The 57,671-nt window shown below is 61.3% G+C and carries 41 protein-coding genes; 23 read left to right on the top strand and 18 right to left on the bottom strand.

Annotation, left to right across the window (positions count from 1 at the left end; genetic code table 11):
• The first annotated feature begins 167 nt into the window (after nt 1–167).
• Nucleotides 168–2,147 (top strand): cellulase family glycosylhydrolase, encoded by a 1,980-nt coding sequence (locus HYG82_RS36625; protein ID WP_218834179.1) that lies wholly within the window; start codon nt 168–170, stop codon nt 2,145–2,147.
• A gap of 231 nt (nt 2,148–2,378) precedes the next feature.
• The gene (locus HYG82_RS36620) at nt 2,379–4,214 is read left to right on the top strand and encodes a cellulase family glycosylhydrolase (RefSeq protein WP_179262454.1); all 1,836 of its coding nucleotides are present in this window, start codon (nt 2,379–2,381) and stop codon (nt 4,212–4,214) included.
• 1,372 nt (nt 4,215–5,586) lie between these two features.
• On the opposite strand, the gene HYG82_RS36615 is transcribed toward HYG82_RS36620, so the two are convergent.
• Together HYG82_RS36615 and HYG82_RS36610 are read right to left on the bottom strand one after the other, a co-directional pair.
• A complete protein-coding gene (locus HYG82_RS36615) occupies nt 5,587–6,357 on the bottom strand; it encodes an IclR family transcriptional regulator (protein WP_179262453.1) in 771 nt (256 codons plus the stop codon).
• Between the two features lie 170 nt (nt 6,358–6,527).
• Entirely contained in the window at nt 6,528–7,691 is a 1,164-nt protein-coding gene (locus HYG82_RS36610; RefSeq protein ID WP_179262451.1) for an acyl-CoA dehydrogenase family protein, read from the bottom strand.
• A 422-nt stretch (nt 7,692–8,113) separates the two neighbouring features.
• On the opposite strand from HYG82_RS36610, the gene HYG82_RS36605 reads away from it, so the two are divergent.
• The 4 genes from HYG82_RS36605 to HYG82_RS36590 all read left to right on the top strand — a co-directional run bounded on the left by HYG82_RS36605 (nt 8,114) and on the right by HYG82_RS36590 (nt 14,737).
• Nucleotides 8,114–9,172 (top strand): TAXI family TRAP transporter solute-binding subunit, encoded by a 1,059-nt coding sequence (locus HYG82_RS36605; RefSeq protein ID WP_179262449.1) that lies wholly within the window; start codon nt 8,114–8,116, stop codon nt 9,170–9,172.
• Nucleotides 9,173–9,236: 64 nt separating this feature from the next.
• Nucleotides 9,237–11,567: a TRAP transporter permease gene (locus HYG82_RS36600; RefSeq protein ID WP_179262447.1), complete on the top strand. Its 2,331-nt coding sequence runs from the start codon at nt 9,237–9,239 to the stop codon at nt 11,565–11,567.
• Nucleotides 11,568–11,793: 226 nt separating this feature from the next.
• Nucleotides 11,794–13,449: a long-chain-fatty-acid--CoA ligase gene (locus tag HYG82_RS36595; protein WP_179262445.1), complete on the top strand. Its 1,656-nt coding sequence runs from the start codon at nt 11,794–11,796 to the stop codon at nt 13,447–13,449.
• 148 nt (nt 13,450–13,597) lie between these two features.
• Complete coding sequence (locus tag HYG82_RS36590; RefSeq protein ID WP_179262443.1) at nt 13,598–14,737, top strand: acyl-CoA dehydrogenase family protein; 1,140 nt, start codon at nt 13,598–13,600, stop codon at nt 14,735–14,737.
• A 551-nt stretch (nt 14,738–15,288) separates the two neighbouring features.
• Here the strand turns inward: HYG82_RS36590 and HYG82_RS36585 are convergent.
• The gene (locus tag HYG82_RS36585) at nt 15,289–16,431 is read right to left on the bottom strand and encodes a thiolase family protein (protein ID WP_179262441.1); all 1,143 of its coding nucleotides are present in this window, start codon (nt 16,429–16,431) and stop codon (nt 15,289–15,291) included.
• A 173-nt stretch (nt 16,432–16,604) separates the two neighbouring features.
• On the opposite strand from HYG82_RS36585, the gene HYG82_RS36580 reads away from it, so the two are divergent.
• Nucleotides 16,605–17,492, top strand: a complete 888-nt coding sequence (locus tag HYG82_RS36580; RefSeq protein ID WP_179262439.1) for a 3-hydroxyacyl-CoA dehydrogenase family protein — start codon at nt 16,605–16,607, stop codon at nt 17,490–17,492.
• Between the two features lie 448 nt (nt 17,493–17,940).
• On the top strand, nt 17,941–21,066 hold the full coding sequence (locus HYG82_RS36575) for an FAD-binding and (Fe-S)-binding domain-containing protein (RefSeq protein ID WP_179262437.1): 3,126 nt from the start codon (nt 17,941–17,943) through the stop codon (nt 21,064–21,066).
• Between the two features lie 156 nt (nt 21,067–21,222).
• Here the strand turns inward: HYG82_RS36575 and ahbB are convergent, their stop codons facing one another.
• Nucleotides 21,223–22,302, bottom strand: a complete 1,080-nt coding sequence (gene ahbB / locus HYG82_RS36570) for a siroheme decarboxylase subunit beta (protein WP_179262436.1) — start codon at nt 22,300–22,302, stop codon at nt 21,223–21,225.
• Nucleotides 22,303–22,474: 172 nt separating this feature from the next.
• Here ahbB and HYG82_RS36565 point away from each other — a divergent pair, with 172 nt between their 5' ends.
• Nucleotides 22,475–23,545: an anthranilate phosphoribosyltransferase gene (locus HYG82_RS36565; RefSeq protein WP_179262434.1), complete on the top strand. Its 1,071-nt coding sequence runs from the start codon at nt 22,475–22,477 to the stop codon at nt 23,543–23,545.
• A gap of 632 nt (nt 23,546–24,177) precedes the next feature.
• Here HYG82_RS36565 and HYG82_RS44345 read toward each other — a convergent pair.
• Both HYG82_RS44345 and HYG82_RS36555 read right to left on the bottom strand, forming a co-directional pair.
• Nucleotides 24,178–24,507, bottom strand: a complete 330-nt coding sequence (locus HYG82_RS44345; RefSeq protein WP_284145001.1) for a 3-hydroxyacyl-CoA dehydrogenase family protein — start codon at nt 24,505–24,507, stop codon at nt 24,178–24,180.
• The gene (locus tag HYG82_RS36555; RefSeq protein WP_284145000.1) at nt 24,425–24,916 is read right to left on the bottom strand and encodes a 3-hydroxyacyl-CoA dehydrogenase NAD-binding domain-containing protein; all 492 of its coding nucleotides are present in this window, start codon (nt 24,914–24,916) and stop codon (nt 24,425–24,427) included. Before HYG82_RS36555 ends, HYG82_RS44345 begins: the two co-directional genes overlap by 83 nt.
• Before the next feature lie 208 nt (nt 24,917–25,124).
• Between HYG82_RS36555 and HYG82_RS36550 the strand changes: the two genes are divergently transcribed.
• The 3 genes from HYG82_RS36550 (at nt 25,125) to HYG82_RS36540 (ending at nt 27,790) form a co-directional block, all read left to right on the top strand.
• Nucleotides 25,125–25,376, top strand: coding sequence for a hypothetical protein (locus tag HYG82_RS36550; protein ID WP_179262431.1), 252 nt, complete (start codon nt 25,125–25,127; stop codon nt 25,374–25,376).
• Nucleotides 25,373–26,761, top strand: a complete 1,389-nt coding sequence (locus tag HYG82_RS36545) for an APC family permease (protein WP_179262429.1) — start codon at nt 25,373–25,375, stop codon at nt 26,759–26,761. The genes HYG82_RS36550 and HYG82_RS36545 overlap by 4 nt, the downstream gene beginning before the upstream one ends.
• 96 nt (nt 26,762–26,857) lie before the next feature.
• Nucleotides 26,858–27,790 carry a ferritin family protein gene (locus HYG82_RS36540; protein ID WP_179262427.1) on the top strand — a complete coding sequence of 311 codons (933 nt, stop codon included), beginning with the start codon at nt 26,858–26,860 and terminating at the stop codon, nt 27,788–27,790.
• A gap of 311 nt (nt 27,791–28,101) precedes the next feature.
• Here HYG82_RS36540 and HYG82_RS36535 read toward each other — a convergent pair whose 3' ends face one another.
• Nucleotides 28,102–29,724 (bottom strand): acetate--CoA ligase, encoded by a 1,623-nt coding sequence (locus tag HYG82_RS36535; protein WP_179262425.1) that lies wholly within the window; start codon nt 29,722–29,724, stop codon nt 28,102–28,104.
• A gap of 215 nt (nt 29,725–29,939) precedes the next feature.
• Between HYG82_RS36535 and HYG82_RS36530 the strand changes: the two genes are divergently transcribed.
• From HYG82_RS36530 to HYG82_RS36515, 4 genes are all read left to right on the top strand, one after another.
• Complete coding sequence (locus tag HYG82_RS36530; protein WP_179264575.1) at nt 29,940–31,574, top strand: long-chain fatty acid--CoA ligase; 1,635 nt, start codon at nt 29,940–29,942, stop codon at nt 31,572–31,574.
• A gap of 458 nt (nt 31,575–32,032) precedes the next feature.
• On the top strand, nt 32,033–34,396 hold the full coding sequence (locus HYG82_RS36525) for an alkaline phosphatase D family protein (RefSeq protein WP_179262423.1): 2,364 nt from the start codon (nt 32,033–32,035) through the stop codon (nt 34,394–34,396).
• A gap of 132 nt (nt 34,397–34,528) precedes the next feature.
• Nucleotides 34,529–34,792: a hypothetical protein gene (locus tag HYG82_RS36520; protein WP_179262421.1), complete on the top strand. Its 264-nt coding sequence runs from the start codon at nt 34,529–34,531 to the stop codon at nt 34,790–34,792.
• 197 nt (nt 34,793–34,989) lie between these two features.
• Nucleotides 34,990–36,210 carry an acyl-CoA dehydrogenase family protein gene (locus HYG82_RS36515; RefSeq protein WP_179262419.1) on the top strand — a complete coding sequence of 407 codons (1,221 nt, stop codon included), beginning with the start codon at nt 34,990–34,992 and terminating at the stop codon, nt 36,208–36,210.
• Nucleotides 36,211–36,303: 93 nt separating this feature from the next.
• Here HYG82_RS36515 and HYG82_RS36510 read toward each other — a convergent pair whose 3' ends face one another.
• Nucleotides 36,304–37,089, bottom strand: coding sequence for an SDR family NAD(P)-dependent oxidoreductase (locus HYG82_RS36510; RefSeq protein WP_179262417.1), 786 nt, complete (start codon nt 37,087–37,089; stop codon nt 36,304–36,306).
• Between the two features lie 160 nt (nt 37,090–37,249).
• Between HYG82_RS36510 and HYG82_RS36505 the strand changes: the two genes are divergently transcribed.
• The 3 genes from HYG82_RS36505 (at nt 37,250) to HYG82_RS36495 (ending at nt 40,513) form a co-directional block, all read left to right on the top strand.
• Entirely contained in the window at nt 37,250–38,398 is a 1,149-nt protein-coding gene (locus tag HYG82_RS36505) for a thiolase family protein (RefSeq protein ID WP_179262415.1), read from the top strand.
• Nucleotides 38,399–38,525: 127 nt separating this feature from the next.
• On the top strand, nt 38,526–39,776 hold the full coding sequence (locus HYG82_RS36500) for an acyl-CoA dehydrogenase family protein (RefSeq protein WP_179264573.1): 1,251 nt from the start codon (nt 38,526–38,528) through the stop codon (nt 39,774–39,776).
• Nucleotides 39,777–39,946: 170 nt separating this feature from the next.
• Nucleotides 39,947–40,513, top strand: coding sequence for an RDD family protein (locus HYG82_RS36495; RefSeq protein ID WP_179262413.1), 567 nt, complete (start codon nt 39,947–39,949; stop codon nt 40,511–40,513).
• Here the strand turns inward: HYG82_RS36495 and HYG82_RS36490 are convergent.
• The 7 genes from HYG82_RS36490 to HYG82_RS36460 form a co-directional block, all read right to left on the bottom strand.
• Complete coding sequence (locus tag HYG82_RS36490) at nt 40,510–41,895, bottom strand: ABC transporter substrate-binding protein (protein WP_179262411.1); 1,386 nt, start codon at nt 41,893–41,895, stop codon at nt 40,510–40,512. The two genes, HYG82_RS36495 and HYG82_RS36490, sit on opposite strands and share 4 nt — an antisense overlap.
• A gap of 125 nt (nt 41,896–42,020) precedes the next feature.
• The gene (locus HYG82_RS36485) at nt 42,021–43,097 is read right to left on the bottom strand and encodes an ABC transporter ATP-binding protein (RefSeq protein WP_179262409.1); all 1,077 of its coding nucleotides are present in this window, start codon (nt 43,095–43,097) and stop codon (nt 42,021–42,023) included.
• Between the two features lie 56 nt (nt 43,098–43,153).
• Nucleotides 43,154–44,044 carry a carbohydrate ABC transporter permease gene (locus tag HYG82_RS36480; protein WP_179262407.1) on the bottom strand — a complete coding sequence of 297 codons (891 nt, stop codon included), beginning with the start codon at nt 44,042–44,044 and terminating at the stop codon, nt 43,154–43,156.
• Nucleotides 44,041–45,015, bottom strand: coding sequence for a carbohydrate ABC transporter permease (locus HYG82_RS36475; RefSeq protein ID WP_179262405.1), 975 nt, complete (start codon nt 45,013–45,015; stop codon nt 44,041–44,043). The genes HYG82_RS36480 and HYG82_RS36475 overlap by 4 nt, the downstream gene beginning before the upstream one ends.
• Nucleotides 45,016–45,056: 41 nt before the next feature.
• Nucleotides 45,057–46,349, bottom strand: coding sequence for an MFS transporter (locus HYG82_RS36470; protein ID WP_179262403.1), 1,293 nt, complete (start codon nt 46,347–46,349; stop codon nt 45,057–45,059).
• A gap of 141 nt (nt 46,350–46,490) precedes the next feature.
• Nucleotides 46,491–48,071, bottom strand: a complete 1,581-nt coding sequence (locus tag HYG82_RS36465) for a class I adenylate-forming enzyme family protein (RefSeq protein ID WP_179262401.1) — start codon at nt 48,069–48,071, stop codon at nt 46,491–46,493.
• A gap of 101 nt (nt 48,072–48,172) precedes the next feature.
• Entirely contained in the window at nt 48,173–48,943 is a 771-nt protein-coding gene (locus HYG82_RS36460) for an SDR family NAD(P)-dependent oxidoreductase (protein WP_179262399.1), read from the bottom strand.
• A 578-nt stretch (nt 48,944–49,521) separates the two neighbouring features.
• On the opposite strand from HYG82_RS36460, the gene HYG82_RS36455 reads away from it, so the two are divergent.
• A complete protein-coding gene (locus HYG82_RS36455) occupies nt 49,522–50,571 on the top strand; it encodes an FAS1-like dehydratase domain-containing protein (protein ID WP_179262397.1) in 1,050 nt (349 codons plus the stop codon).
• A gap of 67 nt (nt 50,572–50,638) precedes the next feature.
• Here the strand turns inward: HYG82_RS36455 and HYG82_RS36450 are convergent, their stop codons facing one another.
• Nucleotides 50,639–51,193, bottom strand: coding sequence for an OB-fold domain-containing protein (locus tag HYG82_RS36450; protein ID WP_235217722.1), 555 nt, complete (start codon nt 51,191–51,193; stop codon nt 50,639–50,641).
• A 607-nt stretch (nt 51,194–51,800) separates the two neighbouring features.
• Between HYG82_RS36450 and HYG82_RS36445 the strand changes: the two genes are divergently transcribed.
• The 3 genes from HYG82_RS36445 to HYG82_RS36435 are packed head-to-tail and all read left to right on the top strand — an operon-like array spanning nt 51,801 to nt 55,360.
• On the top strand, nt 51,801–53,375 hold the full coding sequence (locus HYG82_RS36445; protein WP_179262395.1) for a class I adenylate-forming enzyme family protein: 1,575 nt from the start codon (nt 51,801–51,803) through the stop codon (nt 53,373–53,375).
• A gap of 3 nt (nt 53,376–53,378) precedes the next feature.
• Nucleotides 53,379–54,317 carry a D-2-hydroxyacid dehydrogenase gene (locus HYG82_RS36440; RefSeq protein ID WP_179262393.1) on the top strand — a complete coding sequence of 313 codons (939 nt, stop codon included), beginning with the start codon at nt 53,379–53,381 and terminating at the stop codon, nt 54,315–54,317.
• A 53-nt stretch (nt 54,318–54,370) separates the two neighbouring features.
• Nucleotides 54,371–55,360 carry a TIGR03617 family F420-dependent LLM class oxidoreductase gene (locus HYG82_RS36435; protein ID WP_179262392.1) on the top strand — a complete coding sequence of 330 codons (990 nt, stop codon included), beginning with the start codon at nt 54,371–54,373 and terminating at the stop codon, nt 55,358–55,360.
• Here HYG82_RS36435 and HYG82_RS36430 read toward each other — a convergent pair.
• Together HYG82_RS36430 and HYG82_RS36425 are read right to left on the bottom strand one after the other, a co-directional pair.
• Entirely contained in the window at nt 55,333–56,331 is a 999-nt protein-coding gene (locus HYG82_RS36430) for an MBL fold metallo-hydrolase (protein WP_179262390.1), read from the bottom strand. The two genes, HYG82_RS36435 and HYG82_RS36430, sit on opposite strands and share 28 nt — an antisense overlap.
• Nucleotides 56,332–56,339: 8 nt before the next feature.
• Nucleotides 56,340–57,536 (bottom strand): acyl-CoA dehydrogenase family protein, encoded by a 1,197-nt coding sequence (locus HYG82_RS36425; RefSeq protein ID WP_179262388.1) that lies wholly within the window; start codon nt 57,534–57,536, stop codon nt 56,340–56,342.
• Between the last annotated feature and the right edge of the window lie 135 nt (nt 57,537–57,671).

Raw genomic sequence — 57,671 nt, 5'->3', positions numbered from 1 at the left:
TGAGTCCTTCATCGGGTTCGGATCGCGTCCGATACTCAACCGACCACGACGAGCGACCGGGTCAGCGACCCGAGAGCGTCGACGGTCCGAACAGCTCTGGCGTCTCTGCTCCGCAGTCATACTCACGAACGCACCGTGACGACACGATACTGAAAAAATAACCAACGATGACAGATTCACGCGACGAAGATCAGACCGATACGCATCGTCTTACTGAACACGCTACCGATCTCGACACGTCGAGACGTTCGTTCATGCGAACGTCCGTCGCCGCAGGTGCCCTCGGTGCACTCGGGACGGGCGCGACCGGTTCGACGGTCGCCGCATCGTCGGGCATTTCGACACCGCCGTTACACGTCGACGGCAACCTCGTGAAAGATCCGGACGGCAACACGGTCACGCTCCGAGGCGTCAATATCGCCGATCCGAAACGGATCAACGTCACCGCGCCGGCTCGCGGAAAAACCGCCACACAGGTCGTCGACATGGTTACCGACGCGAACCAGGGCTGGCACGCACGCGTCGTCCGACTCCCAGTCCAGCCGGTCGACATCGGCGAGCACGAACCCGGCCAGGGCCCGCCCCCGGTCGCGTTTACGGAATCGCAACTCGAGACCTATCTGACCGACCACCTCGATCCGGTCGTCGAGCACTGTCGCCAGCGCGGCGTCTACTGCATCATCGACTATCACCGTCACCGGGACATCAAGTGGACAGACCCGGATCTCGACGACGAAATTCGGCTGTTCTGGGACGTGGTTGCCCCACGCTATGCCGATCAGTCCCACGTCCTCTACGAGCTGTACAACGAGCCACAGGAACCGGGTATCTGGGGCGATCCGAGCGCCAAAGACCACTGGGCGGACACCTGGCGGGACTGGAAGGAAACCGCCCAGCCCTGGGTAGACGTCATCCGATCGCACGCGCCGGAGAATCTCGTTCTGGTCGGCTCGCCCAGCTGGTCCCAGAGTCCGGAGGGAGCGCTCGTCGAGCCTTTCGAGGGCTCGAATCTCATGTATACCTATCACATCTATCCGGGCCACAACGTCAGCCGCGATCAGGCCTGGGACGACGCGTCGATGAACGGCGGCGGAGTCGCCAACGTCTACGAAGAGTACCCGATGTTCGTCACAGAGTTCGGCTGGCAAAGCGACATTCGGAGCCGCTACCTCCGGGGAACGACGTCGGACTACGGCCAGCCGTTTATGGACTGGATGGAGCAAAGCGACGCCATCCACTGGACGGCCTGGTGTGCCGACCCGATCTGGCTGCCGGCGATGTTCGATCGGGCGTTTACGGACAACGACACGCAGGACTCGATCGGCAATCCCTACGCGGAACCGGTACCGGAACTGTGTTCCGACAGGCCCTGCGAGTGGACGACCCTCACCGGCGAGAACATGGGCGGGTTCATCAAGGCGACGCTCTCGGACCTGCGCGACGACAACGTTCCGGGCGAGGGAGGTGGCGGTGGCGACGGCGATGCGACCGCGCCGACCGCACCGACGTCGCTCTCGGTCGACGGGACGACCGAATCGTCGATCGACGTCTCCTGGAACGCCGCCACCGACGCCGGTGGCAGCGGTCTCGATCATTACAACGTCTCCGTCGACGGCTCGGTCGAGCAGCAGGTCGCAGCGGACGTAACGAGCGCGACCATCACCGACCTCTCGGCGGACACGAGCTACACGATCGGGGTCTCGGCAGTCGATGGTGCCGGCAACGAATCGAGCGCCGCGACGACGACGGCGACGACCGGCGGCAGTGACGGCGGTGACGGCAGTGATGGCGGTGAGGGCAGTGACGGCGGTGATGGCAGTGACGACGGTGATGGCAGTGACGACGGTGACGGCAGTGATGGCGGTGACGGCAGTGAGGACGCGCCGTCCGGCGACCCAATCGCGAAGTTTCAGCCGAGTACGACGTCCGCCAGCGTAGACGAGCGGATCACCTTCCACGTGCAAGACACGTCCGGTGTCGGCCGGTGGATTACCGATCTCGAGTGGGAGTTGGGTGACGGCACGACGGCGACGGGTTGGTGGAACGCCCACCAGTACAAGTCGCCGGGCACCTACACCGTGGCGCTGACGACGACCGCAAACAACGGCGACCAGACGACCTACGAGATGACGATTACCGTGTCCTAGAGCCACGCTTCTGACTCGCCGCTGCCCTGCCCCGCTGGTGCGCACACCGCGTTTACGATGGCACCGTCCCCGCGACATCACCACCAGGTGTAGTAATCTACAGGCTAAAGCGCACCCCTGGTTTCAGCGATCGCTGACCTGCCCGGGGCCCGGCGCGAGTGTCAGGACGGACGCGTGGAAACGAGGCACAGTGCGACTCGAACGATCACGACCAATAGAGAGTACCTACCAATGGCACGACGAACGTACAACGCAGACGGAACAGACGAACCAACGACCCATGCGGACGGACCGACTTCGGACGGCAGCGGCGGTCCTGGAACCATCTCACGCCGGAACGTGATGCGGGCGGTCGGGACGACCGCGCTCACCGCCGGACTGGCCGAAAGCATCGTCGGTTCGGTCGCGGCGGTTGGCATCGACACACCGTGGCTCCACCGCGACGGCAATCTCATCCGCGACGAGTCCGACAACAAGGTCATTCTTCGCGGGGTGAACATCGCCGATCCGGCTCGACTGGCGCGGCGCTGGCGGAAGAAAGACTGGTCGGACGTTTTCGAGAAGGCGACGGACACGAGCGAATCGAACGACGGCGGCTGGTACAACCGGATCATCCGAGTGCCGACACAACCACAGGACATCAGCGGCGTGAACAATAACCTCTCCCCCGCCCACGGCGACGACTGGGGGCCGCTGCTCCCCGGGCAAATCGACGAATCGGACATGGAGGCGTACTTCTCGAACTACATGGACCCGCTGGTGGACGCGGCCGAGGAAGCCGGCGTCTACGTGATGATCGATTACCACCGGCACTTCCCGGTCTTCCACCAGCCACAAAACGAGTCCGACCTCGGCGAGTACCAGTGTGGAACGGAGAGCTTCCCGAACGACCTCGGTTTCTGTGGCGAACGCGGCGTCCTCTGGAACTCCGAGGAGCAAGCGTCCGAGATCGACGGCTACACCGAGGAGTACGCCGCCGAACTCGACCAGGAGCTCGAGATGTACTGGAACTTCGTCGCGCCGCGATACAGCGACCGCTCGCACGTCATCTACGACGTGTATAACGAGCCGACCGGCCCGTACGCGGGAGACTGGGGATCGCCGACGGCGATGCCTCAGAGCGGAAACGGCGAGGGCGGCGATGACGTCGACGTCGTCGAACAGGAAAGCAAACAGTACTGGGACATGTGGGTCGATCGGGCCCAGCCGTGGATCGACACCGTCCGGGAGCACGCGGATAACCTCCTCACCATCGGCTCGCCCCGGTGGAGCCAGTACACCTACTGGGCCCCGCACAACGAGTTCGACGGCGACGACATCTGTTACACCGGTCACGCCTACACCCACGATACGCTCCGCCCGCTATCGACGTACTTCGGCGAACCCGCCGAACAGGTCCCGGTGTTTTTCAGCGAGTTCGGCTGGGCCGAAGGCGGCGGCAAGGACGACTTCGCCTTCCTCGAGGGGACGGCCTCCGAGTACGCACCGGAGTTCGAGGACTTCATCGAGAACTACCCGGTCCACCCGATCGCCTGGTGTTTCGATCACACCTTCGAACCCGCCTTCTTCAAACATAGCACCAGCAAAGACAGCACCTGGGAAATCTGGGAGTACGAGGCCCGCCCCGGGCAGTGGTGGCAGGAGTTCCTATACGAACATCGAAACGCCGACCTGCCGGGCGGCGGTTCGAGCGGTGGCGGCGACGACGGCAGCGGTGACGGCGGCAGCGGCGACGACGGCAGCGGTGACGGCGGCAGCGGCGACGACGGCAGCGGTGACGACGGCAGCGGGGACGATGGTGGCTCGTCCGGCGACCTGATCGCGAAGATGAATCCGAGCACCACGTCGGCGAACGTCGACCAACGAATCGCGTTCAGCGTACGCGACACGTCCGGTTCCGGTCGGTGGATCACGGACCTCGAGTGGGAGTTCGGCGACGGGACGACGGCGACGGGTTGGTGGAACGCCCACCGATACGACTCCGCAGGGTCGTACACCGTCAGACTAACGGCGACGGCGAATAACGGCGATGGGACGACCCACGAGGTGGCGATCACGGTCTCGTAACGACTCCACTCGTCGGGGGTGATGTCGACCGGGACGTCCACATATAATAGTACTATAGGGGGAATTCGAGTCCCCCCGTTGTGAACTGTGATAATTAGTGTCACATCGCAGAAAGCCGTCTCGCGAGGAAGTGCAGGCATCCTCTTCCTGAATCCGGTAGATGCTGTCTTTGGATAGCGGACGCCGACCGTACTCTCCGAGTTCGCCGACGGCACCTGTTTCGGCGGAACCGATATCCGGAACTGAGCTGACGCCGGCGGGTTTGAAAACGGAAGCGGAACGGAAGTAGTCTCTGCCAGCGGACTTCGGCCGAAGTGTGACGACGGCGGCTGAATTGGGAGGAGCATTTCGAGGAGCATCACCGTCCACCACTATCTCCGGATTCGAGTTCGGAGCGACTTCAGTTACACAGGCGGAGGCGAGATGTTTCAGATGCTTGAATGGATCGATGACGTAACAGGGTTTCTTTAATTGCGTTCGAGAGACGTAATATGTCGATACAGAGTTCTAGATGATTACTGGTGACGCGCTGTCTGCACTCTTTTGCGCTGATTCGAGCGGCTATCTTCCTTCCAGCGAACGAGCCCTCGCCGAAAGACGGCAGGTGATATCGTCGAGTACCGAACTTCTCGAGCGGTATCGACTGGTCCCATTCGCTCTATTCGTAGGGTCTAACCACCGAGGAGCGTCGACCAAGACGGTTGCGGTATCGTATTTCTCACGACTGGGGTGGCCGGACACGATATGGACGACCGTACACTGAGAACGACAAAATAAAAAATCACCAGGACTCCCTTGCTATCAGAACACAAGATAAGTATATATTTTTGCATACTCTCGTTTCGATGGAGACGGAATACTCATTTCATTCGGTCCATGACAGTAGTACGATTGTTATGGATTTCGAAAGGTACCAACCCGAGGGAGGGAACTTTTCGTGTCTAATTCCCCTGCGTCAGTTGGGAATGGTGCGGTGACGGTGTCCAATTAGCGACGCACCGGTAAAGGGCCTGTCAGCCGACGAAGATGTGTGACGGGCTTTCGTCACCAGACGGAATCGTTTCTCTGGATAGAACGCGTTCGGTCCGAAATCGAACTCGCGAATTGATCGGTTGATTGTTCGGATGGGGTGCTACGGTGAAACCAATCTCGAGGAAACGACGCCAGGTGGGGCTTCTGACACGAATTCGACATTCGAAGAACAGGTTCCGTCGACTGGAAAGCGGTCCGTACATACGACCGGTGATATCGATCTACGCCGCCGAGTTTCGGATGGTGAACTGCCGATCAAAACCATTCGATCCGATAGTTCGATCAAGAACGGGCGTCCGACAGAATTCGTTCCGGTCGTGAATGCGTACAGCGGGTACTGTTAGCTGTACGCGAGCGTTACCTTGATCTCACCTGCTTTGTCCCGAAGTCGGGTGAGAAGGTCATCGTGAACGTGGGCATCGGTAAGCCGGCTGGTCGGCCCGAAAGCAGCAAGCCCCCCGAGAAAGTCGCCGTCGGGCGTGTAGACGGGAACGGCGACTCCGCGAAGGCCATCCATGAGTTCCTGATCGTTCACCGCATACCCCTGCTCGCGGATGCTCTCGAGTTCGTCGAACAGCGCATCCGAATCCGTGATCGTATTCGGCGACAACGCCTCGAGACCGACGTCGCGGACGTACTCGTGTACCGACTCGTCGTCCCACTCCGCGAGAATGACCTTTCCGGACGCCATCGAGTGAAGCGGCCGTCGCTGACCGATCATCGTGTTCGACAAGCTTCCGTATCGGTGGACGTAGACGGCCTCGTTATCCTCCTCCACGACGAAGACCGCCAGTTCGTCGGTTTCCTGGCCGAGTTCGAACACCGCTCGTTTGGCCGCCGTGTATCCCATCCTCCGGGATCGGGCTTGTTCACCCAGTTCGACGAACCGAAACCCGACGTAGTACCGCCCGTCGCGTTCGATCACGTACCCGACTTCGGTAAGCGTCTGCAAGTGTCGATAAACGGTACTCTTTGGGAGATCCGTTCGCTGCGTAAGATCTGCGATCGTGACACCCTCTGTCTCCTTGAGCGCCTCGAGGAGGGCAAACGTCTTCCTCGTCGTCGACACGCCGATACTGTCGGCCTCAGTATCACCCTGTTCCGTGGTCATATCAGGTCCTATCCGCACAGCGTAATCAACGTTCCGGAGACTGAAACGAAAGTCTTACTCGATGGTCGGGCCGACTCAAATTCGGACCCGGTGCAGCGAACAGAAATCAGGAGAGACCGGCGGAGAATACGGGTGAAAAATCGAAGCGCTACGTCAGTATGAACGAGTTGCTACTGATAGGCGGAGATGCCGGTAAACTCCTCACCCAGTACGAGCGTATGGATGTCGTGGGTGCCCTCGTACGTGTAGACCGTCTCGAGGTTGGCCATGTGACGCATCGGCGAATAGTCGGTCGTGATTCCGTTGCCGCCGAGCATCTCGCGTGCGATACGGGCCTGGTTTCGGGCGATCCGGACGTTGTTGCGCTTCGCCATCGAGATGTGCTGGGGGCGCATGTCGCCGCGCTCTTTGAGTTCGGCGAGACGGTAGGCCAGTAATTGCGCAAGCGTGATCTGCGTTCCCATCTCCGCCAGCTTTCGCTGTTGGAGCTGAAATCGGCCGATCGGACCGCCGAACTGGTCTCGGTCCTGTGCGTACTGACGCGCCTCTTCGAAACAATCGCGGGCAGCGCCGATCGCGCCCCAGGCGATCCCATAGCGAGCCTGGGTAAGACAGGACAGCGGCCCCTTCATGCCCGAGACGCCCGGTAAGACGTTCTCTTCGGGGACGTAAACGTCGTTGAGGCCGATTTCGCCCGTAATCGAGGCGCGCAACGAGAGCTTCTCGGTGATCTTGTTGGTCGTGACGCCGTCTCGGTCGGTCTCGACCAGGAATCCGCGGACCGGATTGCCGTCGTCCGAACGGTCGCGTGCCCAGACGATGGCGACGTCCGCGATCGGCGAGTTCGTGATCCACGTCTTCGAACCGTTCAAAACGTAGCCATCGCCGTCGCGTTCAGCCTGGGTCTCCATTGCCGACGGATTCGAGCCGTGTTCGGGTTCCGTCAGTCCAAAGCAGCCGATCGCCTCGCCCTTACCCATCGCCGGCAGCCACTCCTCTTTCTGTTCCTCGCTCCCGTACGCATGAATGGGGTACATGACGAGCGCGCCCTGGACCGACGCCATCGAGCGCAAACCCGAATCCCCCGCCTCGAGTTCCTGCATCAGGATTCCATACGCCGTCTCCGAGACGTTTGGCGAACCGTACCCCTCGAGATTTGGTGCGTAGAAACCGAGCTCGCCCATCTTGGGGATGAGTTCTTTCGGAAACGTACCGTTCTCGAAGTGGTCACCGATGTCGGGTTTGACGTGTTCCTCGACGAATTCCCGGGCAGTGTCCCGGATCATTTGCTCTTCCTGGTCCAAGTCATCTTCGAGTTGAACGAAATCCAGCATACCTAGGCCTATGCAAATGGTACAATAGGTATTGCGATACGGATTAGCCTCTCAACGGACACGAGGGGGAAACGACGGATCGTTTCCAACCGATGGGGCTGGTCTCGTCGAGTGGGTTTCCTGGGCAACGATCGAATCTCGTCCGAACGGAAACCCATCAGTACGGCGGGTGGCTACGGTTCGAGAAAGGCTCGGTGACGCCTTCGATCACGGAGCCCCGCTGGCAACTCGACACGTGGTCGTCTCGCTCGCTACAAGATTACACTTATACCACCGATTAAAGTCGGATGATGCGCGGGCTAATTCATTGCGCAAAATGACAGTAAGAGACCCTAAAACCCGACTGATGCTGATTTCGAGCATCGGCGCAATTGTCCTCAATAGCAAAGGGTTTATTAGTCATTAATCTCAATTAAGGTTCTATGCCTAGAGGCCTTGACAGCGCCGGTAGCCGCCGGCGTACATTCCTGAAAGGTACCGTTGGAGCAGTTGGACTCACATCACTGGCTGGCTGTTTCGATAATTCCGGTACCTCCGGCGATTCCGGCAACGGTTCGGTACCCGGAGCGGACGGCGAAATGATCATGACCACCTCGACGGAGACGACCTCGGCGTATTCCATGAGCCAGGTCATCGCGAACGCCGTCTCTCAGAACTCCGATCTCACGGTTCAGGCCCGACCGAGCGAGGGAACCAACGCCAACATCGGTCGCCTCCAGCGCGACGAGTCGGATATCTCGTACATCCAGAACTGGACGGCGAGCAAGGTCGCAAACGGGGAAGACCCCTTCGGAAACCTCGACTACACGCCGTACCAGGTGTTCCACCTGTACGACCTCGCGTGGTTCCTCTGTACCGCAAACGACGGCTGGACGAGCGTCTCCGACATCGGCTCCGGCGACCGCATCTCGCCGACCCCGAGTGGGTCAGGGACTGCCGAAATGCTCGAGTACGCACTCGGTTTCGTCACGGAAGACTACGAGCGCATCAGCATCGACTACGGTAGCCAAGGCGGCGCTATGAGCGAGGGCCGCCTCGACGCTGGCGCAGGAACGTTCATCAACGGCAGCGTCGAACCCGGGTGGCTCCAGCAGATGAAGGGGACGGTCGATCTGCGCTTGTTGCAGTGGCCCGACGACACCGTCTCGGAACTCGAACAGGATCCCGCTATCATCGTGAACTCGGTCGACACGACCGCGTTCGACAACTACGGATACGCACCTGACACGCTGAACACGCCCGGGTTGTCGTACAACTTCGTCGTGCGTGACGACTTTAGCGGGGAAACTCTCAAGTCGTTCCTCAACACGCTGTGGGAACAACGCGAGGGGCTGGGCGAGAGTAACGCGCTTCTCGGACCGATGACGGAGGGTGAACACTGGACGAAGAACAGCTACACCACCCTGCCGTTCCACCCCGCGGCTGCAGAGTTTTACAAGGATAAGGGGGTCTGGAACGACGAGTACGAAATCGGCGAGTGAAGCGAAGCGCCCCACGGACGGCACAGAGTCCACCGATCACATCCACCCACCGTTCCACCACACCATGAGCGAAACTTCGACAAATTCCGACGTACCACAACCCAGGGAAGCGCTCGCCGAGTTTCGGCAACGGCAGCCCGTCGAACAGCTACTGATCGCCGCCATCACCGGTATCGGTATCGCGTTGACCACTGGAACGCTCTACTTCGCCTACGTGCGCCCCATCGTTCGGACCAAGTTCGCGGTCCTGTTCTTCGGCGTGGGCGTCTGCCTCTATTACCTCTCCCAGGCGCTCGCACTGGTCGAGGGCCCGACGAACGAGAGCGCCCGAACCCGTCTGACGGGGTGGATGAGCGACCGGCAGTTCGGTCTGTTTCGGCGATTCGATGCCGTCCTTTGTCTCGTCTCTGCCGTCGCGGGGCTGGTCACCGGGTACTATGCCTTCGACCACTACATCCGGTTGTCGCAGGACGCCATCGTTTTCGGCTTCACTACGACGGACCTCTACGTCGGCCTCATCGTGATCGCGGTAACCATCGACGCGACCCGGCGTGCATACGGATGGTCCATCTCGATGGTTGCGCTGGCGTCGGTGTTGTACGCACTGTACGGTGAATCGATGCCCGGCTTTCTTTCCCATCCGGGCTTTTCGCTGACAGACATCGTGACCTTCGGCGCGATGCGAATCTCCGGTGCGTTCAGTTTCATCATGGAAGTCGGTGCGACCTGGGTCGCCGTCTTCATCATGTTCGCCGGGCTCGCTCGCGCGTACGGTGCTCTGGACTTCATCCTCGGGCTTGGCGAGAAACTCGGTAACAACCTCAGAAGTGGCGTCGTCCACATCGCCGTAATTTCCAGCATGGCGATGGGCTCGATCACCGGAAGTGCGGCGGCCAACACCGCAACGACCGGTTCCTTTACCATCCCGATGATGAAACGGCAGGGGGTCCGCGAAGATTACGCGGCAGCCATCGAGAGCGTCGCCTCCTCAGGCGGGCAGATCATGCCCCCTGTCATGGGCGTGGCAGCCTTCTTGATGGCCGACATCATCGGCGTCTCGTACGTCCGCATCATACAGGCAGCCCTCATTCCGGCCATCCTGTTTTATTTCAGCGCCGGGATAGCCGTCCAGTTCGCCGTTCTTCGGTACGGTTGGACCACCGAACGGGTCAACGAGGCAGGTATCCTCGGCTCGCTGTTTCGGACAGAGACGATGCTGACGGTGGGGTACTTCGCGCTCACCGTGGGGTCTTTCTACCTCGCCCGCAGTCAGGGGCTCCTCGTTGCTGCAACTGTAACAGGTTTAGTGCTCGTCTTCGCTCGCTTATTACAGGCGATCGTGAGCACCGGTGGAGAAGAAAGCGTCGGGAGCGACTTCCTCGGTGCCGTTCGCAATTTCTTCGACGGTGCACACTTCGGGATTCCGATGGCGGTCCTGCTGTATACGCTGGTCATCATGCGACTTTCGCCGATGTCCGCGGGGCTTTACACCGTCGTGACGCTCGTGGGAACGATGTTCGTTCGCGACCAGCTGATCCTCCTCGACGACCAGATCCGAGGACCGACCGCCGAATCCGCCGGCGAGCAACCGGCGAGCTACTCCGGCGAAGCGTTTCAGACGCTCCTGCGGACCGGATACACGACTCTTACGGGTTTCAAGCAGGGAGCGATCGACATGGCGCCGCTCGTGGGCGTCCTCGCGGCGATGGGGGTCATCATCTCCATGTTCACGCAGACCGGCCTCACTTCCGAGATCAGCGTCCGAATGGTGTCGCTGGGTGGAGGCGTGTTGCTCGTCGTCCTCCTGCTTGCGATGATCACGAGCATCCTATTCGGGCTGGGAATGCCGACGCCGGCCGCTTACATCCTCGTTGCGACGCTGCTGACAGCGCCGCTGCAGGATCTCGGCGTCGCCGAAATCACGGCCCACCTGTTCGTGTTCTACTTCGCGATGCTGTCGGCTATTACGCCGCCCGTCGCGGTGGCCGTGGCCGTTGGGTCACGTATCGCTAATAGCGGGTTCATGACCTCCGCGAAGCAGGCACTGCGCATCGGTGCGGCCGGATTTCTCATCCCGTTCGCCCTGGTCGCCAACGACAGCCTCGTGAACTGGTCGCTGACGGCTACGCCGATCGACACGTTCGCCGTGTTCGTCGGCGTCATCGCACTGACGGCCGTCACTATCGGCTACGACGGCTGGAACGTGCTCGGCCTCCCCCAACGGGTCGGCTACCTCGTCCTTTCGTTTACGGCAATGTACGCACCCGCGGCGAGCTTCGTACTCGGAACTAATGTCGCATCGATGGCTCAGGTAGCCGCAGCAGTCCTCGCACTCGGTGGTCTCGGCCTGTCCTATCTCGGGCAGTCGCCGAACGAGGTCACGTCGACCACCTGAAGCAGAGACTGGTACTCGGCCACCGATCGGCCCCTTCGTTCGATATACCCGTAAACTCGGGTGAGGACCCTCTCTTTTCAGGTGTGACGTCACCCATCGTAACGAACTCGCTCGTGTTTTGCCTGCCTCCTTCACACACTCTATCCCGACCGGTCGAACAACCTGAATAAATGGGCTTCGCGAGTGACAATCCTTTTGTGGAACTCAGACGACTCCCACACAAGGCATGACTAATCTTGTGACAGAGGTCGCCGAAACCGTCGATACGAACCCGGAGTCGGCTGCGCTCTCCTACGAGGGAATGGAACTGTCCTACGAGGAGTTCTGGGAGCGAACCGGCCAGTTCGCACAGGCTCTCGAAAACCGCGGGATCGGCGAAGGTGACCGCGTCGGCATCTACCTACCGAACCTCCCGCAGTTCGTCACGGCCTTCTACGGCACCCTTCGCGTCGGCGGAATCATCGTTCCGATGAATCCGCAGTACAAGGCTCGCGAAATCAGTCACATGCTGGCCGACAGCGAGGCGACGGTGGTCGTTGCGCTAGCTGACCTCGTCCCCAACGTCCTCGAGGTACAGAACGACACTGACGTCGAAACGGTCGTCAGCGTCGGTGCCGACGCCGACGGCGCAACCGAGTTCGACGACTTCCTCGCCGACGGGACCAAAGCCATCGTCGACCGTGCGGACGACGACATCGCCGTCCAGCCCTACACGTCGGGAACGACCGGCACGCCGAAAGGGGTACTGCTGACCCACCACAACCTCGCCTTTACGACGCGGGCAAACGCCAGCGTCCCACCAGGCGGCTTCCAGGCGTCCGATCGGCTCATCGGTACCCTGCCGCTGTTTCACATCTACGGCATGTCCGTCGTGATGAACGGTGCAATGTACAGCGGGGGCACCTACTACCCCGTCCCCGAGTGGGACGCTCCGACGGTGATGGACCAGCTCGAGGACGACGAGATTACCATCATGTTCGGCGTCCCGGCAATGTTCAACGACATGATCAACCAGCCCGACGCCGAGGAGTACGAGTTCGAAGCACTTCGCTTCGTCAATTCCGGCGGCTCGAGTCTCCCACTCGAGGTCCTCGAACGGTTCGAGGACTTGTGGGGTGTCCAGCTCAACGAGGGCTACGGCCTGACCGAGACGAGTCCGGTCACCCACGCCAACACCGACGAGTCGCGTCGGAAGGGTAGTATCGGTCAGCCACTCGAGGGCGTCGAGGCGAAGATCGTCGATAGCGCGGAACGAAGTTCCGCTGACCATTCGGGCGGCGACGAGCCGCCCGAAGACGAGGAGTTCGAGGAAGTGCCCCGCGTCGAAGAAGGGCCGATCGACGTGGATAGCGTCGCGTCTTCGACGCGACGAGGCAAAGGCGGTGAGACCGCCGAAGCGGCCGACCTCCACGAGATCACGGGTGAACTCGTCATCCACGGCCCGAACGTGATGAAAGGGTACTACGGGCTGCCGGAGGCGAACGAGGAGGCGTTTACCGAAGAAAACGGCAAGCGCTGGTTCCACACCGGCGACGTCGGCTACTGGGATGAGGACAATTTCTTCTACGTCGTCGATCGCGAGAAACACATGATCGTCACCGGCGGCTACAACGTCTACCCGCGAGAAGTCGAGGAACTTCTCTTCGAACACGAAGACGTTGCCGACGCCGCCGTCGTTGGGGTTCCGGACGAACGCCGTGGCGAGACCGTCAAGGCCTTTATCGTCCCCACGCCCGACGCCGAAGCGACGCCGGAAGACATCAAGCAGTACTGCCTGAGCAACCTCGCGGAGTACAAACACCCACGCGATGTCGAGTTCGTCCAGGAACTCCCCCGAACGACGACCGGAAAGGTCCAGAAATTCGAGTTGCGCGACGAATAATTCCAACCACCGGTCGTGGTTTGACTACCCGTTTTGCGTGCGATCCGAGGGTCGTTTCCAGTTTCATGTTTCGTACGGCACCGTATTAACAAAAACAAAATTCGAGTGTATCCGAAGACACTTTGTAAGACGACAGCAAGCAATCGTTATGGCATTCCAGTTATCAGCTGAGCACGAGGCGATTCGCGATGCCGTTCGTGAGTTCGGCGAAAACGAAATAACGCCGGTCGCCGAGGAACACGACCGGGAACACGAGTATCCCGAAGAACTGCGCAAGAAAGCGGCCGAATACGACTTCGTCGCGCCGAACATTCCGATCGAGTACGACGGAGCTGGAATGGACAAGATTTCCTCGACGATCGTCACCGAGGAACTCTGGCGTGCCGACCCTGGGATCGGCTCCGCCGTCGGCAGTGCCGGCTTCGGGACGGACATGATCCTCGAATTCGGCGACGAATGGATGAAAGAGGAATGGCTTCCCAGCATCGCCAACGGCGAATCAGCCTCCTGTTCGATGATCTCCGAGCCGGCTCACGGGTCGAACGTCGCCGGCATCGAGACGGTCGCCGAGAAGGACGGCGACGAGTACATCATAAACGGCAACAAGATGTGGATCACGAACGGGTCCGTCGCCGACGTCGGCGTCCTGATGGCAAAGACCAGCCCCGACGAGGGTCACCGCGGCATCACCGCCTTCCTCGTCGAGATGGACCGCGACGGCGTCTCGACTGACAAGATCACCAACAAGCTCGGTATCCGCGCCTCCGACCTCGCCGAAGTCGTCATCGACGACGTCCGCGTCCCCGAGGAGAACGTCATCGGCGAAGTCGACAGGGGATTCTACCAACTGATGGAGTTCTTCGCCTCCGGCCGCACCAGCGTCGCCGCACAGGCCGTCGGTGCCGCTCAGGGCGCACTCGATGCAGCGATCGAGTACGCCAACCAGCGCGAGCAGTTCGACCAGCCGATCTCGGAGTTTCAGGCCATCCAGCACAAGATCGCCGAAATGGCAACCAAGGTCGAGGCCGCCCGCTCGCTGACATATCGCGCCGCAACCCAGGTCGAACAGAACAATCAGGACGTCGCCGCGCAGTACTCGAGCATGGCGAAACTCTTCGCCTCCGAAATCTCGGTCGAAGTCGCCGACGAGGGGATTCAGGTTCACGGCGGTTCGGGCTACGTCACCGACTACCCCGCCGAGCGCTACTACCGCGACGCCGGAATCACGAAGATTTACGAGGGGACGAGCGAAATACAAAAGAACATCATCGCCGACCAGATCCTCTAGTTCGGGCCCGACTCCCGTCCCCGCACGCAAGAATAGACAGCCGGATTACAATGTTTCCACGACCGGTCATCTCCCCCGGATCGCGTTTTTGGGCGATGAGACGTGAATCCGGCATTTACGCGGACCCGGATTACAGTCGGACTACACGTACCGAACCGACACCGAAAGACGGACCTTGAGTTGCAAACGGTAACAATACACTTGGAGAGAGACAGGTTCGGCCAGACGGTCGACCGAACACAGCCATACCAGACGACGTAGTTACAGCGGTAGCGAGGCGAAAGACCCGGCTTTCGACGTGAGCCGAAATCGACGTTCGATCGTGCGACCTACCGGCAGTGGAGATCACTATTCTATCAAACAACTCAGATCACATATATACTATCGAATGTGATATTTCCTGGCTTCATCGCAACGTTGTACTGAACCATCCCGCAAACGGCGGACAGAGTGGTACCGCGTGACTTGCGTCGATTGTGATACCAAGAGAGGTGTCCGACGACGAGCGACGGCAGTTGCGAGTCACAGGACGTCGAGAGTGACTCGCTGCGCTACTGCCCCGAGACCCGAAGTTCGAGAGCGGCGCCCTGTCCGTAGCCGACGCACATCGTCGAGAGGCCGAGACCGCCGCCCCGGCGGCGCAGTTCGTGGATCAGCGTGACGGGAAGACGGGCACCCGACGCGCCCAGCGGGTGGCCGATCGCGATGGCGCCGCCGTTGACGTTGAAGATTTCGTCGTCGAACCCGAGTTCGTCACGACAGTACAGCGTTTGGCTAGCGAAGGCCTCGTTGAGTTCGACGAGATCGTAATCATCGGCCGTCCGGCCGTTGCGGTTCCAGATTCCTCGCACCGCGGGCACCGGACCGATTCCCATGACCGTGGGATCGACGCCGGCGACGTTGTGATCTTCGATCTCGGCCAGTATCTCGAGACCCCGGTTCTCGGCGTATTCCCTGCTCGTAATCAAGACTCCCGCAGCCCCGTCGGAGATCTGCGAGGCGTTCGCCGCGGTGACAGTGCCCTCGTCCTCGAATGCGGGCGGGAGACCGGCTATCTTCTCTTTCGTGGTACCGGGTCTGAGCCCCTCGTCTTCCGTGATGACGTCCGCATCCGTATCGATCGGGACGATCTCGTCGTCGAACCGGCCGTTCTCCGTCGCTTCCACCGCGCGTTGCTGGCTTCGCGCCCCGTACTCGTCTTGCTCCTCGCGTGAAATGTCGTACTCCTCGGCGACCGTCTCGGCGGTCTGGCCCATCGCGAGTCCGGCCACGTCGTACTGCGCTGCGATCCCGTCGTAGGAGCCGATCCCCTTTCGACGCTCGTTTCGGGACATGTTCTCGACGCCGCCCGCGACGATGACCTCGCGCTGGCCCGCCCGAATGGCGTCGCTCGCGCTCATTATCGCTTCCGCGGAGGAGGCACAGAGCCGGTCGATGGTCGTTCCGGGGACGCCTTCGCCGAGTTCGGAGCAAAGGGCGATGACTCGTGCGATGTTGTTACTTTGCTCGTTGACCTGTTTGGCACACCCCCACCGGACGTCGTCGACGTCCTCGCCCGAAAGCCCGGTCCGTTCGAGCATTTCGTCGACGAGCGGCACGGAGAGTTCTTCGCTGCCGGTCTCGGCGTACGCGCCACCGTGTTTGCCCTGTGGCGTTCGTACTGCCTGGACGATAACTGGCTGGCGGTCACTCATTAGTACTCGTCCGCTCGCGCTTCAGCGGTAAAGTAGCTCCGTTCTTCGGCGTTCGTCTCGGTTTTGCCGTCTCGCAGACCGGTGGGGAATCTCCCTCTCGCTCGAGTACCGCGTTCTCCATGTTGGGTTCTCGAAAGGGAATGCTTTTGATCGCTTCCACGGAGAGACCATACATGCAAATCGCAGTGCTCGGAGCGGGTAGTATGGGCCACGGGATCGCACACGTTTCCGCGATGGCCGGCCACGACGTCGTTCTACGGGACGTCGAATCCGGGTTCGTCGAAAACGGCCTCGAGGAAATCCGAACGAACCTCCAGGGCGGCGTCGATCGGGACAAACTCACCGACGCAGAGATGGAGGCGACCCTCGAGCGGATCGAGGGGACGACCGACCTCGAGGCGGCTGTCGAGGACGCTGCCCTCGTCATCGAGGCGGTTCCCGAGGACATGGACCTAAAAAAGGACGTGTTCTCCGACGTCGAAGATGCCACGGGCGAAGAGACGATCATCGCCTCGAACACCTCCTCGCTATCGGTGACGGAGATTGCCAGCGCCCTCGAGTACCCAGAGCGGGCCGTCGGATTGCACTTTTTCAATCCGCCGCACATCATGGATCTGGTCGAGGTCGTCGTCGCCGAACAGACGAACGACCGCGCCGAGAAGTTCGCGATCGACTACGTCAGGGATATCGAAAAAGAAGACGTCGTCGTGCGCGATACGGCTGGCTTCGCTACCTCGCGGCTCGGTCTCGTGCTCGGCCTCGAGGCGATCCGAATGGTCGAACGGGGCATCGCCAGTCCGGCGGACATCGACGAGGGGATGACGCTCGGCTACGGCCACCCGATGGGCCCTCTCGAGTTGACCGATCACGTTGGACTCGACGTCCGTCTGCACATCGCAGAACACCTTCGTGAGGAGCTCGGAGAGCGGTTCAAACCGCCCCAGTCCCTCCGCCGAAAGGTTCAGGCGGGGAAACTCGGGAAAAAGAGCGGCGAGGGCTATTACGTCTGGGAGGACGGCGAAAGAGTCGGCATGAGCGGTCGCTGGGACGACGACGCCTGACATCGGGAGTCGCGATCGAATCGCTCCTGCGGGGGCTGACGGGGAATACCGGGCTGGACGATTCGAGATGGAATGCTGGCCCGCAGCCAGTCTCGAACATCCCAACTAGTTAGGCACGGCGCTTCTTTGGATGCCCCGACTAGGGGGAGCTACCGTCCGAGCAATCGGACGGCGGCCCCGAGGGCGCACGTGGGAAAACGACGGGGCCACTTTCGAACTCGGTCACCCCCAGCGTCGAAAGACTACGCGCCGGTCGGGCGGCTCGAGATCCACCGCCCGACACTCGATCCGACGCAGAGCGGTCGCGGTGGTGGGTGCAAATCGACAGGCATACGCCGCGGCCGGCAGAGTGGACCGGAAGCCGAGTGACCGATCACTTCCCGTCATCGTCTTGGCCGAATCGCCGCTAATGCGGATGCTTTTTGCCACGCCTGAGCAAGACAACGGTATGTCTCTGGAGCCGAGCGCCGATCCAGCCGCCGACCGGCGAGCGAACTACGACTACCGAAGCGACGATGTCGATCGTCCGGCGCTGGTCGCAGATCTCGAGGAACTCGTCGACTGCGAGGTCCGTGGCGACTCCTACTCTCGCCAACTGTACGCGACCGACGCGAGCGCATACGAAATGACCCCCATCGCAGTTGCCTTCCCCGAATCGACTGCCCAGGTCGGGGGAATCCTCGAGTACTGTGCCGCACGGGAGATTCCTGTCCTCCCTCGGGGCGGCGGAACGAGTCTGGCAGGCCAGACGGTCAATCGGGCCGTGGTGCTGGATTTCACCCGGGACATGAACGACATCCTCGAGATCGATCCGGAGGGACGTACTGCAACGGTCCAGCCTGGGACGATCCTCGGGACGCTGAACGAGGCTCTCGAGCCGTACGACCTCAAATTCGCCCCCGATCCCGCCTGGAGAGACAAAAGCGCCATCGGTGGTGCGATTGGCAACAACTCGACCGGTTCCCACTCGCTCCAATACGGCAAAACTGACGCGTACATTGAGGAGGTCGAAGCCGTCCTCGCTGACGGCACCGTCACGCAATTCGGAGAAGTGCCGGTCGAGGAACTCGCGGAGCGAGCGGACCCCGACGGCAATCTCGAGGCCCGGATCTACGCCGAAGTCGATCGAATTCTGTCGGATGACGCCGATCGCATCGAGGAAACGTATCCGGATCTCAAGCGTAACGTCTCGGGATACAATCTCGACCGACTCGTCGCGGAGGCTCGCGGGAACGACCTCCCGGGCACCCAAGAAACCGGCGAGGCTGGGACCGTCAACCTGGCGCGACTGCTGGCCGGTAGCGAGGGAACGCTGGCGATCGTCACCGAAGCGACCGTCTCGCTCGAGCCGGTGCCCGAAACCAAGGCGGTTTCCCTTCTTTGTTATCCGACGCTCCGCGAGGCGATGCGCGACGTCGAGCCCATTCTCGAGCACGATCCCGCCGCAGTCGAGGTTCTCGACGACGTGCTGATCGACCTCGCGCGCGATACCGCCGAGTTTGGCCCGGTAACCGAAATGCTTCCAGACGGGACCAATGCGGTCCTCCTGGTGGAGTTCTACGCCGAGGACGCAGACCACGGCAAGGAACAGGTCGCCGGTCTGCTCGCCGACCGCGTGCCGTCGGAGACGCCCGCGGGCGAACCGGCCGCCGATGCCCCGGTGAGCGAGTCAGAGACGCTCGCCCTCGAGGCACTCGAGGCCTACGACGAGACCGAGCGCGCCCAGTTGTGGAAGCTACGAAAGTCCGGGCTGCCGATCCTGCTCTCGCGGACGACCGACGAAAAGCACATCTCCTTTATCGAAGACACCGCGATTCCGCCGGCGAAACTCCCTGAATTCGTCGACGCGTTCGAGGAGATTCTCGAGTCCCACGACACCTACGCGAGCTTCTATGCTCACGCCGGTCCCGGCGTGTTACACGTTCGGCCGCTCGTGAATACGAAGACAGAGATCGGCCTCGAGCAGATCCACGGGATCGCGGACGATGTGACCGACCTCGTGGTCGATCTCGGCGGGTCCGTCTCGGGCGAACACGGCGACGGGCGCGCACGCACACAGTGGAACCGCAAACTCTACGGCGACCAACTCTGGAAGACGTTTCAAGATCTCAAGACGGCATTCGATCCCGACTGGATCCTGAACCCCGGACAGGTCGTCTTCCGCGAGGAGGAGCCGACGGACCTCCGGGAGCATCTTCGGTTCGATCCCGACTACAAGTTCGAGGCCGACTTCGAACCAGCCCTCGAATGGAACAACGATAACGGCTTCCAGGGCATGGTCGAACTCTGTCACGGCTGTGGCGGCTGTCGGGGCGAGCAGTCGTCTACGGGCGGCGTGATGTGTCCGACCTACCGCGCGAGCCGAGAGGAGATAACGGCCACCCGCGGGCGTGCGAACGCGCTGCGCCAGGCTATGAGCGGCGATCTCGATCCCGACGAAGCATTTGCAGACGAGTTCGTTGAGGAGGTCATGGACCTCTGTATCGGCTGCAAGGGCTGTGCTATCGACTGTCCGAGCGAAGTCGACATGGCCAAGCTCAAAGCCGAAGTGACCCACGAGTACCACCAGCGCAACGGAGCCTCCGTCCGCGATCGTCTCTTTGCCAACGTATCGACGCTCTCGAGGCTCGGGTCACGGCTCGCACCTCTCTCGAATGCGCTTCCCAGACTGCCGGGCGCACGGAGATTGCTCGAGGTGGTCGTCGGCATCGATTCCGACCGATCGCTGCCGACGTTCCACGCGAAGACGTTCCGGGACTGGTTTCGAGAGCGAGGCGGCGCGGCCGCATCGAAAAAGCGAGCGGAGCGCAGCGGCACCGGTGTCGACGAGGACGGGGCCAGACGAAAGGTCGTCCTCTACCCCGATACCTACACCAACTATAGCCATCCCGACGCGGGGAAGGCGGCCGTCCGCGTTCTCGAAGCCGCCGGCGTCCAGGTCGTCGTCCCCGACGACCTCGGCGATACTGGTCGGCCGGCGTTTTCGAAGGGATTCCTCGAGAAAGCGAAAGACGCGGCCCGCGAGAACGTGACTGCGCTGGCCCCGCGGGTCGAAGACGGCTGGGACGTGGTGGTCATCGAACCCTCCGACGCGGTAATGTTCCAGTCCGATTACCTCGACCTGCTCTCATCGGAGGCGGCGAAAACGCTCTCGAACGCCACCTACGGGGTCTGTGAGTACCTCGACACCTTCAGGCTGGACGAGGAGATCGAATTCGATCCCGCATCGGTCGGGCAACAGCTCACGTATCACGGCCACTGTCATCAGAAATCAGTCGCGAAGGACCACCACGCCGTCGGCATCCTCCGGCGGGCCGGCTACGCCGTCGATCCGCTCGACTCCGGCTGCTGTGGCATGGCCGGCAGCTTCGGCTACGAAGCCGAACACGCCTCGATGAGCGACGCAATCGCGGACATTCTCTACGATCAGGTCGACGAAAGCGATGGTGACCGTGTCGTCGCCCCAGGCGCCTCCTGTCGGACCCAACTCGAGAACCGTCCCGGCGCGGCAGATGAACCGCCGACGCCGATCGAAGTCGTCGCAGCGGCGCTCGAGGGACACTCGCGTCGATAGCGGTCTCCCATTGGTAAGTCTGGGCCACAGACTGTAGACGGTGGCCCGCCTCGATGGGTGCCTCTCCATACGAGTTGTTGCCACGGCACGACGAGCGACGTGTCGACGACCGGCTGAACACCGGTTCCCATCGGCCGAGTGTTCGCAAGCGATCGATTAGACGCCGACCAGGTCGTCGTAGCGCGCACCGGTCTGCTTGAGCGTCTCGGTCGAATACAGTCGTTCGTGGTCGACGGGGAGGTAGTCGGTCGCCAGTTCGTCTATCTTCTCGTCGACGGCCTCGGAGTCGCGGCCGTGTATCATCGTAAACAGGTTGTACGGCCACTCCTGGTCCGGTCTGCGGGGCCGGTGATAACAGAGAGTCACGTACGGCAATCCACCCGCGCGCTCGCCCCACTCGTCGAGTCGGTCGTCCGGCACGTCCCAGACGACCATGCAGTTGGCGTCGAATCCCGTGGCGACGTGGTTGATCACGCAGCCGATCCGCTTGAGACAGCCGTTCTCGAGCAGCCGTTCGATAGCCGAGAGGACGTCCTCGACGGCGAAGCCGACGCGCTCGGCGATGTCTCGATAGGGCGTTGCAGACAGCGGAAACCCGTCCTGAATCTCGAGCAGCAATTCGGCCTCGAGCGCGGAGAGACCGCTCGTCGCCGTCTCGCTGATTCGGGTCGCCGACGAGTCGGTGCGCTGTCTCGAGGACGCGTCCCGCGCCGCGTCCCCGCTCGTTCCGATCGTACTCTCCCGTGCGAAGCGGTCGCCGTTGACGACGGGAAACTCGAGGTCGATGTAGTAGTCGGTTACCATCGGCAGGTTCAAGACCGAACAACCGGTCCGGGATTCGATCTCTGCAAGGATTTCGTCGCGCGTGTCCCGCGAGCCGGCGGTGACGACGAACCACATGTTCCACTCGTGGTCGCGTGCGTAGTTGTGGTTGACCTGCTGATACTCGTTGACTATCATTGCGATTTCGTCGAACCGATCCGTCGGGGCCTGAACGGCGGCGAGCGTCGACGAGCCGATCACTGGCGGGTTGAGAACGGCACCGAACCGACGGACGATTCCCGCTTCCGTCAGCGCACGAACGCGGTCGACCGTCGCGGATTCATCGAGGCCGATGTCGCCACCGACGCGCCGGAACGGGCGCTCTTCGACTGGAAAACCGCTCTGATAGCCGTCGATCAGCGCCGCGTCTGCACCGTCGATCGCATCGTACCAGTCCGCCGTCAGGCCACTCATTGCTTGCCCTAGGGAGAAGGGGGCCGTATCGTTTTCGGGTCTGCCCGACCATCGGGAGAACCACCGAGTCGTCCGGTTCCACTGACGCCCAGTTCGAACCCCATCGATCGAGAGGCAATCGGGCGCGGGAAGCGGGAAGCTTTTGCGCGAACCGGCACAACCATCCGACAACATGGCGCAGACAACCCAGGAATTCGGCGACTGGCCGCTCAAGCGGCTGATGACCGAGGTCGTCGGCTCCGGCCCGAAGTCGGCCGACGATATGACCCGCGAGCAGGCTCGAGAAGCGTTCCAGCGCATTCTGGCGGGCGAGCCCGACGAGACTACCCTCGGCGCGTTCTGGCTGGCAAACCGGTGGAAGCGGAACAACCCCGAAGAGCTGGCAGCGTACACCGACGTCATGCGCGAAGAATCGGTCGTCACCGCCGATCCGGACTGCGATCCGGTCGATTGCGGAGCGAATTACGACGGCAAGCACACCTCCGCCGTTCTCGGCGTTGGCGCCGGCATCGTCGCCGCCGCGGCGGGAACCCCAGTCGTCGTCCACTCGGGAGACCGCGTTCCCACCCAGAAAGCGACGGCGTACAAACACGTCCTCGACGAACTCGACGTTAGAACCGAACTCGAACCCGAGGCGAGCGCCGAAATGGTCGACGAGACTGGCTTCGGATTCTACTACCAGCCCGAGTTCAATCCCGGAATCCAGGCCCTCTACGATCGACGCGACGAGATGGGTGTCCGTACGTTCGTCAACACCGTCGAAACCATCGCGAACCCGGCGAACGCCGACGTCCACCTCGGCTCGTTCTACCACCTCGCGTTCGCGAAGAAACTGACCGAGACCATCACCGAGAGCGAGCGACTCGAGTACTCCCGTGCAATTTTCTTCCAGGGAATGGAAGGATACGATGACATCCGTCCGGGATACACGAAAGTCGCCGAGTGGGACGACGGAAACGACGAGCTCGAGGACTACGAGATAGAAACCGCGGAGTACGGCATGGAGATGGAATCTGAGGATCTCGAAGTCGACGACGTAACCGCCGATTCGGCCACGCTCACAGAGGAGGTACTCGCCGGCGAACGCGAGGACCACTTCACCGATGCGATCGCGCTCAACGGCGCGTTCCGGATGCACGCCCGTCAGGACGTCGACGGGCTGGACGAGGGCCTCGAGCGAGCTCGTGAGGTCATCGCAGACGGCAGTGCACAGGCCGTCCTCAAGGAGTTGCGGGCGTTTTGAGCAGGCGATCGAGCGGACAGTTCCGTTCCGGCGGTCCCGCCGCTTTCGAGGAGAGGACGTTCGAGGGGGGGAGGAGTCGATTTCCGCTCGGCGACAGGGAAACGACCGACGCACCAACCGCCGGTCCCACCCGGCGTCGTTCCGCCGTCGCGATCAGGGATGGCACGAGTGGCCGTTGGCCGCTCGCCGGAGGTGCCGGTTTCGGACTGACATCCGGATCAGGCATCCGCGACCGAGGTGGGGAAACGGAACGTGGACGAACATATAACTAGGCAGTGAAGAACGGATAACAACCAGTTTAGTTATATTTATCTCGGCGTCGGTCTGCGGGCCCTCGCACGCGAAGGGTCCCCCGGCGAACTCGGCAACCGGGTCGTCCGCTGGGTCCCGGTGTGGCTTGATTGGCGGTCTCTCGACGCCGAGTCTCGCGAAGACCGATAGCGGTTGACCGAATGGGGCCTCGAGACCGTGCTGACCCACGCTTCAGGCCGGCGATCACCGGATATTCGTTCGGTTTCCTCGAGGCAGATCTCGAAACGCTTCTGGGGACCGGGGGGTTCCGGATCGTGCGGAGCGAAACGAGAGACTCGGTTTTCGACCTGGATCGTCGCTCGTTCGGTCGCGTTGTTCACTCACTCCCACTCTTCACCGATACCGCGCAGCGAGAACGGTCCAACGGGGAGGTTGTATCCTTCTTCGAGGGCTTTGTCGACCTGCTCTTCGGTCGCGATGCCCTCGTCGACGAGTTTCTGTGCCTCTTCGTGCATCGCACCGTAACAACGGTTGGCGATAAAGCCGTAGGAGCCGGGATCGTCGTCGACGGTGACGCTGGTCTTGCCGAGTTCGTCGACGAGGGTTTCGGCTCGCTCGACGACCGCGTCACTCGTCTCCGGTGCCTGTACAATCTCTACCATGGACATGACTGGAACCGGGTTGAAGAAGTGAGTGACGGCAACTCTCAAGGGATCGGAGACGGCGTTCGCAATCGAGGCTACCGAAATACCCGCTCGTATTCGAATAGAGCGGCTGATCGTCCGTGACGTCGTTTAAGTTGCGGAACACCTGTCCCTTGACGGCGAGGTCTTCGGTGACCGCTTCGATAACGAAATCGGTGCCATTGGTTGCGTCAGCGAGATCAGTCGTAAACGTCACTCGGTCGACGACTTCGTCCCGTTCGTCTTCGGAAAGATAGCCGCCCTCGACGGCATCGTCGAGACCATAATTGCCCGAGATTAGCCGTTCGCGGGCTTCACCGACCAGTTCGTCGTTTAGTTCCCGGACGGATACATCGTAGCCGTTTCGTGCCAGTACCTGTGCGATACCGGTGCCCATGATACCGCCACCGACGACAGTCGCACTCTGTTGTGTCATGATACCAACCTTCACAGGGTCGGGCTTAGTTCTTGTCAACGCACAGAGACAGTAGCAACGGACGACGTCATACCGAAGTCGAGACCGAACGAGTCAGATTGATCTGAACGACCCGACGATTTGCGGTAGTCGTTCGATCACTGAAGGGAGTTGCACCAGCAATCATGTCTCCGAAAAATACTTTACATTTACTGTGGTGTGTTATGACATGGCAATAGGACGATACCGGGACGTCCCGTCGGAGATGGACGATGTCGAGTGTGAAGTGGCCGCAGCGCAGTACCCACAGAGCGGCTTGGTGTTCGGACTCGGTGTCGGGATCGTCCTGTCGATAGCGACCGTCGAAGTGCTGTTGGTTTTCGCACCCATTCTCTGCGGTGTTGCAGGATTCGTTCTCGGTCGTCGCGTTCACGACTTCGAAATCCGCCGCCGTCGGGCTGACCGCACGATGAAGGAATGAGCGAACAGGCAAGCGGTGAGTCGGACACGCTTACCTCTAGCATCGGTATCGTCGGCGTGCTCGCATTGCTGGTCGGCAACGCGATTTCGGTGCCGATATTCGTCCTGCCGGGACCACTGGCAGGCGCAGCCGGACCGGCACTCGTGTTGGCGATCGTGCTGGCGTCGATTCCGGCGAGTTTCGTCGTACTGTACAACGCGTTGCTGGGTTCGGCAATGCCGGTCGCTGGCGGTTTGTACGTCTATATCTCTCGTCTCACGGCCCCCTACTGGGGGTTTTTGGTCCCTTTTACCATCCCGCTCGTCGCCTGGGCATCCCTACTCGTGACGGCGACCGGTTTCGCCGAGTACACGCGTCTCTTCTTTGACGTGCCGTCAACGCTGCTCATTTACGTTTTGCTCGGCTTCGTATTGCTCATCAACCTGCTCGGACTCAGACTGGTCGCACAAATACAGCTCGTCTTCTTCGTCGGTCTCATCGGGGTGTTACTGACGTTCATCGTTCCAGGTGCGAGCGCAGTCGACACCGCCAATTACGCACCGTTTTTCCCGGATTACGGAGCGTTCGGTCTCGCGGTTATCGCGCTGTTCTATCCGTTTCTCGGCTTCGGATTGCTGATCGAACTCGGTGAAGAGATCGACGATCCCCGGCGGACGATTCCGCTCGTACTGGGGCTGGGAATCGGCATCGTGGCGCTGTTTTACGTGGCGCTCATCGCAGTTCTCGTCGGCGTCGTGCCGTACACGCAACTGGGAAACGAGGCGGACCTCGCATTTGCCGCCTCGCGATTTCTCCCGTGGTGGGGGGAGTACGTCGTTGCAGCGGGAGCGATCTTTGCGGTCGTCACGACGGTGAACACGACGTTGCTGGTCTTCTCTCGGACGCTCATGCGCGCGAGTCGCGACGGCATTCTCCCGGCTGCGCTCTCTCAAATCCATCCGCAATTCGACACGCCACACTACGCCATCGCCGTCCTCGGCGTGCCACCGTTCCTGCTCGTCCCCCTCGCCGACGAAATCGTCGGTCTCTCCGTTTTCATCGGGCTAGCCAGTCTCACCGCGTACTTCTTCTGTGCGATCGGCCTCTGGAACCTTCCGAGGGAATTTCCCGACCATTACGCCAACGCTCCCTTCCGCCTTCGGCGTTACCGTGGCCTCCTCGTATCGGTCCTCGGCGGCGCGGTCGTCACCGGTGCGTTCTGGATCGTCACGCTCCTCCAGCGGCCCGTCGTCGGCGTCGTCCTCATCGGCTGGTTCGCCGTCGCATACTGTTACTATCGGTACCGACTCAGCAAGACCGACCGAGTCGAAATCTATCGGACGATGACCTCGCTCGAGGGCCACGAGCGCGTCGACCGAAATACCGGTGACCATAGCGGAGAGTAGCGACGTCCAGGCCGACTGAAACGGGCGTTTTGTCAGGATATAACGTTCGTGCGCTATCGGCCGTACATTTAATAGTTCCGTCGGCGTGTTTGGTATATGGCAACTGAGTACACGCCAACGGAAATGATGGACCGGGAGTCCAGATCGAACCGCTACTATCGCAACGCGGTCGAACGACACTGGGACCCCGCGGAGATCGACCTCGAGGAGGACGTCGAGAACCTGCTGACGTACATCGAGGGTACAGAAGAGTACGACCGAGAATCGTGGTACGGGACGCTCAACGGAATCGCGAAGTTCGGCGCGGGCGAAGACGCGGTCACCGAAGACCTCGCCCCGCTCGGGGCGGTACTCGACGACATCGACGACCAGTTGTTCCTGACGACGCAGCTGTACGAAGAGGCGAAACACGCGGACTTCTTCGATCGATACTGGCGGGAAGTCATCTGGACGGTCGAAGACGAGATGGGCTGGGAACGGTCAAACCCACGGCACGAGCGCTGGTTCAACGACCCGTATATCGAACTGTTCGACCGAAACCGAAAAGCGCAGTTTCGATTGCTCGAGGCGGATACACCCGAGAACCGAGCGAAAGCGTACTGTCACTACCACCTCACGGTCGAGGGAATCCTCGCCCAGACCGGCTACTACGGGATGCAAACGTCATACGGCGGCGAGTTCGAGGAGCTTCCGCACTTGACGGGGCTGGTCGAGGGATTCACGAAGATCCGCAGCGACGAAGGCCGTCACGTCGGCTTCGGCATGAATCAGCTCAAGAAGCTCATCGCCGAGGGCGTCGACCCGGCAATCGTCGAGGACACCGTCGACGAACTCCTCCCACTCGTTCAGGGGATCACCGAGGACCAGCGGTTCCAGCCCGACGACCCCGACGAACGCGTCGGCCTCGAGGAAGGAAAACTCGCCGCCTACGCCGTCGACAAGCACACCGACCGAATGCGACAGATCACCGACGCCGCGGCCGACATTCCGGACGTCGACGAACTGGTGCAACTCGAGGGCGACGATTGAAGGGGTCTCCGGCAGTGGGACCGGCAGTCGATCGTCGGAGGTCCGAAAAGTCTGTGGGGACCGTCGATAGTCCGAAAAGTCTGTGGGGACCGTCGATAGTCCGAAAAGTCTGTGGGGACCGTCGATAGTCCGAAAAGTCGGTGATACCTGGTCTGAAGGCTCGGTCGGTAGCCGGGTAGCTGAACGCTAACAGGAGGGTGTGAGAACCGGAGGGAAGTAAACCACCGGGCAATGCACAGTTCGGATACGCAACGGCCGTCTGACGACCGGCGGTCGGAAACGGCGGGCGACCGACTGCGGATCGGTTCGCATCACTCCGCGAGCGCAGAGCGCTTTATTTTCCCGCTTGCGGTCTTTGGCAGGTCCTCGAGGAACTCGATCTCGCGCGGGTACTCGTGTTTCGAGAGTTCGGTGCGGGCGAACTCGCTCAACTCGTCGGCGAGATCCGGTGACGGTTCGTAGTCGTCGACGAGGGTGACGTACGCCGTGACGATCTGACCACGGGTCTCGTGGTCTTTCCCGACGACGGCGGCTTCCACGACCGCCGGATGGTCGAGCAGCGTCTCTTCGACCTCCGCGGGGCCGATCCGATAGCCGGCGGAGATGATGACGTCGTCGGCCCGACTGACGTACCAGAAGTAGCCGTCTTCGTCCCGACGCGCCAGGTCGCCGGTCCGGAGCCAGCGTCCAGTGAAGGTCTCGAGGGTTGCTTCGGGCCGTCCCCAGTACGAACCGTGGGCGTCCTCGTCGCGCCTGATTGCGATCTCTCCAACGTCGCCTTGCTCGACTTCGTTCCCCTCGTCGTCCAGCAGCGCCACCTCGACACCTGGCGTGACCTTCCCCATACTTCCGGGACGGACCGCCCAATCGTCGAACGCGTAGTTGCAAATGACCATGCCGGCCTCGGTAAGCCCGTACGCGTCCTGCGGCGGTGCACCGAGGCCCGTCTCGCACCAGTCGACGGTCTCCTCGTCTAAGGATTCCCCCGCCGAGATCAGCACCCGGAGGTCGACGTCGTATCCCTCGAGGTCGATCCCCGCGGCTCGCGACTGCCGAAGCGCCGTCGGCGGGATCATCGCGTTGTCGACGTCCCACGTCTCGAGCGTCTCGAAGAACGCGTGCGGGTCGAACTGGCCGCGATAGCACCCGATAGCTGTTCCTCGAATGCCGGACATTATGGTTCCCATCGTGAGCCCGTACGACCACGACGGCGATGCCGCGACCAGATAGACGTCGTCAGGACGGAGGTCGACGACGTACTCGGTGTAGGCGTACAGTTCGATCGGGCCGCCGTGCGTCGTCGGAACGCCCTTTGGCGGGCCGGTCGTGCCGGAAGTGTAGGTCAGCGAGTACGGATCGTTCGGATGCGTTTCGACCGTCTCGAAGCTGTCGCTGTGAGCGCGGACGGCGTCGTACTCGTCTCCCGTCACATCGCCGTCGACCGTTCCCTCGTCGATGGAGATCACACGCTCGAGTGCTGGCAGATCGCCATCGACGGCAGCACACCCCTCGGCTGTGGTAAACAACGCGGCGGCACCCGAATCCTCGAGCCGGTAATTCAGCGCATCGGGGCCGAATACCGGTGCGAGCGGCAGGTAGATCCGACCGGCAGCAATCGTCCCGAATACGACGGCGTACAACTCCAGTCGCGTCGGAAGCATGGCGCCAACGCGGTCGCCGCGTTCGGTGTGTTCGGCGAGGTAGTTGCTAACTCGATTCGCGGCCGCGGCGAGTTCAGCAAACGTGAACGTCTCGGTCTCGTCGCGCTCGAAATCGCGGATACGAAGCCCTACCTCGTCGGAATCGGCGTGTCGTCCCAGTGCTTCGTCGGCGATGTTGAGCGATTCTTCGTCGCCGACGTGTGCATGTTCGTCCCACCCCATTCCAGTCTCGTATCGATCCGAAACGGCATCATAGATACTATCGTATGTCATGAAACACCACTCGACGACTGCGGCCATAATTCTTCCGCCGAATTGACAAAAGACGCCTGTGAAATATACTCACAACCGGTTCACACAGGCCCTGGAACCAACGGACACCGCATCGGCCACTCGAGGAGGGCGCCCGCTGTGGCTCACGGGCGCTTCGAAAGCGGCGTGCAGCATAAATCATAAGTCACTGGACGAATTCTCTGTACACTGCCATGATGGGGGTCCAGTTAACACTTGACAAGGTTCTCGAGCGGGCCGTAACCCTGTTTCCAGACCGGGAACTGGTGACGAAACTGCCCGACGGAGGCATACACAGATACACGTACGCGGACGCCTACGACCGAATCTGCCAGCTCGCAGGCGCGCTCGACGACCTCGGTCTCGAGACGGGAGACAGAGTCGGCGTCGTGGCGACGAACCACTATCGTCACTTCGAACTCTACTTCGGCCCGGCCTGTTCGGGACGGTCGATCCACATGTGTAACATGCGGCTGCCGGACCACCACTTCGTCCATACGATCGACGACGCTGAGGATCGCGTCGTGTTCGTCGATCCGGGACTCATCGAGAAAGTCGAAGCCAACGCCGACGACCTCGAGACCGTCGAGCAGTACGTCGTCCTCGACGACGACGTTCCGGAGACGAGTCTCGAACCGGTGACCGACTACGAGTCGCTGCTGGAGGAGCAATCGAGGGAGTACGACTGGCCCGATATCGACGAGGACGCGGAGTACGGCATGTGTCACACCTCGGGGACGACGGGGCTACCAAAGGGGGTTCCGTACACCCACCGTGCGATGTACCTGCACAGCATCATGAGCGGACACGCGGACGCAAACGGGATCAGCCAGAGCGACGTGTCGCTTCCGGTCGTCCCGATGTTTCACGCCAACGGCTGGGGAGTCCCCTACGCTGCGACGTTCGTCGGAGCGAAGCAGGTATTCCCCTCGATTCACACCGATCCGGAATCGATCGCACATCTGATCGCCGACGAGGGAGTTACGTTCTCGGCGGCCGTCCCCACCATCTGGCTCGAAATGGCCGAGTACTTAGACGAGAACCCGGACGTCGATATTTCGAACATCGACCGCTTGACCGTCGGTGGCTCCGCGCCGCCGGAGTCACTCATTCGAACGTACGACGAGGAGTACGACGCGCCGATCATCCAGGGCTGGGGGATGACCGAAACCTCTCCGCTTGGGACCCTCAGCACGCTTCGAAAAGAAGCGACGGAACTGTCGAGCGACGAACAGTACGCCTACCGTGCAAAGGCGGGCCTCCCCGTGCCGGGAATGCAGACTCGTATCATCGACGACGACGGCGACGAAGTCCCCGCCGACGGCGAAACGATGGGTGAACTACAGGTACGCAGCCCCTGGGTGACCGACCACTACCACAACCGGCCCGACGAGAACGAGGAGGCGTTTACGGACGACGGGTATCTCCGAACCGGCGACATCGCCACCCGCGACGAGCTCGGGTACGTCGACGTCGTCGACCGTGACAAAGACGTGATCAAGTCCGGCGGCGAGTGGATCTCGTCGGTCCAACTCGAGAACGAACTCATCGCTCACGACGGCGTCAGCGAAGCATCGGTGATCGCGGTCGACCACGAGCGCTGGCAAGAACGACCCATGGCCTGCGTCGTGCAGCGAGACGGTGCGGAACTTACCGAAGCCGAACTCGACGACCACCTCTCGGAGACGTTCCCCGCCTGGTGGCTGCCGGACGCCTACCGGTTCATCGACGAGATTCCCAAAACCTCCACCGGCAAATTCGACAAGAAAACGCTGCGCGACCGGTTCGACGTCGTTCTTGAGGCGGACGAAGCGACCGAAACCGAACGGTGAGAACCGCGACTCGAACGGCCCGTAGAGGGGTGAACTCCCGCCGTCGTTGACCTCGTCCCTCATCGCTGATGCAATTGTAGCGGATCGACGAAGACGAGACCGTAGTTCACGTTGAGCGCCGAGCGGTTCGTCGGAGTCGAATCCTCCTATTGGCACCCACAGAAACTTGCTCGGACGCTTCGCATCGCCTATCGTCACACCGATTCGTCGAGTCCCGTCGCATCGGTCTCGCTGAGCAGGTCTGCGAACAGCGCGACCAGCCTCGCTTCTCCACCGCCTTACTTCTCTGATGGGGAGCCCACCGTGAGACACCAGTGGACATATGTAGCCGCAATATCCGCTCCGTATGTCGATACGTTACACAGTCTAGTTCATCTATTTCATATCGGCACTCTCCATAAGATCGTATAAATATCAAAAATATAAAGGTTTGAAATTATCGTCGTTGAGTTCGGGATATGGATGGAACATCCCAATCGGACCGCGAGCTGACGGAACAGAATCGTCGACAGTTCTTGCAACGAACGAGCGCTGCGTCGGTCGTATCGACCCTCGGGCTCTCGACCGGGACGGCGACGGCGATGACCGACGACGGGATGTTCGAGACGGACCCGTTCACACTGGGGATCGCGTCGGGTGATCCGCTACCCGATTCAGTTATCCTCTGGACCCGGATCGCACCGAACCCGCTGACACGGGGCGGTGGAATGCCCGCGGAGAACGTCGATGTCCGGTGGTCCATCGCGACGGACGAGTCGATGACCGATGTCGTACAGACCGGGACGGCGACTGCCTGGCCGGAACACGCCCACACGGTCCACGTGGACGTGACCGGGCTCGCCGCGAACACCGAATATTACTATCGGTTCGAGGCCGGTGGAAAGCGAAGCGCCGTGGGGCGGACGAAAACCGCTCCCGCATCCGACGCCGAACTCGAGGAGTTTCGATTCGGATTCGCCTCGTGTCAGTCGTGGCCAGACGGGTTCTACACAGCCTACCGGTACATGGCCGCCGACGAACTTGACCTGATCGTCCATCTCGGGGATTACATCTACGAATATCCGATCGGGGCCAGCGGAGGGGTGCGAAACACGTCCGTTCCGAGCGCGTACCGAACCGAAACGGAGACACTCGAGCGATATCGGCTCCAGTACGGCCTCTACAAATCGGATCGCGATCTAAAGGCCGCACACGCCAGTGCGCCGTGGCTCATCACGCGGGACGACCACGAAGCCGACAACAACTGGGCCGGTGACGTGCCACAGGACCCTGACGAACAGACGACGAAGGAGTTCCTGAAACGGCAGGCGGCCGCGTTCAAGGCGTACTACGAACACATGCCCTTCCGACGGGCACAGCGGCCGGACGGGCCCGACCAGAAGCTCTACCGGAACTACTCGTTCGGTGAGTTGGTCGAATTCAACGTTCTCGATACCCGTCAGTATCGGAGCGACCAGGCCTGCGGGGACGCGTTCACCGTGGTCGATTGTCAGGAGCGGTTCGGCGAGGATCGCAGTATTCTCGGTGACGATCAGGAGCAATGGCTGCTTGACAACCTCGAGGACTCGACCGCGACGTGGAACGTGCTGGCGAACCAGTTGCCCATAGCGAAGATGGATTTCAAGCAAGGGCCCGAGGAGGGGTACAGAACGGACCAGTGGGACGGTTACGTCGCCGATCAGGAAACCGTCCTGCGGGCCCTAGAGGAGGACGCTACCAATCCGATCGTCATCACGGGCGATTTCCACAACAACTGGGCAACCAACCTCAAAAGCCCGAAACGGGGATCGGCCAGGACCGTCGGTGCGGAGTTCGTCGGCACGTCGATCGCATCAGGTGGTGATGGAATCGAAATGGACGACTTCGGAAGACACGTGATCTCGGAAAACGAACACGTCAAATACTACTGTAACAAGCGCGGCTACGTCCGCTGTACGGTCACGCCCGAGGAGTGGATCGCCGAGTACCAGGTCGTCGACCACGTGACCGAACCGGACGCACCGATCCGGACCGACGCACGGTTCGTCGTGGAAGACGGCGTTCCCGGCCTCCAGCCGCGCCCCACGTCCCCGGTCGAGCTATCGGCAGCATCCGTCTCGGAAACCGATGTGACTCTCGAGTGGAACGCACCACACGGACTCGAAGGCAACGTCCGGGAATACTGGGTGTACGTCGACGGCGAGAAGCGAATAGAAACGACCGAGACGCAAACGACCGTATCCGACCTGACTCCGGGCATGACCTACAGCTTCTCGGTCGCACTCGTCGACGACGACGGGAACAGATCGCCGATCAGCGATCCGCTCGAGGTGACGATGAACGGCAGTAACGATCCACCGGCGATCCTCGAATTGCCGGATCGACTCGAGGCGGAGGACTACCACGACGCATCCGACACGACCGACGGCAACCGGGGCGGCGCGTACCGAGACGGCAGCGTCGACATCAAGGAGTATTCGAACGATCGGTTTAGCGTGGGTTGGACCGCCGACGGGGAGTGGCTCGAATACGACGTTGCCGTCGCCGAAGGCGGCGAGTACGATCTCACCGGCCGTGTGGCCAGCGACAGCGATACTGGCGGCGCATTCCACCTCGAAGTCGACGGCAAGGACGTCACCGGAACGATCCCCGTCGAAACAACCGGTGGCTGGCAGTCCTGGACGACAGTCTCGGAACGCGACCTACGTCTGGCCGGTGGCGAACACACGCTGCGTCTGGTCGTCGAGGACGGCTCCTGGAACCTCGACTGGCTCGAGTTCAGCACACCCGGCGACGATGATGAGGAACTCGTTCTCGAGGACTTCGACGAACGGTCGAGCTAGCCGGGTACCAACGGCCTCGACAACGGGGCCGGTGCCGGCTCCGTTACGAACGCCGACGGTGCGGCCGTCGAGAGCACGCTTCGACTGGCGTACGCGAACGCCGGCTGGTTCAACACTGAAATCAAACGAGACGTGTCGGCGTACGAGACGCTCAATGTCCGGATCAAGGGCGATGCTGGCTGCGAGGGAGAGCATTTCGCGGTCGCCATCGGCGGGGAGTTCGAGTCGTTGCGGTGGCTCTCTGGTGACAGTGTCGGAACGTGTTTCTCGAGGGTGTCGATCGACATGGACGATGACGGTATCGAAGCGTCTAATCCGCGGGAGCTCTCGGTGAACTTCTGGAACGGTCGAAACGAACGCGGCGCGATCGAAATTCGGAAGATCTGGTTCGAATAGGATCGTCGCCCGCGGGGGCTTCCACCCCGCTCGCGACTCGCGGCCAGCGAGTGCTCGCCGACCGCCGTCCGGTGAGTGATTCCAAGTGACGTATTCGGGGAACGTCCGTCGATCAGCGCTCTCGAGAAAAGCGGAACCTCGAGGCAAACGACCCGTGGGACGCCAAACGGTAAGAGTCCTGATGCAGATATGTCGCTATGGGAGCAAACACGACGAGCGGCGTGAGCTTCACCACGGACGAAGAAACGCGACTCATCCTCGACAGTCTGGACGAATTTATCGAGCGCGAGGTCGAGCCGATCGTCGATGACCTCGGGGACGTCTATACGAACCCCAGAAAGGGCCGCCACGAAAACGGTCGCTGGACCGACGACCTGCTCGAGGCCCGCGAGGAGATCCGTCGAAAGTCGGCCGAGGCAGGCTTCTACGCGATGAACCTGCCCGAAGATGCGGGTGGCGACGGGATATCGCCGGTCACCTGGTATCGAGCGAAGAAACACCTTGCATCCCACGGCGGCGGCCTCGAACGCTACGTCCTCGCCGGTCCTGAGGGGCCGAAACCGCTCCTCTTGCAGGCCGAGGGCGACCAGCGCGATCGCTATCTCGAGCCGACTGTCCGGGGGGAGAAATCGACGGCGTTCGGCCAGACCGAACCCGGGTACGGGTCAGATTCGCCGAATATGGAGACGACCGCCGAGCGAGATGGCGACGAGTGGGTGATCGACGGCCGTAAGCAGTGGATCACCAACGCCCCGTACGCGGATTACGTCCAGCTGTTCGCCCGGACGACTCCCCAGGAGGAAGCCGGCCGCTACGGCGGCATCACCTGCTTCATCGTCGAGCGGGATGAGTACGAGCTGGGGTCGTACAACAACGCGGTCGGTGCCGAGGGAACGCAGGCCGAGATCATTCTGAACGACGTGCGCATCCCCGACGACCGCGTCCTCGGCGAGGTCGACGACGCCTTCTACGCGGCGATGGACTTCCTCTCGCTCGGGCGCCTCGAGTTGGGGGCCGAAGCCGTCGGATATTCGGAGTACCTGCTCGAGAAAGCTGGCGAGTACGTAAATGAGCGCGAAGCCTTCGGAAAGACGATCGGGAACTTCCAGCAGGTCTCCGCGAAGCTCGCGGAGGGGCGAGCAAAGACCTACGCTGCCGACGCGGCAGGTCTCAAACTCGCCTGGAAGGTGGCCCAGGACGAGCGAACGATTATGGACTCCTCGGTGTTCAAGTGGTTCGCCACGAACGTCCTCTGGGAGGTCGCCGACGCCGCCGTTCAGGTCAATGGCGCGAACGGGCTCGCCGAAGAAAGTCCCTACATGGATCTCGTCCACCAGGCGCGCATCCTTCGGATCGTCGAGGGAACCGACGAGATTCAGCTCAACACGATCGCGAAGTCGATGGGGATTATGGACTGATTGAACAGATTTCCGATCGACAACTCGCTCGAGTGGAGCAATCGCCTGCGGGTCGATCGCAAACGATAACGGGAGTCGACGGAGAACGGAGTATTAGAAGCTGAACAAATCGATACCGCCGGTGACGCCGATGATCTGGCCCGTGACGTAGGAGGCCTGCTCCGAACAGAGATAGGCGACCATGTTGGCGACGTCCTCCTCGGTCCCGAGGTGACGCATCGGGGTGGCCTCCGCGATCCGAGCGTAGTACTCGTCGACGTTTTCCCTGAGTTCGTCGGGGCTCATCTCCGACCACGGCCCGACGACGATGTTCGGAGCGATGACGTTCGAGGTGACGCCGGATTGGGCCCCCTCGAGAGCCATCGTTCGGCCGACGCCGATCATGGCGGCCTTCGTCGCCGAATAGGAGATTTGTCCGAAGCCGCCGTACCAGCCCGCCATCGAGGACATGTTCACGATCCGACCCCAGCCGCGTTCGCACATTCGCGGAAACACCTCCGCGCTGATGTTGTACGTCCCCGTCAGGTTGATTTCGACGTCGCGGTCCCAGACGTCGTCATCGTAGTCTACGAGGCGCGAGCGCGCGTCGACCATTGCCGCATTGTTAACGAGGATGTCGACGCCGCCGAAGGCGTCGCGTACCTCGTTCATCGAATCGGCGACGTCTTCGCGGTCGGTGAGGTCACATTCGAGGGCCATCGCCGCACCGGCGTCCGCCGTGTCGTCGATTTCGTCGGCGACCTCCCGTGCTCCGTCGGCATCGACGTCGAGAACGACGACGTTCGCGCCCTCGTTCGCGAGGGTTCGACAGTCAGCGCTTCCGATTCGACCGGCACCGCCGGTGACGACGGCAGTCCTGTTCTGGATGCCAAAATCCATCTCCTCCGCGAATACTTCGTTATTTGACTTAATCGTTGGGGAGGGAAAGCGGCGTTCGCGCTCGGTGTCGACCGCTCCGACGTCGATCAGTCTCCAGCGGAGAGTATCATGACTGTATGCACAACTTCTATGATCGATGACACCGAGTTAGAAACACGTCATGAAATCCGCAGTTATCGTCGACGCTGTCCGCACCCCGTTTGGAAAGCGGGACGGCTCGTTCCGCGACACACATCCACAGGATCTGGCCGCAGAACCCCTCGAAGCGCTCAGAGAGCGCAACGGGTTCGATCCGGAAACGATCGAGGACGTCATCTACGGCTGCGTGACGCCGGTCGACGAGCAGGGGCTCAACATCGCGCGGCTCGCGCCGATGGTCGCCGGCTGGGGCGACGGCGTTCCTGGAGTGCAACTCAACCGGATGTGTGGCTCGGGGCAGCAGGCAGCCAACTTCGCCGCGACGAACGTCATAGCCGACCAGCACGACGTCCTCGTCGCTGGCGGGGTCGAGCACATGACCCGCGTTCCGATGGGATCAGACGGCGACAAACCGACGGACACGTACTTCGAGTACTTCGACGAATTGACCACGCAGGGCGAAGGAGCCGAGCGCATCGCCGAGAACTACGACCTAACCCGCACTGAACTCGACGAAATCGCCGCCGACTCCCAGCGTCGCTGGAAGGAAGCCTGGGACGAGGGGCGTTACGACGACCAGATCACGCCTGTCGAAACCGAACTCGACGGCGAGGAAGTCGTCGTCGAGCAGGACGAACATCCACGACCCGGCACCGACGTGGAAACGCTCTCCCAGCTGCCGCTTTCGTTCCGCGACGAAGGGGACGGCTTCCACCACCCCGGAAACTCCTCGGGAATCGTCGACGGCTCCTGTGCGTTGTTGATCGCGAGCGAAGAAGCCGCCGCGGAACACGGCTGGGAGCCGATGGCCCGGATCGTCCAGACGGAAGTCGTCGGCGTCGATCCCATCACGATGCTTCGGGGACCGATCCCGGCGACCGAGAACGTCCTCGAGAAGGCCGACATGACGATCGGCGACATCGACCTCTTCGAGGTCAACGAGGCGTTCGCGTCTGTCGTCGCCGCCTGGCTCGACGAGCACGGCGCATCGTGGGAGGACGTCAACGTCAACGGCGGTGCGATCGCCCACGGTCACCCGCTCGGTGCGACTGGCGCGATGTTACTGACGAAACTCGCACACGAACTCGAGCGAACTGGCCAGGACACGGCGCTGTCGACGATGTGTATCGGCTTCGGTCAGGGCATCGCGACGATCATAGAACGGGTCTGAGCTAACTACGGCCGTAAACCGGAGGAAAACAGCCCTGAGACGGACGGATTGTCGCTTTTTCGTGGCTTGCCAATGTATGAGTTCACTTACCTATAGCTTTACAATGCTGTATGCGATCATGGGTGATATGGAGTACCACGACTCTGAGAAAGCGAAGGAAGTGGCGGGCCGAGTAGCGGACTTCATGGACGAAGTCGTTATTCCGCGCGAGCGCGAGGCACTGGCTACGGGCGAGGAGATCACGCTGAACGAGATCCACGACATGTGGGAGCTGGCCAGGGAGCGCGATCTGTTCGCGCCGCAAGTCCCGGAAAAGTACGGCGGTCAAGGACTCGGCTTTCGCGACATGCTGCCCTCGTTCGAACAGGTCGGGCGCTCGCTCATCGGCGCACAGGCTATTCGAGCGAATTCCCCCCAGGAGGGGAACATGCACACCCTGGAGTTCGCCGGCACCGAAGAGCAAAAAGAGGAGTACCTTCGGCCGCTCGTGCAGGGTGAGATGTCTTCGGCGTTTGCGATGACCGAGCCCAGGATCGGCGCCGGATCGGACCCGAAGATGCTCCAGAGCACCGCCGTCAAAGACGGCGACGAATGGGTCATCAACGCACACAAGTGGTGGACCTCGGACGGACTGGGCGCCGACTTCTATCTGCTGATGGCTCGAACCGATCTGGACGCACACCCCTACGAGGGCACGTCGATCATCCTGGTGCCGCGGGACGCCGACGGCGTCGAAGTCCAGCGCAACGTCCCCCATCTGGGCGGGCACGGAATCACCGAGCGCGAGGGCGGCCACGCCGAAGTCAAGTTCGACAACGTCCGCGTTCCCGTCGAGAACACGATCGGCGAGGAAGGAGACGGGTTCCGCATCGCGCAACTCCGACTCGGCGGCGGCCGCCTCACCCACTGCATGCGCTACTCCGGGATGGCAGAGCGCTCGCTCGACATCGCGAAGGCCTATCTGCAGGAGCGCGAAGGCTTCGGGACGAAACTCGAGGAGAAGCAGGCGTTACGTCACCGCATCGCCGACGCCGAAACGCGCCTGCACGCCGCACGAACGATGGTCCGCCACGCCGCGCGCGAACTCGACCGCAGCGACGCCCGCATCGAGGTCGCGATGTCGAAAATGTTTACCGCGAACGTTACCAACGATACCATCGATCTCGCTTTGCAGTGTTGTGGTGGCAACGGAATCGGCAAGGACCTCCCGATTGCCCACTTCTACGAGAACGTCCGCGCATTCCGTATCGTCGACGGAGCCGACGAGGTCCACCGCCGCTCGATCGCCCGCTGGGCGTTCGAAGACGTCGACGAAACCGAGATAGAGAACACGCTGCAGTTCGACGAGGATCTGCGCATCGACGCGCTCGACGAGTAAGCCACCGAGCGACACCGTAGTCGCGTCCTTCGTCAACGCGACTCCGTGCTCGACGTGGCCGAACGATATACCAACCCGGGAGACGAGTTTTCACGTATGCGATGCCAGTCATCCGAACGGTGCGCCCCGCAACTGATACCCCGATACGGTACGTCAACGGAACCGGAGCGATGAGCGTACTGGACTGGCTGCCGACGAAGCGACGGCCGACGCCGGACCTCGAGTCGGCTTCACCGGTGCTACTCAGACGACGCGCGGTCGCGACGATCATCGATCTCGTCGTTGCGTACGTCGCCATCGAGACAGTCGTTCTGGCCGGTCTGATGGTCGCGTTTTCGGATTACTTCGTCGCGAACGGAGGCGAGGCGATGGGATTGAGTATTATCGGTCTCGTTCCGGTCTACTTGCTCTATACGTTCGCGTTCGAGTGGCGTTACGGGACGACGCCCGGAAAGAAACGAATGGGACTGCTGGTCGCGACTGAAGACGGTTCGAAGCCGGGTCTCGTTCCGGCAGCGACGCGAAATGCGTTGCGATACGTGGACTTCCTCCCGGTCGGGTACCTGATCGGATGGATCTTCGCACGGCGGTCGCCACGGGGTCGTCGGCTGGGCGATCGTCTTGCCGATACGCTGGTGGTTCGACCGGAAACGGAGATCGAGCCACTCTTTGCAGGGGACGCCCGCGTCGCGTCCAGCGACGAGCCGATCGATGAAACCGACCACGAGAACAGTTAATAATTGCTCTGGGATTGGACGTCTTCGAGGGCAGACTCGTACTCGCTGATGGTCCAGTCGTAGACATCCTGGGGATCGTTCCCACTGACGACGAGTCGGTTTACCGCCTCGCTGGTGATGTCCATGCTGTTGATGTGAAGCGTCTCTGGCGTCGTCACGGCCTCCTCGCTGGTGAGCTTCGGTGCGATTTCGTCCATGCAGTAGCGCTGCTTTTCGAGGAAGGCACCGTCTTCCATCTGGAAATATTCGTGACTCTGATATTCGTCAGTTTCCAGAATACCCCTGTACGGTGGCATGAACCGCATCGGCTCGACCAGAGTGGTCGCGACACCCTGTTCGGCGCCGTACATGTGTCGGCCGAAGTCCTTCGCCGTATCCGGATTGCTGGAGCCGTTGATCACCGGCGTCCCGTCCGCGAGGACCCAGCCCCGCTGGATCGGATCGGCACCTTCACGCTTCGGGATGAGCGTCTGTTCGGTCGCGAGGGCGAGGTCCGTAAGCCCGTTGGCGATGGCCGGGCCGCACAGCCACGCGTTGTTCATGATACAGTGCCCGAGCCGGCCGAGCGTCCAGTCCTCGATCGTCGACGTCCAGTTCAGGCCCGACGGATCGGGCGAGTAGTTCGCGAGTTCGTTTAGATGGTCGAAGACTGCCAGGACGTGATCCTCGTCTAACCACAACTCCAGATCGTTCTCGGTGCCTGGTTGCCAGACGTCGCCGCCAGCGTTGTACAGCCAGTTCGAGAAATCCGATCCCGGCTTTCCGGCCGGTTGCGCCGGAAGCGCGAACCCGCGGACTTTGTCGCCCTGCGAGGTTTCGATCCCGGCCTCGTCGATCGCTTTCACGTTCTCGACGAGTTCGCTCCAGGTTTCGGGTTCCTCCAGTCCGAGTTCCGCGTATAGATCGGCTCGGTAGTTGAGGGTCCCCCCGGCGTAGACCCCATGGGGAATCATGTGCGTCTCGCCTTCGATCGGGGTGATCGTATCCCGAAACATCGCCTCGCCCCACTCGTCAGCCAGGTCGTCGACGACGCCGGAAACCGATTGCGTTCGTCCAATGTTCACGAGGTCACCGATCTGCGTGATCGTCCCGTGGAACATTTCCGGCGGGTTTCCGGACTGCATCAGCGTCGCAAGCCGTTGCCCGCCGGTGCCTTGCATCCCGACCTTCTCGAGGTTGATCGAAATATCGTTTTGCTCGTTGAATCCGTCCGTGAGCGTATTCCAGTGTTTGTCCCATGCATCACCGGTGTAATCGGTCATGATGTGCAGTTCGTCTTCAGACCCACCACCACCGGTACCGAGACAGCCTGCGATTAGTCCTGCCGCACCGATGCCTGAACCTCGTAGGATCTGTCGCCTAGTAGACCCTTGAATTACCATACACATGATAGTCGTTAACAACCATCATAAACCTTCCGCTTAGTTTACTGGTAAACTGCCGCAACCAAGGATCGAATACCGGAGGTCAAAGCCGCAGAAGCGTTCAATCAGGCTTCAAAATACGATTACGCGATTCGAATCCCGCTATCGGGGTCAAACGCTTTCAGCTGCGACTCCGTAAGTTCGAGGGAGTAGTCGCCGCCGTTCCCGCGGAATTTCGGCGACGTGACAACGGTGAGACGACCGAGCGGGGTCTCGAAGAGGCTGTGCGTCTGGTCCCCAAGCGGTTCGTCGAAGACGTGCTCTGCCGGAATCTCGCCGTTTGAACCCTCTTTTGCCGAGATGTGCTGCGGTCTGATCCCGATCCGAACGTCGTTTCCGGCGTAGGACTCGAGTGACTCGTCGGCTGGCATCTCGTATGTGGTGCCTTCGATGTCGAACGTCACTGACCCGTTGACCTGAGTGACGGTTGCGTCGAAGAACTCCATCGTCGGTTGGCCGATGAACTGGCCGACGAACTCGGAGGTTGGCTCGTCGTACACCTCCTCGGGCGGACCGATCTGTTCCATCTGCCCGTCGTTCATGACCGCGACGCGATCGCTCATCGTCATCGCTTCCTCCTGGTCGTGGGTCACGTACATCGTCGGGCATCCCACTTCCTGAGTCACTTCGGCGAACAGCGGCCGTAACTCGCGTTTGAGCTTCGCGTCGAGATCGCTCATCGGCTCGTCGAAGAGGAACATCGTCGGCTCCCGAACGATCGATCGGCCCAGCGCGACCCGCTGTTGTTGCCCGCCGGAAAGTTCGCTCGGCATCTTCTCGAGTTGATCCTCGATCTGGAGCCGATTCGCAGCATCCTTGACTCGGTCTCGTCGCTTTTCTTTACCCATTCCGAGGATCTTGAGCGGGTAGGCCATATTCTCCTCGACGGTCATATGTGGGTAGAGCGCGATGTCCTGGAAAAGAAGCGCGATACCGCGCTGTTGTGGCGGCAGATCCGTTACGTCAGTGTCGCCGTATCTCACCTGACCGGACGTTACGGTCTCGAGACCGGCGAGACAGCGCAGCGTCGTCGTTTTGCCGCATCCTGACGGGCCGACGAGTGTGACGAATTCGCCTTCTTCGATCGTCAGATCGAAGTCCTCGACAGCGACTAACGATCCATACTCTTTGCGTAGGTTTTCGACGTTGATTTCGACCATTATGTGATGTGTGTATTTTCGGTTACCGGTATTTATTCTTGATCATTGTTCACACCTCACAGTGCCCTGATCTTGAAGCCCTGCAGGAGGTACGACTGCAGGAAGAACGCGAACAGAAGCGGCGGAAGGGAGACGAGCAAAGCCACAGCCATGAACTCGTTCCAGCCGGTATCCCACGTCGAGGAACCGAGCATCCGGAATAATCCTGGCGGGAACGTCGTTGCGTCGGCGGACGGGAGAATGATAAACGAGAACGTAAAGTCACCCCACGCGATCGCGAACGCGAAGATGGCGTTTGCGATCATTGCAGGCTTGGTCTGTGGGACGACGACGTCGACGAACCCGCGCCACCGCGGCGCACCGGCGATCCAGGCGGATTCTTCGACGGACGGCGGAATCGTCTGGATGTACTTCCACATGAGCCAGACGGCGAATGGCATCGAGATCGCACTGAGAGCCAGGATCAGACCGATGTAGGTATTGATCAGGCCGAGCGATTTCCAGATCTGGTACAGTGGAATCGCCAGCACGATCGGACTGAACATGTATCCCAGGAGGAGGAAACGCGCGGTCCCGACCTTCCCGCGGTAGTTAAATCGTGCGAGACCATACCCGGCAATTAGCGACACGACGAGGACGAATATGACTGTCCCCGCCGTCACGATAATGCTGTTGAGGAGGTAGTTGGCGACGACCGAGTCCATCACGATATCGAAGGTGGCCGTCGTGAACGCGTCTCCGAGGGGCAGCAGATCGAATCCGCCAAGTGCGGTCTGGGTCTTGAACGCACTCTGTGCCATCCAGTAGAGGGGGAATGCGAGCAAGACCGTCAGTACGACCCCGCTACCGTACAGGGCCACCCGGTAGGCGAGGCTGCGGTACTGATAGGGGATTCGGAACGATCGTCCGAACTCCTGGTCTCCATCGGTGTCATCGAGTGTACTCATGTTTCCACCTCCTGGCTCGGGTTGAGAACGGAGAGATATACGATTCCCCCGGCCATCAGGAACAGGAACATTACGATCGCGATCGCGTTCCCGAGCCCGTACGCACTGGTCTGGAAAGTCGTATCGTACGCGAGGATCGGCATCGTCTTCGTCGAGACGCCGGGACCGCCCTGGGTGAGCTGCCAGATAATATCGTACTTGTTGAACATGAACACCGCTCGGAGGAAGACCACGACGAGGATTGCCCCCCAGACTCGGGGCAGCGTGATATCTCGGAACATCTCCCAGGTCGTCGCCCCACAGATCTTGGCAGCCTCGTAGAACCGGTCGGGAATCGACTGGAGCTGTGCCAGCGTAAACAGTGTTACGAACGCCGCGAACTTCCAGCTACTGATGATGACCGTTGCGAGCATCGCCAGTTTGACGGTTCCGAACAGGGTCGTTCCGGTGTTTCCGAACAGGTAACCCTCCCACAGCCCGATTTTGTCGACCCCGAGCCAGTGAAGGACCCCGTCAGTGGGATCGAGCATGAACTGGAACACCATCGCGACGATGATCGTGGGAATGAGATACGACGTAAATACAAACGTGCTCAAAATGCGGCCACCACGGGTGATCTTGTTGATGACGAGCGCCATCCAGACACCGACGACCAGTTGAAGCAGCGTCGAACCGACCATGAAGACGCTGCCACGCCACATCGAGCCCCAGAACTCGTCGATCCGGAACACTTTCTGATAGTTCTGCAGACCGACGAACTGCCACTCCGGACTGAGCAGATGAATGCTGTGAAACGATGCCACGATGGCAAAGGCGATCGGAATCAGTGCAATAAGCGTGTACAAGCCCAAGACGGGGAGTATCGTCAGCCACCCCCAGAAATCGTCAGGCGTGATTTCGAGTCGGCCGATCGAAAACCCGTCCTCGTAAAAACGACGGGATCGATCGAGTCTCTCGTTATCTATTGCCATGGGCCTATCATACACACCTTTTTTCATAACAGTTTCGCCTTCTAGTCAGCTTCCACCGGCGCCCTCGAGACCTCAGGATTGCGAAGCAGGGGGACTGAAACGACGGTCAGGCAGCTCACCACGAGTGCGGCACAGAGAACGTACGTCAACTGGTACCCGAACCAGTTGTCGACCGCCGGGATCGCGATGAGCGGGCCGAGACTGAGCCCGATATCCCCCATCACCTGGTACGCCCCGCCAATTCGTCCGAGTTCGTCGCCGGGTGTGAGATCGCCCATGATCGCGAGTAGCGCTGGTGCTGCCGCTCCCATACCGCCCCCGATGAGGACGATTGCACCGAGTAGCGCTTTGATCGTCGGGACGTATGCGATGATCAGAAAGCCAGCACCCATCGACAGAAACGCTGGAATCGTTACTAGCGTCCGATCGCTGATCAGGTCCGAAATCCTGCCAGAAGCGACTGTCATCGATCCCGACGTAACGACGCCAAGTCCCATAACGACTCCGCTTATACCGGCTGCATCCAAAGCGGACAGTTCGAGGCTAAAATCGTTCGCGTAACGGGCGAGCGTCGTGAGAACGATGCCACCCCACAAGAGTCGTACCGTGAAGTTCCCGTACCCGACCAAGACGACGGTTGGATTACTGGCAAGCAACGACGGAACCTCCCGAAGACTTGCGGAACGCCCCTCTGTACCGGCGTGGACGTCCGGCAGGACGATCATCGCGACGATACCGGCGAGCAACGCGAGGGCCCCGGCCATAAGAAATGCCATTTGCATGCTGGCGATGTCGGTCAGGAGACCGCCGACGACGAGACCAGTTGGGAAGCCAAGTGACTGGCCGCCGCGCATGTAGCCGACCCACCGACCGCGGTTGTCAGGCGTCGTAACGTACGTGATCGTCGCGAACGCCCCGATGAAGACGAACGCGCTTCCGATGCCCCAGAACAGCCGCGAGAGAATAAAGACGACACCGGGGAGCGATACGTTGCCAAGCACTGGTACCGTTCCGAGATCGGTCTGGGGAACGACGAGACCGAGAATGTAGCCGAAAGGGGCAAGCGCCTGCGTGAACAGTCCGAAAATCATCGGGCGTCGCGCGCCGACTCGATCGATAATCGTCCCGGCGGGCGTGTTCATGAACAGTCGCGCGATCCGGTTAGTCGAGAGGATCACGCTTAGCATTACCGTGCTGATAACGAGCTTTTCGTCGAGCAGCGGGAGCGTCGGAAAGGCCACACCAGTCGCAACGCCGCCGAAGAAGACGCCAGCGATGACTGCGAAAGCAATCGTCCTGATTTCCGCCGCCGAATACGATGGCGTATCAGTCATCAGTACCGACCGGGAGAGACGGCTGTCATTCGAACGAACGGTCGATAGCCGAACAGACCGTCCAGATCGAACGGGTCGCGCGGCCGTACGTCTCGTCGACCGACCGTCGGCGTGCAGACCGGGTGTGGAGAGGGCACCCCATCACGATTCCAGTTCATGCTCTTGGATGAACTCGTCGAGCAACATCGTCTTTCGGATTTTGCCGCTGCCCGTCTTGGGAAGGTCACGACGTATCTCGACGAGCCGCGGATGCTTGTAGGGAGCGAGTTCGCCGAGGATGTATCTCTTGATGTCGTCCTCGGTCAAGTCCGCCCCTTCCTTCGGGGAAATAGCGGCGGCGACGGTCTCGCCACGTCGATCGTCGGGAACGCCGAAGACAGCTGCCTCGTGGATCTGGGGGTGCTCGTACAGCAGGTTTTCTACCTCGCGCGGATATACGTTGTAGCCCGCGGTCAGGATCATCTCTTTTTCGCGGCCCACGATGTAGTAGTAATTATCTTCGTCTCGCATTCCGATGTCGCCCGTGCGAAAGAACCCGTCGTCGGTAAAGACCGCCTCGTTCGCCTCCGGATTCCCGTAGTAGCCTTTCATCACCTGCGGGCCAGCGATCAGAATCTCGCCTTCCTCCATGACCCCGACTTCGTTTCCGTCACCGTCGACGATCTTCGACCGCGTGTGGCCGACGGGTTGACCGACGCTTCCGGGCCGATTTCCGAGCGTCGACCACCGGATCGTATGGGTCGTCGCCGTCGTCTCCGTTAGCCCGTATCCCTCCGAAAGCGATGCGTCGAATGCCTCCTCGAACTGTTGCTGAATCGGCGCGGGTAACTTGTCGCCTCCCTGACCGGCCCGTACTAGCGACGACAGATCGTACTCGTCAGGGTCGTAGGCTTCGAGCAAATCCACGAACATCGCGGCAACGGCGTTGAACGCCGGAATGTCGTGTTCGTCGAGTTTCTCGAGGACGCGGTCGGGGTCCCATTGGTCGGGTCGAAGTAGATGCAGCGTTCGGCCGGCACACAGCGACACCATCATCCCGAGCAGACCGGTGATGTGGTACATCGGCAAGACGATAATTCCGTCGCCATCGATCGGTCCGGCGCTGTAACTCGAGACGCTCTGTACGATCTGGACCCGGAAATTGCGGTGGGTCAGCAAGACGCCTTTCGGCTGGCCGGTCGTCCCCGAGGTATAGGGCTGGAGGAGGACGTCGTCGTCCTCGCGGTCGACGATATCGACGGTGGAATCACCCGCGCCGAGATCCGGTACCGATACGTGGTCGGCGGCGGCGGTCGCGCTGACGATGTCGGTCTCGAGCGTCTCGACTGCCTCGCGGACGTGGTCCTCGGCATCCCCCGCGACGATAACCGCCTCGGTATCGGCGTGGTCGAGCTGATATTCGATTTCGCGGCGGCGATATTCAGGATTCAACGGGCTCGCGATCACGCCGGCGTGACAGCAGGCCCAGATGACGGTACAGAACGGGATCCCGTTAGGCATGTAGACGCCGACCCGGTCGCCAGCCTCGATGCCGAGTTCCCGGAGACCAGCGGCGAACTGCGAGACGCCCTCGCCGAATTCGCGGTAGGTGATCGACTCGCCGGCGTGTTCGATCGCAACAGCGTCGGGGTCTTCTGCGGCTCCACGCTCTAGCAGATGTGCAACGTTGCCGTCGTAAGGGGGCTCTAAGAGGGATTCTGCGGGGACAACGTCGAGTTCCATGTGACCTCCATTTCTCACTCAAGATGAAAAGTATATGGGTGGTGGTAACAGACACCGTGTTTCGAACTCGCCGACGGCGATTCGTGAGCCGCGCGTCTCGGCTACTCGAGACGTGGCAGCCCCTTAATCGTCACCGTCTCGCCGACCATGTACGAGGAAGCAGGACTGGCGAGAAACTGCGTGAGGTCGGCGATCTCCTCGGGCTTGCCGATCGTGCGATCCGGGGTCGTGCGTTCGATCCCGCCGGCGTCGTCCTCGACGCCCATCTGAGAACGGACGCCCTCGGTCGCGACGAGGCCCGGTGCGATGCAGTTGACCCAGATGTCGTCTTCGGCCCGGTCGGCCGCGAAGGACGTGGTAAAGTTGATGACGCCGGCCTTGGCGGCCCCGTAATGGCTCATCGTCTTGGAGCCGCGCACACCCGCGACGCTGGCTAAATTGACGATCCGGCCACCACCATTGTCCTTCATGTACTCGGCGGCGATCTGCGAGCAATGGAACGTTCCGTGCAGATTGATATCGACGATCGTCTTCCAGCCGTTCTCGGTAATCTCGGTCGGCGGCGCCTGAAAGCCCGCCCCGGCGTTGTTAACCAGAATGTCGAGCGAACCGAACTCGTCGACGGTTGCGTCGACTAGCTCCTGCACCGCGTCGCGGTCCGTCACGTCGCACTCGAACGCGAGCGCGTTCCCGGGACGCTCGCTCTCGTTGATCTCGTCGGCGACTGGTTCGACGTTTTCCATCTCCCGTGACGTGACCACGACGTTCGCGCCGTCCTCGGCGAACCGCTCGACGATCGATTTCCCGATCCCGCTCGAGGAACCCGTAACGATCGCAGTCTGACCGTCGACGCTGAACTGATCTGTCGTCATCAACAGTCCTCCAAACTCTCAATACGTTCTACTGTCTGTGCGTTTGAACCTTGTATGATATCTCCAGTCATTCTCGTCTACGGGTTTATCAACCGTCACTATAAGCTATTCGACCCACGTTCACTCGATAATCGAGGGGGTTTACTTCTCCAATCAGATTCAGCGATGGAGAACTGTATATTCGTTTATACTATACCTAACCGCACTTTTGAATGGTATCCTCATAAAAAGTTTTTGTACTTACACAGCATTTGTTTTAGTATAGTGAATGAAAAAGAGGCGTGCAGTTCTCAAACAACTAGGAACTGCGGGTATTGGTCTTGGAGCGGTTGGGTGGGCCATTCTGACAACTGTCAGGGAACCGAATTTCTGTGACTGGTCCAGACGAAGCTGAATAATTTGGCTCACCGGATCACCTGAGGGGTGCGACCCGGGTTCTCCAAAAGGTACTATTATACCACTCGTGACGTATTAATTGCGTAATGAGACGGAGACAGCAACGAAGCGCGGCCCGGCATGGAGCGGCGAGAGGACTGGCACCAGCAGTAGTAGCCAAACCGAGGAGGCGGTGAACGACGATGCCAACGAAATCGCTCGAGGAACTCGAGGCGATGGTCGGCGACTCGCGAGTCACGGTAGAGGATTTTCGCATCGAGGCCGGCAAAGTCGAAGAGTTCGCGCGTGCGATCACGGCCGACGATCCAGTGTTCAGAGACGAATCGGTCGCCGTAAACCGGGGATATGAGCGCGTTCCCGCGCCGCTGACGTACAGTCAGGTCGGCAGGTTCCCCCGGTACACGCCCGAGGACGTCGACGGCAAGGGCTTCGATCTCGGTTTCCAGCCGGAGTACGTCCTTCACGGCGAGCAAGCCCACGAGTACGAGCGCCCGGTCGCAGTCGGAGACGTCCTCGAGGGGACGACGACGCTTACGAACGTCTTCCAGCGAGAGGGGGGCCGCGCAGGAACGATGACGTTTGCCGTCCTCGAAACCGAATATCGGGATCAAAACGACGACCTCGTGCTGACCGATCGGTCGACTGCAATCGAGACGTCGGGCGCGGTCGACGACAACGGTGACGATGGCAGCGACGTGGGCGGGGACGACGACTCGAGTGGCGAGGACGTTGCTTCGAGCACCGAAGACGTGGCCGAAGCGAACGGCGGAACTGTCACGGCCGATCGAGACGTCCCGTCGTCTACTGCCGGTGAATTCGAGCGCGTGCGAACGATCGACGGCCTCGCAGTCGGCGACGCCGGCCCGACGGTCGTCGTTGAGGACCTCGAGCGCCAGCATTTCGTCAAGTACGCCGGTGCCAGCGGCGACTTCAATCCGATCCATTACGACGAACCCTATGCCACGGCCGCGGGTAACGAGAGCATCTTCGGACAGGGCATGTTCACCGCCGGAGTCACGTCCCGTGTGGTCACAACCTGGTTCGACGTCGCGGACGTCACGTCTTTTGGCGTCCGATTTCAGTCGCGGGTCTTCCCGGGCGACACCATCGTCGCGACCGGCGAGGTCGCTGAGATCGATCGAGATGAGGGGACGGCCGAAGCGGAACTCGAGGCCACCACCACGACTGGCGAAACGCTATTGACCGGAACGGCATCGGTCGATCTCGAATAAGAACGCGAACAGCAGCTTTTCCGGGGGAACCAATCGGACCGAACGCCGCCATACGGTGAGCGCTCGCTCACTCCGGGACGAACGCCGGCATCGCGGGCTCGTCGGACATTCGCCAGAAGGAGACTTCGACCGGCGATCCGACCTCGACGTCCGCCGAGTCCGCGTCGATTATCGCAAGCAGTCGTGGGCCTTCCGCCAGTTCGACAGCGCCGACGACGTACGGCATCCGATCACCGAAGCCGGGTTCGCCGGGGACGTGGCAAGTAGTGTAGGTGTAAATCGTCCCGGTGCCATCGCGTTCTGTGAACGGCGGGTCTTCGGCTCCGCAGGCGGTACAGACCGCTCGCGGGTACTGGTGACGGTTGCCGCAACAGACGTCGAGTTCGCGCGCTTTCTCTTCGGAGACCAGGACGACTGCGCCGCCGCCGTCGGAGACCAGACAACAGTCGAGGAGGGTAAACGGCTCGGCAATCGGCCGGGACTCGAGAACGTCGTCGACGGTGATCGGCTCCCGTTGGGCCGCCTTCGGGTTCATCGACGCCCATTCGCGGGTCGACACGGCAATCTCCGCGAACTGTTCCTCGGTCGTGCCGTACTCGTGCAGATGACGTCGAGCAGCCATCGCGTACGCGCCAGGCGGCCGGAACAGTCCCGCGTACAGTCGCGATCGCTGCGTTGTCGAGCCAGTTCCGGTCGGGCGTCTCGCCGAGGTCACTCTCGGCGACACCTGCCAAAATCGGTTCAGCCACCGGTATCCTTCCGTTCTGCGAATCGTGGCATCGTCTCTCGATATCGCAACCGAACGCAAATAGTTTGTGGTGAACGGTACCTCAGCACATGGTTTTGGTGAAACGATTTGCCCACCGCTTGCACTGGGGCGGCCAACGAGTACCCGCTGGTCGCGAATTCACGACCGAAGTGTGGAGTGACTCTCATCGCTTACTATGTGGAGTGACTCGCATCGCTTACTATGTGGAGTGACTCGCATCGCTTACTATGTGGAGCGACTCTCACCGTCTACCAGAACCTGATGTCCTGAGCAACGTTCGTGAGGAATCGCTCGAGCCGTCGCTCCGACCGAGGAAAACCGCGTAAACGGCTCGAAGATCGGTGGGCAGCGGGAAATCGCGGTCGGCCCGACCTGTCTCTCGCGGATGGATCGGGACGATTCCCGGGGCGCCACCAGGGACGGGAATACTATTTTATATTCATCCATGATATCATGGTGCATGGATTTAGCAAGTGTGAGGGAGGTTGCCAAATCTGGGAACGTCGCACGGCTACACGACGAGACGGTGGGCCACCACGGCGAGACGCAAGCGATCGAGTACCACGGCCAGACGATGACTCACGAGGAACTGCAGGCCGAAAGCTCGCGGGTCGCCGGCGGATTAGCCGACCTCGGGATCGAACCCGGCGACGTCGTGTTACAGTATCTGCCGAACTGTCCGCCATCCCTGATCGGTGCGCTCGGTGCGTTCAAAGCCGGTGCTATCGTCTCGCCGGTCAATCCGCAGTACCGCAAGCGAGAACTCACGTACCAACTCGAGGATACAGACGCAGCGGCCGTCTTTACTCACGTCGCACTGGAACCGTATCTGGAAGCGGCTCTCGCTGAAATAGCGTGGGAGCCGATCGTCGTGTCGGTCGACACCGATTCCGACGACGTTCACGCGTTCTCGGACGTCCGCGGCGACGAAACGTTCGTCGAACGCGACGACGAAGACGTGGCACTGCTGCCGTACACCTCGGGCACGACCGGAAAGCCGAAGGGCGTCGAGCTCACTCACCGCAACTTCCGCGCCCAGACGTTTGCGATCCTCTCCCGAGAGGGCGCGATCGACGACGAAGACGTTCGCAGTCTGGTCTGGCTCCCGCTGTATCACATCACCGGCTTCACCCACACCGCGTGGCAACCGCTGATCCGCGGCGGCAGCGTCTATCTCCGGAGCGCCGCCAACTGGGACGGCGATGACTGCATGGCGCTGATCGAAGAAGAGGATATCACCCACTACGTCGGCGTTACCGCGATGTACGTCGACATGATCAACAGTGAACGCTTCGGCGAGTACGATCTCACGAGCCTCGAGTCAGCCGGCGAAGGAGGTGCGAAGATGTCCGTCGCGGTCCAGGAGGAATTCGAGGAGACCGCAGGCGTCGAGATGAGCGAGGGGTACGGGCTGACGGAGACGAATGGGGCAACCCACTCCCAGAGCGGGTCGACGTTCGGCCTGAAACACGGCACGATCGGCCAGCCGCTCCGGATGACCGAAGCGAAGATCGTCGACGAAACCGGCGAAACGGTCGCCATTGGGGAGGAAGGGGAACTCCTCGTTCGCGGTCCGCAGGTCATGAAAGGCTACCACGACATGCCAGGGGCCACCGATGCGGTCTTTACCGACGACGGCTTCTTCCGGACCGGCGACATCGCTCGCCGGGATGCTGACAACTACTACGAAATCGTCGACCGGAAGAAACACATGATCAACTCCGCCGGGTACAACATCTACCCGAGTGAACTCGAGGAACTACTGGCCGAACACGACGCCGTCGCCGAAGGCGCGGTGATCGGGATCCCCGACGATCGGCGCAACGAAGTGCCGAAGGCCTACGTCGTCACCGCCCCGGGCGTCGAACCGGGGGTCGACGTCACCGCCGACGAAATTCAGGAGTACTTCCTCGAGAACGTCGCCTCCTACAAACACCCGCGCGAGGTCGAGTTCATCGACGAACTCCCGCGGACGACGTCGGGGAAGATCCAGAAGTTCAAACTCGAGGAGCGCGACGAGTCGGAGGCCGCCTGACCCGTGAGAGTTGTCGTCACCCCGCATATCATCGAGGGCGGTGGGCCGAAACTGGTCGCGACGATCCGGAAGCGACGGCCCGACATCGACCTCGAGCACGTCGACGATGCGGACGCGTTGCTCGACGCCGTCGCCGACGCCGACGTGCTCGTCACCCAGCGACTTCCCGACGACGTCCTGGCGGCCGCTGATGATCTCGAATGGGTCCAGGCGCTCAGCGCGGGGGCGGATTTCTACGATTACGAGACGCTTTCCGACCGCAGCGTCGCGCTGACGACCGTCTCCGGAATCCACGCAAAGCCGATCGCCCAGCAGGTCCTCGGCTATCTCCTCTACTTCGAACGGCGTTTCGATCGCGCGATCGTCCAGCAAAACCGACGGGAGTGGGAGCGGTATCTGGCCGGCGAACTCGGGGATCGAACGGTCGGGATCGTGGGCGTCGGCGCGATCGGTTCGAAAGTCGCCGACTACTGCCAGGCGTTCGACGCCCACCTGATCGGGACCAAACGCGATCCGACCGACGCACCTGACTGCGTCGACGAACTGTACGGTCCAGACGGTCTCGAGTCCGTCCTGTCCGAGAGCGAGTACCTCGTGCTCGCCTGTCCACTGACCGACGAGACGCGACGACTGATCGATGCGACCGCGCTGGCACGCCTCCCCGACGAGGCAGTGGTGGTCAACGTCGCCCGTGGCGAGGTAGTCGATCAGACTGCGCTCGTCGATGCGCTCGAGGCCGACGCGCTCGGCGGTGCGGCACTGGACGTCTTCGAAGAGGAACCCCTACCCGAAAAGTCGCCGCTGTGGGACCGCGAGGACGTCCTCGTTACGCCGCATATGGCAGGTAGCACCCCCCACTACTGGGAGCGCTGTGCCGATGTCTTTGGACGCAACTACGACCGTTTTCGTGCGGGCGAAGCCCTCGAGAACCGCGTCCTCTGAGTAATCCCGTCGTCCGTCCATAGATTGAAGGAGTGGCCCATCGATCAGCATGTATGTCAGATCTTCGCATTGACGCGATGGTGCCCGGACTGCCGGCGGACTCCGGTGCGATGGCTGCACGCGCGGAATCGTTCGGGTTCGATGGCGTCTGGACGCCCGAGACGGACAACGATGCGTTCCTCCCGCATCCGGTAATCGCGGATCAAACCGACGACATCCAGCAGGGAACGCGCATCGCGCTCTCGTTTACTCGGAGTCCGATGGCGCTCGCGTACGCGGCCTGGGACCTCGCCCGGTACACGGACGGTCGGTTCGTCCTCGGACTCGGAACGCAAGTCAAGGGACACAACGAGCGCCGATTCAGCGTGGACTGGGACTCCCCCGGGCCGCGCCTTCGCGAAGTAGTCGAGTCGCTGCGCCACATATTCGACGTCTTCCAGGGCGAGACCGACCTCGATTATCAGGGCGATCACTACGCGTTCTCGCTTATGACCGAAACCTTCAATCCGGGACCGAGCGATCATCCGGACGTTCCGATCTACATCGCGGGTGTCAACGAATACAACATCCGGCTTGCGGGCGAACTCTGCGACGGGCTGGCGATGCACGCGTTTAACACTCCGGAGTACACCGACGAGGTCATCGCACCGACCGTTGCAGAGGGAGCCGAGCGCGAGGACCGAGCGCTCGAGGACGTGTCGCTCTCGGCCAGTCCGTTCGTCGTGACGGGCGAAACCGACGAGGAGCGCGAGCAGTCGCGCGCGGAGGTCAAGCGGCGCATCGCGTTCTACGGGAGCACCCGAACGTACCACGACGTCCTCGACCACCACGGCTGGCGGTCGGTCGGCGAAGAATTACACGAGCTCTCGCGGGACCAGCGATGGGACGAAATGACCGACCTGATCACCGACGAGATGGTTGCAGCGTTCGCAATCGAAGCGCCACCTGGCGAACTGCTCGTCCGAGCACGAGAGCTGTACGGGGGAATCGCAGACCGCATCGTGCTCCCGCTCGATCACGGTGAGGCGTTTCTGACCGAATAGTAACGGACGCCGTCGCGATCCTCGAATCGAATCCAGTTTCGGCGCTCGAGCGTGCCGAGCGCACCGAGCGTGTCGAGCAACTGCGCCGGATGGCGCGCCTCACCGGTTCGGTGACGGGTGATTTCTCTCGGCGTCGCGGGGCCGACGGCTTCGACCGCCTCGAGGGTCGCGTCCGTCAGCGACTCGAGTCCAACTCGGGTGTTCGCGATGACACCTTCGTTGTCGTCGAAGATAGGACCGTGACCGGGGTACACCCGATCGACGTCTCGCCCCTCGAGACGGTCCAGCGCGCGGTGGAACGCGTCGACGGCTTCGTAGGCCCCATGATCGAGACCGACGTTGATCGCGCCGGGGCGAAACGGCTCGATAAGCGCGTCGCCGCTGAATAGCAGCTTCCTGCCCCTTCGCTCAATCACCAGGCTCGCGTGGTGGACCTGGTGGCCTGGCGTGTGGATGGCCTCGAACTCGCGACCGGCGACGGTAAACGACTCGCCGTGTTCGAAGGAGACTGCTTCGTTCGGTGCGAGCAGCTTGCGGTTACGACGCAAGGACGACTGAGCGCGTTCGACCTCTCGGTCGATCGCTTCCCCGTGATATCCAGCAGATCGACCGATCTCGCGGACACCGTCGGCGAGGTCGTCTTCGTCGCGATCGAGTTGCTCGAGTACCGGCTGCGGGGCGTACACCGTCGCCCCTGCTTCTCGGAGGAGCGGGACCTGGCCGATGTGATCGCTATGGGGGTGGGTTACGACGACCGCTTCGACATCGCTGAGGTCGTAGTCACTCGCGGCCAGTCCCTCTCGGATCGTCATTTCGGCGCGTTTCTCCGGATCACCGGCGTCGATTACGATCGGGGCTGGGTCCTCTATGATGTACGCCGCGGCGTGTTTCGGCGGCCATTCGATATCGAAATCGAGCCTCGACACCCGCATCGTAGCGGATAACGTCTGCGGTTCCGTCGAGTCCTCCATTGTCGATTTTAAATGAGTTCGCGGGCGATCGTTCGTCGCTGAATTTCGTCGGTCCCCTCGAAGATACGGAAGACGCGGGCCGAACGGTAGTTGCGCTCGATGGGGAGATCCTTCATGAAGCCGGCGCCGCCGTGAACCTGCATGGCGATATCGGCGGCGTCGTTGGCGAGTTGTGCCCCTCGAAGTTTTGCCATCGATTCCTCTTTGCGGGCGCGCTCGCCGTTGTCCATCTTCCAGGCGGCATACCGATAGAGCTGACGAACCTGCTCGAGGTCGGTCGCCAGTTCGGCCAACTGGAACGAAATCCCCTGTCGGTGCCCGATCGGCTTCCCGAACGTCTCCCGACTGCGAGCGTACTCCACCGACATGTCGAGGAGGAACTGGGCAGTTCCGACTGCGCCAGCGGCGATGTTGATCCGACCGCCGCCGATCCAGTCCATCGCGGACTGGAACCCGTGATCGACCTCCCCGAGAACTTGCTCCTCGCCGACGCGGCAGTCGTCGAAATGGAGTTCGGCGTGCGTGCCGGGGGTCATCCCCATCGCGCGGTGAATCGTCCCGACCTCGAAGCCCGGATTGTCGTCCTCTACGAGGAAGCACGTGATCCCGCCGAGGTCCCCATCGTCGCCGCTGGTGCGAGCGAACACCATGGCGAAGTCCGCGTACGGCCCGTTCGTGATATAGACCTTCTGACCGTTGATAACCCACTCGTCGCCGTCCTTCTCGGCGCTTGTGTCCATGTGGTGTGCGTCGCTGCCATGGCCTGGTTCGGTCAGTGCAAAGCAGGTCGTGATCTCGCCGTCCATCAGCGGCCGGAGATATTGCTCTCGTTGGCGCTTGTCGCAGGCGAGCAGGATTAGCGTTGGACCGCCGGCACCGCCGAAAATGGCGCTGTGAAAGCCCGGCGGCCGGTTGGACAGGTGTTCGCCGACGATCGCCCGAGTGAGGATGTCGACGTCGCCGCCGCCGACTTCTTCCGGCATCGTCATCCCGTAAAAACCCGCCTCGACGGACTTTTTGCGGATCTGCTCGACGATGTTTCGGTATTCTGGAACCTGTCGATGCTCGTCGTCGACGATGTTCTTTTCGTAGTCCGCTCCAAGAAACTGATCGTATTCGTTCTCGAGAGGGGCAACTTCCTGATCGATGAAGTCGTCGATTGCTTTCTTGATTTGCACGGCTTCGGACGGTTCGCTGAAGTCCATAGCTTATTTCATATAACGTGTCACTTAAGCGTTGCCGTGGGAATTGTTTTCAAGGAAAAGCCTGATAGCGAATACGGGCAGTACTGGCGAGTCAGCGACTGTATTACTGTTCGCTGATCTCTGCGAATTTTTCGA

It is taken from the genome of Natrinema halophilum, from assembly GCF_013402815.2.
GTDB classification, from domain to species: domain Archaea; phylum Halobacteriota; class Halobacteria; order Halobacteriales; family Natrialbaceae; genus Natrinema; species Natrinema halophilum.
Note: the sequence above shows the minus strand (reverse complement) of the source record. Positions and strands in the feature narration are given on the sequence as shown.

Excerpts from the sequence above, each read along its gene's own strand:
- HYG82_RS36625 (WP_218834179.1), top strand. The coding sequence starts at position 168 with ATGACAGATTCACGCGACGAAGATCAGACCGATACGCATCGTCTTACT.
- HYG82_RS36620 (WP_179262454.1), top strand. The coding sequence starts at position 2,379 with ATGGCACGACGAACGTACAACGCAGACGGAACAGACGAACCAACGACC.
- HYG82_RS36615 (WP_179262453.1), bottom strand. The coding sequence starts at position 6,357 with ATGACCACGGAACAGGGTGATACTGAGGCCGACAGTATCGGCGTGTCG.
- HYG82_RS36610 (WP_179262451.1), bottom strand. The coding sequence starts at position 7,691 with ATGCTGGATTTCGTTCAACTCGAAGATGACTTGGACCAGGAAGAGCAA.
- HYG82_RS36605 (WP_179262449.1), top strand. The coding sequence starts at position 8,114 with ATGCCTAGAGGCCTTGACAGCGCCGGTAGCCGCCGGCGTACATTCCTG.
- HYG82_RS36600 (WP_179262447.1), top strand. The coding sequence starts at position 9,237 with ATGAGCGAAACTTCGACAAATTCCGACGTACCACAACCCAGGGAAGCG.
- HYG82_RS36595 (WP_179262445.1), top strand. The coding sequence starts at position 11,794 with ATGACTAATCTTGTGACAGAGGTCGCCGAAACCGTCGATACGAACCCG.
- HYG82_RS36590 (WP_179262443.1), top strand. The coding sequence starts at position 13,598 with ATGGCATTCCAGTTATCAGCTGAGCACGAGGCGATTCGCGATGCCGTT.
- HYG82_RS36585 (WP_179262441.1), bottom strand. The coding sequence starts at position 16,431 with ATGAGTGACCGCCAGCCAGTTATCGTCCAGGCAGTACGAACGCCACAG.
- HYG82_RS36580 (WP_179262439.1), top strand. The coding sequence starts at position 16,605 with ATGCAAATCGCAGTGCTCGGAGCGGGTAGTATGGGCCACGGGATCGCA.
- HYG82_RS36575 (WP_179262437.1), top strand. The coding sequence starts at position 17,941 with ATGTCTCTGGAGCCGAGCGCCGATCCAGCCGCCGACCGGCGAGCGAAC.
- ahbB (WP_179262436.1), bottom strand. The coding sequence starts at position 22,302 with ATGAGTGGCCTGACGGCGGACTGGTACGATGCGATCGACGGTGCAGAC.
- HYG82_RS36565 (WP_179262434.1), top strand. The coding sequence starts at position 22,475 with ATGGCGCAGACAACCCAGGAATTCGGCGACTGGCCGCTCAAGCGGCTG.
- HYG82_RS36555 (WP_284145000.1), bottom strand. The coding sequence starts at position 24,916 with ATGACACAACAGAGTGCGACTGTCGTCGGTGGCGGTATCATGGGCACC.
- HYG82_RS36550 (WP_179262431.1), top strand. The coding sequence starts at position 25,125 with ATGGCAATAGGACGATACCGGGACGTCCCGTCGGAGATGGACGATGTC.
- HYG82_RS36545 (WP_179262429.1), top strand. The coding sequence starts at position 25,373 with ATGAGCGAACAGGCAAGCGGTGAGTCGGACACGCTTACCTCTAGCATC.
- HYG82_RS36540 (WP_179262427.1), top strand. The coding sequence starts at position 26,858 with ATGGCAACTGAGTACACGCCAACGGAAATGATGGACCGGGAGTCCAGA.
- HYG82_RS36535 (WP_179262425.1), bottom strand. The coding sequence starts at position 29,724 with ATGACATACGATAGTATCTATGATGCCGTTTCGGATCGATACGAGACT.
- HYG82_RS36530 (WP_179264575.1), top strand. The coding sequence starts at position 29,940 with ATGGGGGTCCAGTTAACACTTGACAAGGTTCTCGAGCGGGCCGTAACC.
- HYG82_RS36525 (WP_179262423.1), top strand. The coding sequence starts at position 32,033 with ATGGATGGAACATCCCAATCGGACCGCGAGCTGACGGAACAGAATCGT.
- HYG82_RS36515 (WP_179262419.1), top strand. The coding sequence starts at position 34,990 with ATGGGAGCAAACACGACGAGCGGCGTGAGCTTCACCACGGACGAAGAA.
- HYG82_RS36510 (WP_179262417.1), bottom strand. The coding sequence starts at position 37,089 with ATGGATTTTGGCATCCAGAACAGGACTGCCGTCGTCACCGGCGGTGCC.
- HYG82_RS36505 (WP_179262415.1), top strand. The coding sequence starts at position 37,250 with ATGAAATCCGCAGTTATCGTCGACGCTGTCCGCACCCCGTTTGGAAAG.
- HYG82_RS36500 (WP_179264573.1), top strand. The coding sequence starts at position 38,526 with ATGGAGTACCACGACTCTGAGAAAGCGAAGGAAGTGGCGGGCCGAGTA.
- HYG82_RS36495 (WP_179262413.1), top strand. The coding sequence starts at position 39,947 with ATGAGCGTACTGGACTGGCTGCCGACGAAGCGACGGCCGACGCCGGAC.
- HYG82_RS36490 (WP_179262411.1), bottom strand. The coding sequence starts at position 41,895 with ATGGTAATTCAAGGGTCTACTAGGCGACAGATCCTACGAGGTTCAGGC.
- HYG82_RS36485 (WP_179262409.1), bottom strand. The coding sequence starts at position 43,097 with ATGGTCGAAATCAACGTCGAAAACCTACGCAAAGAGTATGGATCGTTA.
- HYG82_RS36480 (WP_179262407.1), bottom strand. The coding sequence starts at position 44,044 with ATGAGTACACTCGATGACACCGATGGAGACCAGGAGTTCGGACGATCG.
- HYG82_RS36475 (WP_179262405.1), bottom strand. The coding sequence starts at position 45,015 with ATGGCAATAGATAACGAGAGACTCGATCGATCCCGTCGTTTTTACGAG.
- HYG82_RS36470 (WP_179262403.1), bottom strand. The coding sequence starts at position 46,349 with ATGACTGATACGCCATCGTATTCGGCGGCGGAAATCAGGACGATTGCT.
- HYG82_RS36465 (WP_179262401.1), bottom strand. The coding sequence starts at position 48,071 with ATGGAACTCGACGTTGTCCCCGCAGAATCCCTCTTAGAGCCCCCTTAC.
- HYG82_RS36460 (WP_179262399.1), bottom strand. The coding sequence starts at position 48,943 with ATGACGACAGATCAGTTCAGCGTCGACGGTCAGACTGCGATCGTTACG.
- HYG82_RS36455 (WP_179262397.1), top strand. The coding sequence starts at position 49,522 with ATGCCAACGAAATCGCTCGAGGAACTCGAGGCGATGGTCGGCGACTCG.
- HYG82_RS36450 (WP_235217722.1), bottom strand. The coding sequence starts at position 51,193 with ATGGCTGCTCGACGTCATCTGCACGAGTACGGCACGACCGAGGAACAG.
- HYG82_RS36445 (WP_179262395.1), top strand. The coding sequence starts at position 51,801 with ATGGATTTAGCAAGTGTGAGGGAGGTTGCCAAATCTGGGAACGTCGCA.
- HYG82_RS36435 (WP_179262392.1), top strand. The coding sequence starts at position 54,371 with ATGTCAGATCTTCGCATTGACGCGATGGTGCCCGGACTGCCGGCGGAC.
- HYG82_RS36430 (WP_179262390.1), bottom strand. The coding sequence starts at position 56,331 with ATGGAGGACTCGACGGAACCGCAGACGTTATCCGCTACGATGCGGGTG.
- HYG82_RS36425 (WP_179262388.1), bottom strand. The coding sequence starts at position 57,536 with ATGGACTTCAGCGAACCGTCCGAAGCCGTGCAAATCAAGAAAGCAATC.